The sequence below is a fragment of the Moorena sp. SIO1F2 genome, from assembly GCF_010672755.1.
Classification (GTDB): Bacteria; Cyanobacteriota; Cyanobacteriia; order Cyanobacteriales; family Coleofasciculaceae; genus Moorena.
In genome coordinates this window covers 1-49,112 of the sequence record NZ_JAAHFV010000024.1, presented here as the reverse complement: position 1 = coordinate 49,112, position 49,112 = coordinate 1, and the positions used below count along the sequence as shown (strand labels likewise).

Annotated in this window: 47 protein-coding genes and 1 pseudogene; 24 read left to right on the top strand and 24 right to left on the bottom strand. The window is 44.5% G+C overall.

The features are described 5' to 3' along the window. The 10 genes and pseudogenes from F6J94_RS05490 to F6J94_RS34150 form a co-directional block, all read right to left on the bottom strand. Positions 1 to 1,116 (bottom strand): Gfo/Idh/MocA family oxidoreductase (locus F6J94_RS05490; protein ID WP_293037802.1); only part of this gene is annotated, 1,116 nt, incomplete at its 3' end. Positions 1,117 to 1,147: 31 nt separating this feature from the next. Then, a complete protein-coding gene (locus F6J94_RS05485; protein ID WP_293026201.1) occupies positions 1,148 to 1,615 on the bottom strand; it encodes a DUF4870 domain-containing protein in 468 nt (155 codons plus the stop codon). Positions 1,616 to 1,675: 60 nt separating this feature from the next. Next, complete coding sequence (gene gshB, locus F6J94_RS05480) at positions 1,676 to 2,659, bottom strand: glutathione synthase (RefSeq protein WP_293037799.1); 984 nt, start codon at positions 2,657 to 2,659, stop codon at positions 1,676 to 1,678. A gap of 154 nt (positions 2,660 to 2,813) precedes the next feature. Beyond that, the gene (gene grxC, locus F6J94_RS05475) at positions 2,814 to 3,077 is read right to left on the bottom strand and encodes a glutaredoxin 3 (RefSeq protein ID WP_293026205.1); all 264 of its coding nucleotides are present in this window, start codon (positions 3,075 to 3,077) and stop codon (positions 2,814 to 2,816) included. Positions 3,078 to 3,385: 308 nt separating this feature from the next. Beyond that, entirely contained in the window at positions 3,386 to 3,937 is a 552-nt protein-coding gene (locus F6J94_RS05470) for a YqeG family HAD IIIA-type phosphatase (protein ID WP_293037796.1), read from the bottom strand. A gap of 384 nt (positions 3,938 to 4,321) precedes the next feature. After that, a complete protein-coding gene (mltG, locus tag F6J94_RS05465) occupies positions 4,322 to 5,401 on the bottom strand; it encodes an endolytic transglycosylase MltG (protein WP_293037793.1) in 1,080 nt (359 codons plus the stop codon). 66 nt (positions 5,402 to 5,467) lie between these two features. Further along, the gene (locus tag F6J94_RS05460) at positions 5,468 to 6,046 is read right to left on the bottom strand and encodes a DUF3727 domain-containing protein (protein WP_293026211.1); all 579 of its coding nucleotides are present in this window, start codon (positions 6,044 to 6,046) and stop codon (positions 5,468 to 5,470) included. 751 nt (positions 6,047 to 6,797) lie between these two features. Further along, the gene (locus tag F6J94_RS05455; RefSeq protein ID WP_293026213.1) at positions 6,798 to 7,298 is read right to left on the bottom strand and encodes a hypothetical protein; all 501 of its coding nucleotides are present in this window, start codon (positions 7,296 to 7,298) and stop codon (positions 6,798 to 6,800) included. A 24-nt stretch (positions 7,299 to 7,322) separates the two neighbouring features. Beyond that, positions 7,323 to 7,481 carry a YqaE/Pmp3 family membrane protein gene (locus F6J94_RS05450; protein ID WP_070391771.1) on the bottom strand — a complete coding sequence of 53 codons (159 nt, stop codon included), beginning with the start codon at positions 7,479 to 7,481 and terminating at the stop codon, positions 7,323 to 7,325. Between the two features lie 255 nt (positions 7,482 to 7,736). Then, positions 7,737 to 7,853 (bottom strand): annotated as a pseudogene (locus tag F6J94_RS34150) (YqaE/Pmp3 family membrane protein); the annotation flags it as partial. A 342-nt stretch (positions 7,854 to 8,195) separates the two neighbouring features. Here F6J94_RS34150 and F6J94_RS05440 point away from each other — a divergent pair. Beyond that, positions 8,196 to 9,179 carry a 3'(2'),5'-bisphosphate nucleotidase gene (locus F6J94_RS05440; RefSeq protein WP_293037785.1) on the top strand — a complete coding sequence of 328 codons (984 nt, stop codon included), beginning with the start codon at positions 8,196 to 8,198 and terminating at the stop codon, positions 9,177 to 9,179. Between the two features lie 125 nt (positions 9,180 to 9,304). On the opposite strand, the gene F6J94_RS05435 is transcribed toward F6J94_RS05440, so the two are convergent. Further along, positions 9,305 to 9,496 (bottom strand): hypothetical protein, encoded by a 192-nt coding sequence (locus tag F6J94_RS05435; RefSeq protein ID WP_293037782.1) that lies wholly within the window; start codon positions 9,494 to 9,496, stop codon positions 9,305 to 9,307. Between the two features lie 91 nt (positions 9,497 to 9,587). Between F6J94_RS05435 and F6J94_RS05430 the strand changes: the two genes are divergently transcribed. From F6J94_RS05430 to F6J94_RS05410, 5 genes are all read left to right on the top strand, one after another. Further along, a complete protein-coding gene (locus tag F6J94_RS05430) occupies positions 9,588 to 11,966 on the top strand; it encodes a transglycosylase SLT domain-containing protein (protein ID WP_293037777.1) in 2,379 nt (792 codons plus the stop codon). A gap of 137 nt (positions 11,967 to 12,103) precedes the next feature. Further along, entirely contained in the window at positions 12,104 to 13,081 is a 978-nt protein-coding gene (locus F6J94_RS05425; protein ID WP_293037772.1) for an ABC transporter ATP-binding protein, read from the top strand. A gap of 254 nt (positions 13,082 to 13,335) precedes the next feature. Then, positions 13,336 to 13,587, top strand: a complete 252-nt coding sequence (locus F6J94_RS05420) for an AbrB/MazE/SpoVT family DNA-binding domain-containing protein (protein ID WP_293037767.1) — start codon at positions 13,336 to 13,338, stop codon at positions 13,585 to 13,587. A gap of 9 nt (positions 13,588 to 13,596) precedes the next feature. Beyond that, entirely contained in the window at positions 13,597 to 14,028 is a 432-nt protein-coding gene (locus tag F6J94_RS05415; RefSeq protein ID WP_293037763.1) for a putative toxin-antitoxin system toxin component, PIN family, read from the top strand. 196 nt (positions 14,029 to 14,224) lie between these two features. Next, a complete protein-coding gene (locus F6J94_RS05410; RefSeq protein WP_293037760.1) occupies positions 14,225 to 15,061 on the top strand; it encodes an Rpn family recombination-promoting nuclease/putative transposase in 837 nt (278 codons plus the stop codon). 247 nt (positions 15,062 to 15,308) lie between these two features. Here F6J94_RS05410 and F6J94_RS05405 read toward each other — a convergent pair whose 3' ends face one another. Together F6J94_RS05405 and F6J94_RS05400 are read right to left on the bottom strand one after the other, a co-directional pair. Next, a complete protein-coding gene (locus F6J94_RS05405; protein WP_293037756.1) occupies positions 15,309 to 19,661 on the bottom strand; it encodes a caspase family protein in 4,353 nt (1,450 codons plus the stop codon). Positions 19,662 to 19,819: 158 nt separating this feature from the next. Next, positions 19,820 to 19,948 (bottom strand): hypothetical protein, encoded by a 129-nt coding sequence (locus F6J94_RS05400; RefSeq protein WP_293037752.1) that lies wholly within the window; start codon positions 19,946 to 19,948, stop codon positions 19,820 to 19,822. A gap of 538 nt (positions 19,949 to 20,486) precedes the next feature. Between F6J94_RS05400 and F6J94_RS05395 the strand changes: the two genes are divergently transcribed. From F6J94_RS05395 to F6J94_RS05365, 7 genes are all read left to right on the top strand, one after another. Next, on the top strand, positions 20,487 to 20,720 hold the full coding sequence (locus F6J94_RS05395; RefSeq protein WP_293037747.1) for a hypothetical protein: 234 nt from the start codon (positions 20,487 to 20,489) through the stop codon (positions 20,718 to 20,720). An 873-nt stretch (positions 20,721 to 21,593) separates the two neighbouring features. Next, complete coding sequence (locus F6J94_RS05390; RefSeq protein ID WP_293037744.1) at positions 21,594 to 21,908, top strand: tetratricopeptide repeat protein; 315 nt, start codon at positions 21,594 to 21,596, stop codon at positions 21,906 to 21,908. Positions 21,909 to 22,236: 328 nt separating this feature from the next. Continuing rightward, positions 22,237 to 22,470: a hypothetical protein gene (locus tag F6J94_RS05385; RefSeq protein ID WP_293037739.1), complete on the top strand. Its 234-nt coding sequence runs from the start codon at positions 22,237 to 22,239 to the stop codon at positions 22,468 to 22,470. Positions 22,471 to 22,828: 358 nt separating this feature from the next. Next, a complete protein-coding gene (locus F6J94_RS05380) occupies positions 22,829 to 23,143 on the top strand; it encodes a hypothetical protein (RefSeq protein WP_293037735.1) in 315 nt (104 codons plus the stop codon). A 3-nt stretch (positions 23,144 to 23,146) separates the two neighbouring features. Further along, positions 23,147 to 23,671, top strand: coding sequence for an ATP-grasp domain-containing protein (locus tag F6J94_RS05375; protein ID WP_366511361.1), 525 nt, complete (start codon positions 23,147 to 23,149; stop codon positions 23,669 to 23,671). Positions 23,672 to 23,743: 72 nt separating this feature from the next. Next, the gene (locus F6J94_RS05370) at positions 23,744 to 26,992 is read left to right on the top strand and encodes a filamentous hemagglutinin N-terminal domain-containing protein (RefSeq protein ID WP_293037729.1); all 3,249 of its coding nucleotides are present in this window, start codon (positions 23,744 to 23,746) and stop codon (positions 26,990 to 26,992) included. Then, positions 26,959 to 27,180 carry a hypothetical protein gene (locus F6J94_RS05365; RefSeq protein ID WP_293037725.1) on the top strand — a complete coding sequence of 74 codons (222 nt, stop codon included), beginning with the start codon at positions 26,959 to 26,961 and terminating at the stop codon, positions 27,178 to 27,180. Before F6J94_RS05370 ends, F6J94_RS05365 begins: the two co-directional genes overlap by 34 nt. Here F6J94_RS05365 and F6J94_RS05360 read toward each other — a convergent pair. From F6J94_RS05360 to F6J94_RS05350, 3 genes are all read right to left on the bottom strand, one after another. Beyond that, positions 27,140 to 27,949 carry a TIGR03943 family protein gene (locus tag F6J94_RS05360; protein WP_293018240.1) on the bottom strand — a complete coding sequence of 270 codons (810 nt, stop codon included), beginning with the start codon at positions 27,947 to 27,949 and terminating at the stop codon, positions 27,140 to 27,142. The two genes, F6J94_RS05365 and F6J94_RS05360, sit on opposite strands and share 41 nt — an antisense overlap. Before the next feature lie 107 nt (positions 27,950 to 28,056). Further along, complete coding sequence (locus F6J94_RS05355; protein ID WP_293037722.1) at positions 28,057 to 28,188, bottom strand: hypothetical protein; 132 nt, start codon at positions 28,186 to 28,188, stop codon at positions 28,057 to 28,059. Between the two features lie 183 nt (positions 28,189 to 28,371). Then, the gene (locus tag F6J94_RS05350) at positions 28,372 to 29,373 is read right to left on the bottom strand and encodes a permease (RefSeq protein ID WP_293018236.1); all 1,002 of its coding nucleotides are present in this window, start codon (positions 29,371 to 29,373) and stop codon (positions 28,372 to 28,374) included. 272 nt (positions 29,374 to 29,645) lie between these two features. Here F6J94_RS05350 and F6J94_RS05345 point away from each other — a divergent pair, with 272 nt between their 5' ends. The 5 genes from F6J94_RS05345 (at position 29,646) to F6J94_RS05325 (ending at position 35,015) form a co-directional block, all read left to right on the top strand. Continuing rightward, positions 29,646 to 31,019 (top strand): hypothetical protein, encoded by a 1,374-nt coding sequence (locus tag F6J94_RS05345; protein ID WP_293037719.1) that lies wholly within the window; start codon positions 29,646 to 29,648, stop codon positions 31,017 to 31,019. 79 nt (positions 31,020 to 31,098) lie between these two features. Beyond that, positions 31,099 to 31,233, top strand: coding sequence for a hypothetical protein (locus tag F6J94_RS05340; protein WP_293037716.1), 135 nt, complete (start codon positions 31,099 to 31,101; stop codon positions 31,231 to 31,233). A 221-nt stretch (positions 31,234 to 31,454) separates the two neighbouring features. Beyond that, the gene (locus F6J94_RS05335; protein ID WP_293037713.1) at positions 31,455 to 33,548 is read left to right on the top strand and encodes a glycosyltransferase family 39 protein; all 2,094 of its coding nucleotides are present in this window, start codon (positions 31,455 to 31,457) and stop codon (positions 33,546 to 33,548) included. A gap of 417 nt (positions 33,549 to 33,965) precedes the next feature. Continuing rightward, positions 33,966 to 34,430, top strand: coding sequence for a hypothetical protein (locus F6J94_RS05330; RefSeq protein ID WP_293037710.1), 465 nt, complete (start codon positions 33,966 to 33,968; stop codon positions 34,428 to 34,430). Positions 34,431 to 34,784: 354 nt separating this feature from the next. Further along, positions 34,785 to 35,015 (top strand): hypothetical protein, encoded by a 231-nt coding sequence (locus F6J94_RS05325; RefSeq protein ID WP_293037707.1) that lies wholly within the window; start codon positions 34,785 to 34,787, stop codon positions 35,013 to 35,015. 453 nt (positions 35,016 to 35,468) lie between these two features. Here the strand turns inward: F6J94_RS05325 and F6J94_RS05320 are convergent, their stop codons facing one another. Beyond that, positions 35,469 to 35,723: a hypothetical protein gene (locus F6J94_RS05320; RefSeq protein ID WP_293018227.1), complete on the bottom strand. Its 255-nt coding sequence runs from the start codon at positions 35,721 to 35,723 to the stop codon at positions 35,469 to 35,471. Between the two features lie 133 nt (positions 35,724 to 35,856). Further along, on the bottom strand, positions 35,857 to 36,084 hold the full coding sequence (locus F6J94_RS05315) for a hypothetical protein (RefSeq protein WP_293037704.1): 228 nt from the start codon (positions 36,082 to 36,084) through the stop codon (positions 35,857 to 35,859). A 283-nt stretch (positions 36,085 to 36,367) separates the two neighbouring features. Here F6J94_RS05315 and F6J94_RS05310 point away from each other — a divergent pair, with 283 nt between their 5' ends. The 3 genes from F6J94_RS05310 to F6J94_RS05300 all read left to right on the top strand — a co-directional run bounded on the left by F6J94_RS05310 (position 36,368) and on the right by F6J94_RS05300 (position 39,445). Then, complete coding sequence (locus F6J94_RS05310) at positions 36,368 to 36,808, top strand: hypothetical protein (protein ID WP_293037701.1); 441 nt, start codon at positions 36,368 to 36,370, stop codon at positions 36,806 to 36,808. Positions 36,809 to 36,883: 75 nt separating this feature from the next. After that, entirely contained in the window at positions 36,884 to 39,256 is a 2,373-nt protein-coding gene (locus tag F6J94_RS05305; protein WP_293037698.1) for a tetratricopeptide repeat protein, read from the top strand. A gap of 3 nt (positions 39,257 to 39,259) precedes the next feature. Next, positions 39,260 to 39,445 (top strand): hypothetical protein, encoded by a 186-nt coding sequence (locus tag F6J94_RS05300; protein WP_293037695.1) that lies wholly within the window; start codon positions 39,260 to 39,262, stop codon positions 39,443 to 39,445. Positions 39,446 to 39,582: 137 nt separating this feature from the next. Here the strand turns inward: F6J94_RS05300 and F6J94_RS05295 are convergent, their stop codons facing one another. Next, positions 39,583 to 40,803 carry a transposase gene (locus tag F6J94_RS05295; RefSeq protein ID WP_293037692.1) on the bottom strand — a complete coding sequence of 407 codons (1,221 nt, stop codon included), beginning with the start codon at positions 40,801 to 40,803 and terminating at the stop codon, positions 39,583 to 39,585. Between the two features lie 137 nt (positions 40,804 to 40,940). On the opposite strand from F6J94_RS05295, the gene F6J94_RS05290 reads away from it, so the two are divergent. Then, positions 40,941 to 42,134, top strand: coding sequence for an HhoA/HhoB/HtrA family serine endopeptidase (locus tag F6J94_RS05290; RefSeq protein WP_293037689.1), 1,194 nt, complete (start codon positions 40,941 to 40,943; stop codon positions 42,132 to 42,134). Here F6J94_RS05290 and F6J94_RS05285 read toward each other — a convergent pair. The 5 genes from F6J94_RS05285 to F6J94_RS05265 all read right to left on the bottom strand — a co-directional run bounded on the left by F6J94_RS05285 (position 42,093) and on the right by F6J94_RS05265 (position 47,117). Then, the gene (locus F6J94_RS05285) at positions 42,093 to 42,278 is read right to left on the bottom strand and encodes a hypothetical protein (RefSeq protein WP_293037686.1); all 186 of its coding nucleotides are present in this window, start codon (positions 42,276 to 42,278) and stop codon (positions 42,093 to 42,095) included. The two genes, F6J94_RS05290 and F6J94_RS05285, sit on opposite strands and share 42 nt — an antisense overlap. Positions 42,279 to 42,376: 98 nt before the next feature. Further along, on the bottom strand, positions 42,377 to 43,714 hold the full coding sequence (locus tag F6J94_RS05280; protein ID WP_293037684.1) for an ATP-binding protein: 1,338 nt from the start codon (positions 43,712 to 43,714) through the stop codon (positions 42,377 to 42,379). 10 nt (positions 43,715 to 43,724) lie between these two features. Then, entirely contained in the window at positions 43,725 to 43,889 is a 165-nt protein-coding gene (locus tag F6J94_RS05275) for a hypothetical protein (RefSeq protein ID WP_198953976.1), read from the bottom strand. 372 nt (positions 43,890 to 44,261) lie between these two features. Next, the gene (dnaK, locus tag F6J94_RS05270) at positions 44,262 to 46,172 is read right to left on the bottom strand and encodes a molecular chaperone DnaK (RefSeq protein WP_293037681.1); all 1,911 of its coding nucleotides are present in this window, start codon (positions 46,170 to 46,172) and stop codon (positions 44,262 to 44,264) included. 663 nt (positions 46,173 to 46,835) lie between these two features. Next, complete coding sequence (locus tag F6J94_RS05265) at positions 46,836 to 47,117, bottom strand: hypothetical protein (RefSeq protein WP_293037677.1); 282 nt, start codon at positions 47,115 to 47,117, stop codon at positions 46,836 to 46,838. 250 nt (positions 47,118 to 47,367) lie between these two features. Here F6J94_RS05265 and F6J94_RS05260 point away from each other — a divergent pair, with 250 nt between their 5' ends. Together F6J94_RS05260 and dusB are read left to right on the top strand one after the other, a co-directional pair. Next, positions 47,368 to 47,529, top strand: a complete 162-nt coding sequence (locus tag F6J94_RS05260) for a hypothetical protein (RefSeq protein WP_293037674.1) — start codon at positions 47,368 to 47,370, stop codon at positions 47,527 to 47,529. A 25-nt stretch (positions 47,530 to 47,554) separates the two neighbouring features. After that, positions 47,555 to 48,565 carry a tRNA dihydrouridine synthase DusB gene (dusB, locus tag F6J94_RS05255; RefSeq protein WP_293037671.1) on the top strand — a complete coding sequence of 337 codons (1,011 nt, stop codon included), beginning with the start codon at positions 47,555 to 47,557 and terminating at the stop codon, positions 48,563 to 48,565. The last annotated feature ends 547 nt before the right edge of the window (positions 48,566 to 49,112 follow it).

The window sequence follows — 49,112 nt, the reverse complement described above, 5'->3', positions numbered from 1 at the left end:
TTCTACCTCAACCCAACGTCTAGTTTCATGAGACTCATGGGTTAAATCCATTAACATCTGGGAGTACACTCCTTCTTTGAGAGATAGTGTGGTAACGCTACCATTGTCAATGGCTTGCACCCAATAGTCAACCACCCGGATAAATGGCGCTAAACGACCATCGAGATAGGTTTCAGCAAATGCTAGTCGTTGGGGAATTTCTACTTCCATCAGGGATTGACCGGCGGTGGCTGCCCACAGGCGAAATCCATGAACGTAGTCTTTGAGATTGTTACTGCCTAAGACTAAGGTACCGCGATCGCCATAAACCTCTACAAAGTGACCTCGCCCGTGATAGGTTACGGAACTAATAGTGAGTTGACAAGGGGTACCATCTGCCAATTCCAGTAATAACAGACAGGTGTCATCAGCATCTACTGGCTTAAGTAAATTGCTAGCGTTGGGGTCTGGTCGTGCTGGAATTGCAGTACTCAGTTGAGCACACAACCGCTGCACTGGTCCAAATAGCCAATGAATATAATCAAAGGCATGAGAACCAACTGCCCCTAGTGCTCCGCCACCCTTATCCTTTTGAGCATACCAGTTCCAGGGGCGTTCAGGATTAGCTCGGCTAGAGACTAACCAGTCAATTTTAATCAGACGCTTTTTACCCACATAGTCTTTTTCGAGATATTCCGCTAACAGCTGCCATGAGGGGATAAAGCGGAATTCAAAATCAGGTATAGCGACAACACCCTTTTCTGTAGCGAGTTGGTAAAGCTCCTGGGTTTCCGCTGCCCTTAAGGTCATGGGTTTCTCTAGTAGCAGATGTTTCCCTGCTTCTAGAACCATTTTCGCCATTTCGTAGTGCAGAAACGGGGGAGTACAGATGCTAACCGCTTCTACTTCCGGTAAAGCTAGGATGTCTTCTATGCGATCGCATCCATGGGGAATATCATATTGGTTTGCGATCGCATTTGCCTGATCCGGGTCGCGGTGATAGACAGCAACCACTTCCGTTCGGGAATGAGCGTTAAAGCCAGGGATATGGATTTTTTGTCCAAATCCAGTTCCAACTACCGCCACACCAATTGTTGGTAGCTGTTCAGTTGCACCTGTTGCAGAAAACTCAGCCATTATCGACTATCTTGTGACTTATATTAGGGACTTATCGTAAAAATCGCAGGGTAAACGGATAACGGTAATGCCTACCATATTGAGCAGCGATTGAGGCCATAGTCACCAGCAGTGAATCAATGATTCCCAGGATACTAGCTATACACCATAACCAGAATTCTATGAGTTTAAACAGCTCCAACCAAGAGTCAGGGTCAAAATCTTTTATTGCACCAATTAGGATGAAAAACGCCCAGGCAAAGGCAGTAAATATGGTCAGGATAATGGTAGCGTAAAGGGTAATCGAGATTTGAAAATTAATAGATTCTTTACCGTGAACCTTTACAAAGCGGTATTTATTTCTCTTGTTTAACCAGATCATCAACGGGCCTGCCAGGTTAGCCAAAGGGATAGGTAGACCCATAATCAATAGGGGAATCCATAGCAGGGAGGATAGATGACACAGCATCCCCCAGATTCGAGCTTTCCTATCGTTCCGTGGCACTGTTACTTGATCCATAAAACTGACCCAAAACCGACATTACATCCCATGACTTTGCTCAAGAGTCTGGTTAAGCCATTATATTGTTTCACCGCCGTTGTTTTTAACTGCTTCAACCCAGGTAATTACCTGTTTAGCCAGATGAGTACCATCTAAGCGGTCAATTTCCCGGATGCCAGTAGGACTGGTGACATTAACTTCGGTCAGGTAGCCGCCGATAACGTCTATGCCAACAAAATATAAGCCATCTTGCTGCAGTTTTGGCTTGAGCAGGGAACAGATTTTTTCCTCTCGGGGAGTAATTTCCGTAGCCGCTACTCGACCACCCACAGCCATGTTACCCCGAAATTCCTTACCTGTGGGAATGCGATTTACTGCTCCAATCGGTTCACCATTCAAGAGGATAATCCGCTTATCTCCATCTTTCGCCGCAGGCAGATAAGCCTGAACCATCACTGGCTCACTACCCTGTTTAGTGCTAATTTCCACCAAGGAGTTAAAATTGCGATCGCTTGGCTGTAGAAATATAATCCCCTCACCAGCTTTGCCTCCCAGAGGTTTCAGTACTGCTGTCTCTTTTTCCTCAACGAATTGCCGAATTACCGATTTCTCCTGACTGACAATAGTCTGTGGAATCACCTCGTGAAACTGGAGGGCATACATTTTTTCGTTAGCTGTCCTGATGCCAGTTGGTGAATTAATCACCAAGGTTTTATCTGGATTGATGTAGTCCAAGATATAGGTCGCATACAGGTAAGGTATGGTAACAGGCGGGTCTGTCCGCATCCAGACAGCATCCATCTCCTCTAGAGGTTTCAACAGAGCCTTACCAGTCTGGTACCATTGCTCACTGACGACCCAATGCCCGTCATCGAGTTTGGCTGGAGTTAGTTGCACAGGTTCTAGAAGCCCCCAAGCCTGACCCTGAATAACACTCAATTGTTGAGCCTGAGTGACCCAAACCTGATGACCTAATTCCTGTGCGGCTTCCATCAGCGCCACACTAGTATCGTGACCGGGATCAAGTTTCGGGAGAGGGTCTATGATAAACGCAAATTTCACGGTTGAATTCCCCTGTCAGGCAATTACCCTATGCTACAGCAATCCTATTTGATTCGGTAACATACTGATCAAGATCTTGAACGGGGAAATAGAAACAGTAATATACCAATACCCAAGAGCGATCCTACAGACTAGATTGTCAATCACCTAGTGGTTAGCTTGCCTTGAGCAGGTTGTCTAACTCACCCTGAAATTCCAGAGTGTGAAGCTCATCACAGCCACCGATATGCTGGTCATTGATAAAAATCTGTGGTAATGAGCGTGCTCCATTTGCCCTTTGAGCCATCTTCTCTCGTGCCTGGTTATCACCATCAATACAGTATTCAGTAAATTCAACTCCCTTCTGGTTTAGTAGACCTTTAGCACGGATACAGAAGGGGCAACTGCTCCAGGTGTAGATTTCAACGTTTGCGCTCATAAGTTGGCGGTAGCGTGTTAAGTAATATTTCTTAAATTTTAACGTGGGGTTTACCTTGGCGCACCAGCTCACTCACGTAAACCTAATCCCAAATAATAGACTGCCCAGCTCCTGATTGACTCAAGGCTGGGCTGTCTATTAGTTATAAGCGTTTGTTATATCTAGGGTCTTTATATAAGCTGACCCCATTTAAAAGGTTGGTCATATATAGGGTCTTTATATAAGCTGACCCTCTTTCCAACTGTTCTCTATTGTGTCAGACAAATTTTGGTTTAGTAATTTTTATAATATTTTCTTTATATTTCAGTTTATGTTGATTTGTCAGGTTTGTTGAAGTTTTGTTGCATGGTGGTCAGGGAAACCCCTAAGGCTTGAGAGAACCACACTTCTAAATCACGCATTGGGTATAAAGACTTGCTCATCGCTGGGTCCCGTATTGGCTCTACAAGAATGGTGAACATTCCCAGTCGATTCCCAGCTAAGACATCAGTGAATAAGCGATCGCCTACCATTGCCACTTGGTCTATAGGTAGGTTCATCGCATCTACAGCTATTTTCAGCTTGCGTCGCGAAGGTTTGCGAGCTCCGTATATGTAAGGCAAATCGAGGGAGGAAGCAATACGGCTAATGCGATGTTCACTGAGGTTATTACTCACCAGCCACAGGGAAACCATCGGTCTAGTTTGCTCTACCCACCGTTCAATTTCCTGAGAAACACGGGATTTCGTCACTGGTATTAAAGTCTGGTCAACATCCAACACTAGACCTGACAGCTGATATTGCTGGAGAATATCTGGTGTCAGGTCTAAGATGGAGCCACCAAGGATTAAGTCAGGTTGTAACTTTGAGACCCAAGACATATTTAGTTAACTGATAAATTGAAAGTCGGTAACTCTGTTGATTTTTGATGCTTACCCGTCAATTGTCAATACACTAAGCCCGCTCAGCCTGATGATGGCAGCGGGCAACGGTTATAGTGATTTGATTCTATCGAACCTTTGAACTTCCCCATCCGTCGCAGGAATGGTGATTATATGGCACAACCTAATTGGCTGTTATCTCCATTGGCGTGACTTTCCCCCGCACGGTCGGTAGCTGAATAGGGTCAATACCCAGTTTTTTGAGACCCTTATCTCCTAATATTAACATTGTCGAAAATGCATCCCCGTCATCTTAGGTCGGGGATGCATTTTCTCTCAACCTCCCCAGTAGATAAAGCTTTTGTGATCACTGGTTGTTGTAGTTTATTGCTTTGCTCGCCGTTCTCTACGGATAGCATTTTTAGCGGCTTCGTGTTCTGTTAGGGTTTTGCTAAAAACATGAGTGCCATCGTAACGAGCCACGAAAAACAAGTATTCGGTGTCTTCGGGATCAAGGGTTGCTTTCAAACTCCCTATGCCAGGACTGGCAATCGGGGTCGGCGGTAATCCTGGGTTGAGATAGGTATTGTAAGGGGAGGGTTGCCGCACTTGCTTGTAGGTCAGGGGCTGATCAGCAGTTTGTCGAATCCCCAATCCATATTCAACTGTGGGATCCGTTTCTAATCTCATCCCTCGCCGCAACCGTTCAGTAAAGACACCAGCAATGCGATCGCGTTCTTCAGCAACTACTGCTTCCTTCTCGACAATGCTGCCTAATGTTACCCAATCATTGATACTAAGCTGGGTTTTGTCCTGACCTTTTTGGTATACTGGTAAAGCTACCTGCTCAAATCGATTAAGCATTTGTTGGATGACTGCTTGTGGCGAGATGCCATCACTGGGTAACTTATAGGTATCTGGGTATAAATAACCTTCGAGATGAGGCAGCTCACTGGGCAACCAAGGGTACTTATCCCAGGGGATTTTGCTACTAGCAGCGATAAAGTCATAAGCTGGGAAAAATCCTAGGGATTCAAAATAATCCGCCATTTGCTGAATCGACCACCCTTCCGGTATGGTGAAAGACAGCTGCATCACCTTCCCTTTCCAAATGGTTTCGGCGATTTTGGTCAGGGGTTGAGTTGGTGATAGTTCGTAAGTTCCAGCTTTAAACTCACCATCTCGGTCTACCAGCTGCCGCCAATGAGTCCACAGTTTCCAAGCATCGGCTGAGCGAATTAAACCAGAAGCTTCCAGATCTCTGCCTATTTGCTGACCTGGGGTTCCTGGGGGAATCTCGATTTTTACGAGGGTTGGAGCGACATCTTCGGAAGATTGTGCTTTAACGGGTGGGGATACCACCCAACTCCACCACTCCCAACCCTGCCATGCACAAATACCAAGGGTCGCTGGCAATAGAACGAAATAAAAAAACCTATTGGAGATGCTTTTGAGAGTTTTCATACTCTAATACACCAAAACATTAGTTTCCCCTGAATCGTTTAAGGGGTCAACCCGAGTTCAAGTCTCCTACTCGAGATCATCGAATAGCAGTTCTTCGAGCATTGGCTGAACTTGTTTAATTTCCTGTGTAGACAGTAACTCGGGTTGACCAGATTGGTTCGAGCGAGCAAAAAACAGGAGTGGCTCTACAGGCGTATAGATTCCATACTCTTGTTCTTTGTAATAAAAGCTCGCTAGCTCCTGTAGTTCCTCTGCTTCCATCGGAACATTATCGTCTTCAATTTCCAGGGTGAGAATGTCGTCTTCGTCCACTGGTGGCAACTCACCAGCAACAGTTAAGGTAAAAGCGGTGCGCTTGAGCTGAAGATTTTGCTCTGCCAGAACAGCTTGGGCGTCAGGGAATATCAAGTCAAGCTCAGCTTCATCTTCAACTAGAGAGGCATCAGCTAAGTCTTCATCATCATCCTCATCCCAAGCAACAATTTCTATGGGTGAGTCCACAGGTAACAGCAGAAGGTATTCACAACCCTCCAGCTCTAGGGAATGCTCAATGTAACATTCGAGAGTTTTACCGTTAGCGTCCTTCAGCGTAATGTCCCCTTTTGGAGATTCCCCATTTTCTTGGGGGGATTGAGATGAAAACATGGCACTTAATGTGTCTATTAGTGGTCAAGTGGTCGTGGAAAGAAATCCAACCTCCCTTTTGACAGTACGCTTTGACAGTACGCGACAGTACGCGACAGTAAGCTCAAGTGTAGACTGCTTCCCATCAGGATAGCACCAAAACCAACGAGGATAGTTCCAGCAGTTGTCTTTGAATGGGTTTGTCTATACTATTTCTACAATGATCGGCTTTCTATGAGCCTAAGCATTAGTTAACTATGGTATAGCTAAAAATTGCACATTCTTCAATCATAGCGAACGCGCCCCGCGTGACCTACGGTCAATCAGTTGTAAAAAAGTGTTGTTAGCAACCTATAAGTATAACTAATCAGTGGGACTTGACATTAGCATAAAAATGTGTTTGTCTAGGAAATCAGCTCAGCCAAAATGTTTTAGTGCCATGGGTTGCACCTCAAGTAGCGTGACCTACGGTCAATGCTCTTAAGGCCAAAGGCCACGCTACGCGAACAGAGTCGCTATCGGATGCTCTTAAGGCCAAAGGCCACGCTACGCGAACAGAGCCGCTACGGGAACGCATAATTAGCACTAGCAACCCCCTATCTTATAGCAGGAGTCCTCAATTTTGTAACAAATTATACTTAATTTCCCCGTAAACGGCTAGAGCTGTGATCCTGAGCAAGTATGAATTAGTAACTATAAACTATAAAGGATTAAAATCTAAGGGTGTTATTCTTAACAATACTCAGCACTATATTCAAGTTAATTAACAGAACTAACGACCCATAATTCGCTGCCGTCCAATTCTCAAGTACTCCCAAACTGGAAATTGATAAAATTCCATCACCAACCAGACAACGATTGCCAGATGGCATAAAAACGTTAACCCTACCCAAGCAGCTGGAAGCCAAGATACAGGACTATCTGGGGCAGGGGGAAACATATAAACGGCTGCCCCAATTAAGGTCGTTGGACAAACTACAAATGCCAAGGCTAATAACCAATTCACCCATCCCCATTCAACCCCCTCTAGATGCGCCCCTGTCCACTTTTTGCCATTCCAGTGCCAGGTCATTGGGGGCTGCCGATCGGTTATTTTGAGGATTTGCCTTTCGAGATCAGCAGTGAAAATGTGGCGGCACTCGTGACAGGCAAAAGCTTCCATTAACGATAAATTTTGAATCTGACCGACACGACAGACTGGGCAGGGGTAGACTCCCTGATAGTTCAAAGCCTTATACTTCACATTCACAGGTTGGGATGATTGTTTGGACATTTGTAGTCAGTCTAATCCTTTATTTTATCTCTTGGCAATCACCCAAACGGCATGGATAATACCTGGAATGTAACCCAATAGGGTTAAAAGGATATTTATCCAAAAGGGCCAGCCAAAACCCACTTGCAAAAATACTCCCAGTGGTGGCACGAAAATAGCACATAAAATCCGAATTAAATCCATTCTGGTATACCTTTGGTGTTTGTTACGACAAGGCTGATTGGCTTAAGCACTCTTGAGCGCGTACTCACTTCCATTGTGCCAAATTATTCTAGTCTTAGAGCCGGGTTACCGGACCTATAATCCCTGTTTTGTGTTCGGTTAGGCCGCCCGTCCCTAGTAAACAGTTTAATCCTGATATTGATTAGCAGTCACCCATACAGCATGGAGTATGGCAGGCACTACACCATATTTGGGAAAACCAAGTTGAGTGCCTACAATGAAACCCAATACCATTAACAGAATATTAAGCCAAAAGGACTTGCCAAAACTCACTTGCAAGAACACACCGAGTGGTGGAAGGAAAATGGCACAGATGATCCGGATGAAATACATTATTGTTGTACCTCGATTACTGCTCTTAGTTAATTCCCTGGTAATTTCCTCTGAATCCGGAATTTCCTAGCTAAGATGCCAGCAATGGAGATTAGTTCCCCCTTTGTAAGGGTTATGACACCTATGAATGACTGCCAGTTCCTAGCTCTGTCTCTAAGGTCAGGGAAAAACATGCTGCTAGGCCACAAGCCTTTAAAACCAGGCAGTTCCTAGTCAGTAATAGGTAATCTCTAATTGCTAATGGTGATTACTCAAGGGTCTATTACCGATTAGCTATACCTATTACCCATGATCGAAAAAACCTTCCAAAAATCTTTTCGCCCTTAGGAGCAGTTATTTACAATGTCTTATCAACAAGAGAAACAGGTTGCGATTGAGGCAGCCTTAGCCGCTGCCAAAATTTGTGAGCAAGTCCGGAGTGAACGGGTGACTGAAGCTATGGAAAAAAGTGACAAAAGCCCTGTCACTGTTGCCGATTATGGTTCCCAGGCAGTGATTTGCCGCTTACTTGGCCAAGCTTTTCCTAATGATCCAGTAGTGGGTGAAGAAGATGCTGCTGATTTGGTGGAACCAACCATGGCGAATCAGTTGGCACAGGTAACTAGTTATGTGCAATCTGTAACTAATGATGCTACTCCTGAGGCAGTGGTTAGTTGGATTAATCGAGGGAATGGTGAGATTGGACCTCGCTACTGGACCTTAGACCCGATTGATGGCACCAAAGGGTTTCTGCGTAATGATCAATATGCTGTCGCCTTGGCTTTGGTAGAACAAGGTGAAGTGAAAGTAGGAGTGCTAGCTTGCCCAGCTTTACCCGTCAACCTAGCACAACCAGATGGGGAACGGGGTGTCCTATTTGTGGCAGTACGGGGTCAGGGAGCAACCATGGTACCTATTAGTGGTGGGGAACCCCAATCGATTCAAGTGACTGATGCTGGTAATACAGCAGAACTCCGGTTCGTCGAAAGCGTGGAATCTGGTCATGGTGACCATTCTCGGCAAGATTTTGTAGCTAAAGCGGTGGGAATTACTGCAAACTCCCTGCGGATGGATTCTCAGGCTAAGTATGGTGCGGTTGCCTCTGGTCACGCAGCCCTTTACCTACGTTTACCTTCCTCGAAGTATCCCAACTACCGTGAGAAAATTTGGGACCATGCTGCAGGCACTATTGTTGTGGAGGAAGCTGGTGGGCTTGTTACAGATATGCATGGTAAGCCTCTGAACTTTTCGATCGGTTCTAAGCTAGTTGAAAATCAGGGTGTGGTTGTCAGCAATGGTGTAATCCATGAGACGGTGTTGGCAGCACTGCGGGATACAGCCAAATAGAGACAGCTAAAGCACAGGGCAGATCAGAACCTGGGGCAACGATCCGGCAAGGGAATAGTATTTCTCTTGCCCAATCATCCCTGCGCGTAAACGCGCGGGGAGTTTCATTGACACTTATGGGTTTATTAAGTAATTAACCATTGGGCAAGATCTGGGTAAAAGTACCCGATCCAATATCCCCAGTCTAATGATTGGCTAACTGGAGCAGGGATCATCTCTCCTCGAAAATCCAGCAGCTGGACAATAATTAAGTAAGCGATCGCTAGCAATATCGATATAGCTCCAGTTATAATAGCGACTATTTTTCCGCGTTCCATAAGTCTTCTATCAAATCACAGCACGGTTGTTACAGAGCTTTCTATTCCCAAAATCTAATCCTACTATGGACGTGCATCACCAGGAGGCTCTATGAAACGGTCACGTTTGAAATTCTCCCGCTACTATCCTTTATGGCGCCAGCAATTGCGTCAGCGTACCAGACGACAAATCCTACTAGCGTCTAGTGTGGGATTGAGCCTACTGCTGATCTCGATCACCATTTTAGTGTTGATTGATCGCAAGAACCCGCTAGGATTAACGAATTGGGTAGTGTTGCTGCCCCAGCAAATCATGGGGCGCAGAAATCCCAAGGACACTACAGTCCTAAAACTAGCATCCCAATCCCCCGAGGAGCGGATGGCACAACTCGAAGCGATCGCAATTGGACCAAAATCCCTCAATCGTGGCCGTGCTCGTTACCTATTGGCGGTTGATGCCATAGCTGGGCAGCAGGGCAGGGAGGCACTGCGTTGGTTAGATAAGTTAGAGTGGGAATATCCAGTAATAGCCGGACATATTGTGCTCAAACGAGCACAGGCTTACCAACTCACTGGGGACAAAGCTCAAGCCCAAGAAGCTTGGCAGGAGTTGCTCCAACGCTATGGTAATCAGCCAGTGGCAGCTGAAGCGTTGTATGCCTTCTTGTCAGATGATTCACCCTACCGCAAACCAGAACAGGAATCTATTGCTCCGAAATATGCCAGAATCACCTCGACTTCTGAGCAGCCGTGGTTAGCAAAAATACAGCAGATGTATGACTTCTCTGCCGAAGAGGCAAAATACTGGGAACGAGCACTGAAAAAATATCCTTCTCATCCTCGCATCATTGAATTAATCCAGCAAAAGCTCAAGGATCAGCCCAATCAACCTGAACTGATGCTGTTATTAGCCAGGTATACCTTTGACCAACCAGGGGTTACCCTAGTGCTAGATCAACTAGTGAGTAACTACGGCAAATCTGTCGATGGTAAAAATCGTGCTATAATCCAGCCGGAAGATTGGGAAGCGATCGCATTAGCCTATTGGAAAGACCGCAAATATGCTCAAGCCAGTGCTGCTTATGCCAATGCTAAACCAATACCTAAGCATACTTACCTAGGGGCTAGAGCACTTCAGTATGCTCAAAAGCCCAAAGCAGCGAAAGTGGCTTATAAAAAGATGGTTGAGGAATTTCCCAATGCCAAAGAAACCGCTTTGGCTTATCTCCAACTCGCTGCACTAGAACCACCCATTGACAAGATACCGTATTTCGACCAAGTTATCGATCGCTTTCCCGACCGAGCTGCTGAGGCACTTTTGGCCAAAGCCAAAACTCTCGAACAACTCAATAGTCCCAACGCTGCTGAACAAGCCTATCAATTATTAATCCATAAGTATAGCAATTCTGATGCGGCAGCGGACTATCGCTGGCAGATGGCTAAAGAGGCTGCACAAAATGGAGACATCCTAACCGCTTGGCATAACGTTCAGCCTATCCTTAAGGATAATCCCCACAGTCTGATCGCCCGTAGAGCAGGGTTTTGGTCGGGAAAATGGGCAACTCAGCTAGGACGGAAGCAGGAAGCCGAAGCAGCGTTTAAGCAGGTGATTACCAACCATATTCAATCTTACTATGCTTGGCGCTCAGCGGTACAGTTGGGTTGGGATGTGGGAGACTTTAGCACACTGCGCCAGTCATCCCTTACTGTAAACTGGCCAACGGTGCGACCCGAGTTACCTGTGGGCTCAGCAGCTTTGAAGGAATTGTATCAGCTTGGTCAAGACCAGGATGCTTGGAGCCTATGGCAAGGGGAATTTCAAACTCGCCTCAAGCCCACTGTGCCACAACAGTTTACTGATGGCTTGTTCAGGCTGGCGATGGGAGAATACCTAAAAGGAATTTCCCTGGTAGAGACCCTCGAAGACCGAGAAACATCCCAAGAACAGGAGCAGTATCAGAAAATCAGGAAAAAACCGGCTTACTGGCAAGCCCTCTATCCCTTTCCCTATATAGAGATAATCGAAACTGAGTCAAAACAGCGTAACATTAATCCTCTACTGGTTATATCCTTAATGCGTCAAGAGTCTCGATTTGAGCCAAACATTACATCAGTTGCTGGTGCCATGGGCTTAATGCAAATGTTACCCAGTACTGCAGCTTGGGTAGGGAAATCCATCAATTTCAACGACTATAAATTAGCGGAACCCAACGATAATATTAAACTAGGAACCTGGTTTCTCGCCCATAGCCATCGCGTGTATGAGGATAACTCCGCATTCGCCATTGCTAGTTACAATGCTGGTCAAGGTAATGTAGGGAAATGGCTAAAGGAAAATGAACCCATTGATTTAGATGAGTTTGTGGAAACTATACCCTTTGGTGAAACCAGAAACTATGTCAAGCAAGTTTTGGGTAATTACTGGAATTACTTACGCTTATACAATCCTGAGGTTGGTCAGCAGTTAGTAGACTTTTTTGCTCAAGAGTGATCCAGCAAGACTGACCGTAAACATTCAGCCAGGCTCTACCGGATCAGATATCATGGATTTTATTCAGAATAGATTCAAAATCGGCAAAATAGGGAATAAATAAATATAGATTATATCCCTCATATCCCAGCAACAGGATGGAGCAATCTACTCTCACTTTACCCCTCCAACTCACCACCTCTGAACCAATCCCTGTGGTTCAGACCTCCCAACTGCGCAAAGTCTACCGCACGGGCTTCTGGCTCAATCAAAAAATTGAATCCCTGAAAAATTGCTCCCTCAGCGTCTATCAGGGAGAAACCTTTGGATTACTCGGTCCAAATGGAGCCGGGAAAACTACCCTCTTAAAAACCTTACTAGGAATTGTCCGTCCTACTGGCGGACAAGGATGGTTACTCGGACATCCCCTTGGTAATGTTAAGGTCAAGCAGCGCATTGGTTACTTACCAGAAAACCCCTACTTCTATGACTATCTCACCGGCTGGGAATTTTTGCAGTTTACCGCTGGACTATTTCAAATTCCCCATGAGGTAAAACGTAAACGCATTCCTCGGCTGTTAGAACTAGTAGGATTGTCCCAATCAGCCGCACGAAAGAAACAACTACGTCAGTATTCTAAAGGGATGCTCCAGCGCATCGGTATGGCCCAGGCACTGATTAATAACCCAGAAGTAGTATTTCTCGATGAACCCATGTCCGGTCTTGACCCGATGGGACGCTACCAAATCCGGGAAATTATTATGTCTCTTAAAGCTCAAGGCAAGACTATTTTCTTCAACAGCCATGTGTTGTCAGATGTGGAGAAAATTTGCGATCGCATCGCGATTCTAGCTAATGGGGAATTAATTTGTATGGGAGCGTTAGATGAACTTTTGGGTACCGATAACACCTACCGAGTTAAAGGCAAAGGTGGGAATATAGAGATTATCAAACGGTGGTTGATGGAATTGGAATTTGAGGATGATTGCTGGTACGGTCAATTGCGAGGGGAACCCCAAGAGTTTATGGCTTCCCTCCGGCTGATGGATGCCCAATTGATGAGTATGACTTTAAATCGTCCTTCATTGGAAGAGTTTTTTATGAAGCAGTTGAATAATCCGGGTTTTAGGGAGTAGGGAGTAGGGAGTAGGGAGTCGGGAGTCGGTAGGGTGGGAAGTGTGGGAAGTGTGGGGAGAGGGGGGAGTGTGGGAAGTGTGGGAAATTTTGATTAAGGGTAATTATCCTGAAATTATATTATATTATACTCTCTTGCCTCTTGCCTCTTGCCTCTTGCCTTTACCTAAGGGATTCTGTTCACAACTCAAATACAAATGCTATAGATTACTATTTAGTTAAAGTCCGGTTTGCCGGATTATGGTTATTTTAAATTATGGAAGTCATCAAGCTAGGAAAAAAAGGTCAACTCTCTATTCCCAAAGCAATTCTCAAGCGTTTAGGGTTGGAAGGTGAAACTATGCTACTGGTAGAAACTACTGCGGATGGTGGAATTATACTGCGTCCTGCGGGAGTGTATCCGATTGAGATGTATACAGAGGAACGGATTGAGGAGTTTTTATCAGGCGATCGGTTAACTAACGAAGAAGCCGAACAGCTAATGGGCCAACTTAAAGATGCTGAGTAGGAAAGATACATGCGCCTGTTCCTGGATGCCAATGTAATCTTTGCAGCCGCTATTAGTCCTGATGGTCGCTGTAGGGCTTTGTTTGAGTTAGCTTCTGCTGGGTATTGTGCTTTGCTAACATCGCCTCACGCCTTGGAAGAAACACGCCGTAACATTACAGCTAAGTATCCCGAAGCTTTGACACGATTGGAACGGGATTTAATCCCCAAACTAATTATTGTTGGAGAAGCACCGGTTTCACGAGTTAATTGGGCCATGGAGATGGGGCTACCTTTGAAAGATGCTCCTATTTTAGCGACAGCAGTAGAGAATAGGGCAGACCTTTTGGTAACCGGTGATAAGAAGCATTTTGGTTCGTTTTACGGTCAGATATTAGAGGAAGTAACGGTGGTGGATCCGGCAGAGGCGATCGCACTACTTCTCAACCAAGAAAAACTTTAGTGATTCCCCGACTTCTGAATCAAAAGTAAACACAGAGCGAACGCGCCCCGCGTGACATGCAGGTCAATCGCACTTCTTTCCCAACAGTTTTGAGAAAGCGAACGCGCCCCGCGTGACATGCAGGTCAATCGCACTGCTTCAGGAAAGTCCCCATCCAGCAGAATTCTTGATATGGGCACTCTGATATAATCGTTTAATGTTCGATAATACCTGCAAGTTCCTCGCTGAGAGCTTTTCGGAAGATTTTGCCTCCTGGTTACTTGGTGAACCCATCACCATGACCCAACTCAGTCCATCTGAACTGTCCCTTGAACCCATTCGAGCGGATGCTTTGATTTTGCTGAATTCTGATGATTTTGTCCTTCACGTCGAGTTTCAGACTCAACCTGACTCAACTATGGCCTTCAGAATGGCAGATTACCGCCTAAGAGTTTTCCGCCGTTTTCCAAATAAGCAGATGCGCCAAGTGGTCATTTACTTGACCCGTTCAACTTCTGAACTCGTTTATCAGACAGCGTTTGAGATTCCTGGTACTCGTCACGAATTTGAGGTGATTCGGCTATGGGAACAATCGACTCAGCCGTTTCTGGAATCGACGGGGTTATTGCCCTTGGCTGTGCTGACACAAACCCCCGATGCTGCTCAAACCTTGCGTCAGGTGGCTGCAAGAGTTGAGGCGATTCCAGAAATGAGGATACAGAGCAATGTGGCTGCGTCCGCTGGGATTCTAGCAGGGCTATTATTAAAGAGGGACTTCATTAACCAGGTTTTACGCAGAGATATCATGGAGCAGTCTGTAATTTATCAAGATATTAAGGATGAAGGCCGTCACGAAGGGGAACAATCTCTCATCCTCCGCCTACTCTTGCGTCGCATTGGCGAAGTGTCCCCAGAAATGCGATCGCAGGTTCAAGCCTTATCCCTCCCTCAGCTTGAAGCTTTGGGGGAAGCGTTGTTGGACTTTAGGAAACCTGACGATTTGGATGAATGGATGCGTTCACTATCTGTTGCTGATAGCAAATCCGACTCGTAGGTTTAGCTTTCGGTGTGATTGGCCTTTCGGCCACGCTACGCGAACGCTTCATCCCGTAGCGTGACCTAGGGTCAATCGCACTTTTGTCCCAAAACTTTTTAAGAGGCTAGCACTTTTGTCCCAACACTTTTAAGAAGGCGATTGACCTTTGGTCACGCTACGCGAACGCAAATTCTTCGACAATTAAAAAAATGAGCCAATTGCAAAAAACACAATCGTGGCTACCAAAACTTTTACATCAAGGTAACTACTTGTTAACATTGTCGCAGAGATGGCGATCGCTCTCGTCAACATTGGGGTTATTCTCTAGATAGTCACGCACCCAATTGCAACCGCGTACGAGCAAATCATCCAGGTTTAAATTCCACAGAATCACCTTTCCGTTACGACTAGTCCAGACAAGGCTATTGCCATCAGGACTGAAATCTACTATAATCTGTTCGTGATCTGTATACCCTTTCAGGGTACTCAGCAAAGCGCCGTTTCTTTCCCAGAGTTTTACCGTACCATCCCTACTAGCGGAGGCAATCATCTGCCCATCGGGGCTAAAGGCTACGCTATTGACGTCATCATCATGTCCTTGGAGGTCGCGCACAAAGGTTCCGTCTGGCTTCAAGAGACTGAGTTTAGGCTCACTACTTCCTAAGGCAATCATCTGACCATCGGGGCTGAACGCTACGCTTCTAACTCCATAGCCATATGCTGGCAGGGTGGTTACAGGGGTGCCGTCTAGCTGTTGAAGCAAACCTTGACCCCACCCAGCTGAAGCAATAATCATCTGACTATCCGGGCTAAATACTATATAACTTACATACCCTTCGAGATTACGTATAAAGCTACCGTCTGGCTTCCAGAGCTGAATAACACCACTCCCCGCTGAAGCAATCATTTCGCCATTAGGGCTGAACACTACACTATCGACAGAATCCCTATGTCCTTTCAGGGTGCGTATTAAAGTCCCGTCTGGTTTCCACAGCTTTACCATTTTGTCGCTACTCGCCGAGGCAATCATTTCGCCATTAGGGCTGAAGACTACACTATTGACAGAATCGCTATGTCCTTTCAGGGTGCGTATTAAAGTCCCGTCCGGTTTCCACAGCTTTATCGTTTTGTCCCGGCCTGCTGAGGCAATCATTTCGCCATTAGGGCTGAATGCTACGCTATTGACAGTATCCCTATGTGCTTTGATAATACCTTCTTTAGTGTTGTCCAGCTTCCAAAGTTTGACAGTAGTGTCTGTGCTTGCCGAGGCCAGGGTCTTACTATCTGGGCTGAATGCTAGGCTGGTGACAGAAGACCTATGTCCATAGAGGGTGCGCTCCAAGCTGCCGTCCATTTTCCAGAGTTTTACCGTTGTGTCCCAGCTTGCTGAGGCAATCATTTCACCGTTAGGGCTGAATGCTACGCTATAAACCCCATCGTTATGTCCAACGAGGGTACGTATTAAAGTCCCATCTGGTTTCCACAGCTTTACCGTGTTGTCGAAGCTTGCTGAGGCGAGGGTGTTGCTATCTGGGCTGAATGCGACTTTCAAGAGACCACGGTTATGTCCTTCAAGGGTGCGTATTAAAGTCCCGTCTGGTTTCCACAGCTTTACCGTTTTGTCGCGACTCGCCGAAGCAATCATTTCGCCATTAGGACTGAAAACTACACTATAGACTATATCGCTATGTCCTTTCAGGGTGCGTATTAAGGTTCCATCTGCTTTCCAAAGTTGTACTGTACCGTCAGCACGAGCCACGGCAATTCTCTTTTGATCGGGGCTGAATACTACACTATTAACAACAATATAAGGCAAAACGTTCGAAGGCCGAAAATTAGCATCTTTGAGAGTTTGTAGCAAGGTGCCATCAAGCCTCCTGATTTCGATATTGTTCGTATTGTCCGAACTTACCGACCAGGTAAGAAACTTACCCTCTTGGGTAGTGAAAACCATTCCCCGCTGTTTTGAGTTGGCTTCTAAGATACCATTTCTGTTCCAAACTTTGACTGTAGTATCTCCACTCGTGGCAGCAATCCGCTCACCATTAGGACTGAAAACTACGCTCATCACCCGACTGCTATGTTCTTCCAATCGGTTGCTTTCTCTTATACCATGCACCGCCTGTAGTAGTGTTGCTCTTACTTGATTTTGTAGCTGATTTTTTGGCTTGAATAACAGCAAAAGTGGTTGCTGTAGTGACTTTGCTGCCCTTAAACTATCGACCAAGGCTTGTAACTGGTTCGAGGGCAAGTTGGCTTCTGAGGCTTCTTGAGAAGCCCTAACTTGACCTATCAGCGCCTCCCTTTGAGCAATCAAAGATAAAATGGTCAACCCGCTCAATCCCAGCATTACGCCCAATGCAATTCCCCAATTCCTTTGGGTATTTCGCCGTCTTCGCTTAACACTTCGTAGTACAAATTCCGCTTCTACTTGGTTTAACCAATTGTTATCAGGAGATTTGAGTACCTCCTTATTCAATACATCCAAATAGGGGTTCGCATTCCAAAGAAATCTGGTTTTTCCGTGATCATTCCACTCTAAGGCGGATGGAGTTAAACGACGTTGTAATTCCAGATTTTTCTCTTGTTGAACCCAATGCCGTAGCTTTTGCCAACCCCGTACTAAAGCATCATGGGCTGGTTCTACATAAAGATTCCGTACAGTATCTTCTCCTTTCACCAATAACCGTGCATTGGTAAAGCGCTCAATTACTTCCTTCACTAAACCATTTTTCTGAGGCGGATATTCTAGTTCTGATAAAAGTACGCGCCTACGGGCTAACTCACCCCCAGTCAGGGCAACCATCCGCAACATTACATGACGGATAACTTGGTCATAAGCGGGATTTTCTTTAACTAGCGCCTGATATTCCTGATCAGCCCTTTGAGTTAGCGATCGCATTACTCCCCCCAATTCAATATAATCGGCTTGAGTCAACGCCCGGTCAATAGTGATGCCTCTATATTGTGCCTCCCGTTGTCGCCTTAAGTATTTCAGATAAAGTTCGCTCAAGGCAAAAGACAGCAGTGGTAAGCATCCCGGCATATCCGCCACTTCATTAATCAATTCTTCTACAAGTTTGTGGGGCTGAAAATACATCACCCGTGCTTCTGCGGGTTTCTGAATCGCTTCGCCCAGTTCAGCTCGCGTCATCGCTGGTACAATAAATCGTCCCCAGTTAAGTTCTTCGCCGACAAACTTTAAGCCAGCATCCCTGACTTGGGGTTCAAAGTCAGAACGTAGGGATAGTACTACCCGTAATTTATCCCCATGGGCATTTATGGCTGTGAGTATCTGTTGGAAAAATTCCTGACGCTCATCTAAGTTTTGACAGAGTGTAATAATTTCTTCGCTTTGGTCAATAAACAGTAATAACTTAGAGTTGGGGTTATTTTTCGCCCAAACATCAATGCTCATTGCCAGGTTCTGCTCTGGGTTTTGTCGCTCTACCCTTGGTAACTTAGCATTACATAGCACATTATTTAACGGTTGCAAGGGAGTCTCACCAGGACGGATGGGTGACAAAATACACCATTTCTCAGTATTATCTTGCCGTAGTTTGGGAATTAATCCGGCTTTTACCAAGCTAGACTTACCGGAACCGGAAGCACCCAACACCACTGTCAAGGGATTAGCTTTGACAAAATCTTCTAACTTTTCTACTAGTAATGTTCTACCGAAAAACAGTGAACTGTGTTTCTCGTCAAAGGAGTTTAAACCGCGATAGGGATTTTGTGAGAGATCTAAAGGTGGTGCGGGGGGTAAATTAAGTTCATGTCCGGGAGAAAGAAAGATATATTCTCCCTTATCGTGCTTATTTAAACACCAAATACCAGGGGTTTGTCGTAGATGGCATTTTTCTGTGGGTATTTCGACTCGATTCCGTAAATGTAAATATAATTCGGTGGCTGTAATTACCCCATCTCCAGCGGGTTTGCCATTCGTAGCTGGAGGAATTATATCTGCTGCACCTTCGAGGGCTTCTAATAATGCTGCCGCAAAAGGGGAATGATTGCCGACTTGACCGCGTACGCTATCTAAATAAAAGTTATCGAGGGCTTTTTGGTCCGAGGCTGAGGACGTAATGATTTGCCAGGCTGGGTCAGTAATAAAACGGTCGTATCGTTCTTGGTGAATTACTTCTGGCGATGTTAGTAAATCCCTGGTGCTTGACCATTTAAAAGCACCAGCAAAACAGCAGTCGAGGATACCCAAGAAATGACGACAGGGTAATTTAATTAAAGCATCGTGTAACTTGGTCATGGGCAGATAACTATTAGTATCCCCTAAGGATGCATCTTGAGGAATTAAGTAACCAGCCGGACCATCATCCCCATTGAGGGCGACTCCATGACCAGCGAAGTAAAAGAATAAGCGGTCATTTTCAGTGACAAGTTCTGGTAAGGTATGAAATAAAAATTTGTGGAAGTTAGACAGAGTTGCCACTTCGTCTAGGCATTCCCAGACTTCGTAATCATGCTTCTCGCGGAGAATTTCCACTAGTTTTTTGGCATCGTTTACGGCGGTGTTCAGGGGAGAAATGCCGTTGGTGTAGTTATTGATACCGATGATAAAGGCGAGATTGCGGGAGAACATATAGCGTTGGGTGCATCTCATATTTGTAAAAAAGAAGGGGCGGGGGCGCGGGGAGTGTGGGGCCCGGGCGCGGGAATTTTATTATAATTTTTGCCTAATTTCAAAAGCGAGATGCACCCTATAGCCTTTCCTGTAGGAGATGTAAACTAGGCAGAAGTGTTGATTCTTAGAACTTAGAACTAAAAAAAAGCACCAAATTGTGTTATATAGCGGTTTTCAATTGGGTAAGGTACAGATTCCTGGGTTTTAGGGAACAGGGAACAGGGAACAGAGAAGAGGGAAGAGGGAAAAAATCCTGTGTACCTCATAGTTATGAAAAACGCTTTAATTAGTTCTATAATGATTTAAAAAAAGTTTCCAAAATTTGTAAAGGATATCTTAAAATCTCTCCCAAGACCGCGCTGCATCGCTTGTCGAAAATTCTCCCCATCTCCCCATCTCCCCATCTTCCCCCTCTCCCCACACTCTTACCCCTGTTCCCTAGGCAACACTTCTGCCTATTACCAATTACCATGCTTCATTGATAAATTGAACAAAATTGTTGGCTTCTCTAGGGCTGATACTAATAAAAATAACCAGATAAATAATTAGCATCAGGCTTAATGTATTGAATTCTTTCATTTCTAATTTCCTCAGACTACTTACTGATTGACTTAGTGATTGACTTAGTGATTGAAGGTATAATAGTAAGGATTCCTAAGTATTCAGCTATCAACAGCTGATAGCTGGCAAGGGTAGCTTTTCAACTAGCCCGTTAGCCCTAGGCTGAATCCTGACATTGCTGTCGTTTAGAACTCTTCAACTTCCTCTAGTTTCGTCGCTTTTTCAGGTTTTAACAGTACCCTTGTGGGTACTCTTAATCCTGGAACTCTCAGCTTTAGGACTGTGATTCGTCACAATCCCCATATCTACCCAAAGCTGGATAATCAGCTACACAGGATTTTTTCCCTATTCCCTATTCCCTGTTCCCTATTCCCTATTCCCTATTCCCTATTCCCTATTCCCTGTTCCCTGTTGTCTATTCCCTATTCCCTATTCCCTATTCCCTATTCCCGATTCCCGATTCCCGAACCCAATTGATAACTGCTATATTGGGTGGCACCGGTGCCTACAGGATTGAACTGACTATCTGCCTAGCTCATAACTCCCTTTGATTGTGCGGTCGTTTTCTTTTGTCTGTTAGTCTTGTTACCTTTTTATCTGTTCACAAATTTTTCACTCTACCCTGATAGGATGTCGTACTGGTAGTTAATTGTAATAGAGGTAATAACCTCTATTGTTGTTCACGTGTTATTCAGGGCTGATTGACTGACAAAACTCCTACAAACTATGGTATCTGCTATCCCGCTAGGGGGTCCCCTAGTTCATGTAGGGTTGGCAGTGTACCAGACAGATAATCAAGCTTGCAAAGGGCGTTGCTAGGCACTGCCCACCCTACCATTAATGACTAGCTAATAACTCAAGTTCATGTAGGGTTGGCAGTGTACCAGACAGATAATCAAGCTTGCAAAGGGCGTTGCTAGGCACTGCCCACCCTACCATTAATGACTAGGGGGTAAAACCCCTACCTAGTTCATGTAGGGTTGGCAGTGTACCAGACAGATAATCAAGCTTGCAAAGGGCGTTGGTAGGCACTGCCCACCCTACCATTAATCACTACGATTAATAACTACCTAATAACTCAAGTCTGTTAAAACGGACTAGAGATAAAGGGTTGTAGTCGGTTGAAACCGACGTTAGCTATGAGCCGTGGACTTAAATCCATGGCGGGTTTGATAGCAAAGCCCAAGATTTTTGAGTAAACCAGTATTCAAAGACAGACTACGCCAGACTCAAACCTCATCTTTATATGCCCAAAAACCGGGATTTTGGGGATTGGTCAATAACATCTAAATCGGTAGCTCCTGAGTAGTTTGTAGCTACCTAATAATTGAAGTAGCAATGGATAAGCCAATGGAAATTTTCAAGCAACGTCAGCAGCCAAAAAAAAACAATTCTCAAAGTGCTAATTTTTACTACTTTAGAGGAATTAGCCATCTAGTGGTGGGCAGATTTCAAGCAGCCATTCTGGAATTGAATGAAGCCATTGAGATTGACCCCAACCATGCTGCTGCCTATGACAACCGTGGCATATGCCTTCGAGAATTAGGAAAGCATCAAGAAGCCCTAGCAAATTTTCAAAAATCAGCTGCAATTTATCAAAAACAGGGTAAAAATGATGATTATCAGAAAATAATAGCCAAAATTCACCACCTTTACTCACGGTGATTCACTTAAGCCAGTGCAGTAGGCAAAAGTTAACTACAGCTGCGCTTTCCGCTTCAGGACTGACACAAAACTGGGCACTAAGCGCTACAAGCAGTAGGGTACGTTAATAGCGCACCCTACAGATATGGTTACTACGGAAGTCCTGAATTCTTACTCTCGCCTTTTTCATAAATTTTCAGAAAGCAGCTGATTAACTAGTGGGTTTTTCAAAGACCATGCACGATTGGCGAGGCTCGCCAACGGCATCCATTGATTAACTCATTTAACAATCATTTGTCAAATATTATTTTTATTTTTCCAAAGTTAATTGGAAATTGAATAATGACCAATGTTGGATTATTACTTGAAACAAAAGCACCCAGTCATGCAACTTGGTAAAATTCTGCTTCGTAAACGACTTATTTCTCCAAGTCAACTCAATAGAGCCCTTGAAATCCAGTCTTTAACTGGGATAAAATTGGGAGAAATTTTGGTAACTAAAGGATTGATTGAATCTCAAGATTTGGACCAAGCACTTTTGGAACAATATTGGCGAATAAATGGGTTTTGGGTCATTGACTAGTACTCCTGGGCAAAATTCAAAATTCAAAATTATTCTGGGTTTTGATAGCTTTGAATGGGATCTTAGGATTAGCAGAGATTAGCTATTACCAGCAAGAGGAGCAATTTATCGGCTCCGTTTAATCATCCACCATACTTTATCCGTTACTACATCCGTTACTACATCCGTTACTATAGCAATTGCTGAGTTCACTGCTCCCTAAAACCGAGAGATTTATGACCGAATTTAAAACCGCTATATAACCATAGTTATAATTATTTAAATTGTCATAATTCATAATATCAAATTTGAAATGAGAGTAATATTTTGCGATAGCGTCTTTGACCATAAACTGATAGAACCTGATTACGAATAAGAGATGAAAGCTGCCCAATTAGCTGGCTTCATAACTTCCCTATTCAGCTTTGAAGACTTGACTGATGGCAAAGTAGGTCGTGCATTAAGGTATGTGGAAAATGCGGAAGTTGAGGAATTGGCTATTTATCGTGGATGGATGTTAACGCCTTCATCCTATGGGTTACTTTATCATGGACTTTTAAAAAAGAATATCAAACTGGTCAATACTCCAGCAGAATTTAAATATTGTCACTATTTACCTGAGTATTATCCAAAAATAAAGGCTTTAACTCCAAAATCGAATTGGACAGTGGGTCAGGAAATGAATAATTTTTAAGTAATTAATTCCCTGTTCGATGAGTTTGGTAACTCTCCTATTATTGTCAAGGATTATGTGAAATCAGAAAAGCACAACTGGCATGAAGCCTGCTTTATTCCAGATGCATCCAATAAAGAGAACGTGAAGAAGATAGTAGAAAGGTTCATAGAGCTGCGAGGTTCGGCCTTGAATGAAGGGCTGGTTTTCAGAAAATTTGAACAGCTGGAATTTTTAACGGAACATTCTAAAAGTGGTATGCCATTGACAAAAGAGTACAGACTATTATTCCTTTTTGGTAAATTGGTAAAAATGTTTAATTATTGGGATGAAGGTGACTATGGTGATACCATAACCGATTTCACGCCTTTTATTGATGTTGCCAAAGCAATAGATAGTAATTTTTTAACGATGGATATTGCCAAGAAGAATAATTATGAGTGGATTATTATAGAACTTGGTGATGGTCAAACAGCTGGGCTACCGGATAATGCCAACAAGGAGGAATTTTATATGGAATTAAACAAAAACATACGCCAGCATGTTTAATGCCCAACTGTAAGCTATAAATCAGGAGATCAATATGTATTGATTACTGAACCGGAACGGTTGGTAAATTAGGTGAAGCCATTTAGTGATAAAATTCCCCTAACGCGATCTCAAGACATAACAAGAAAGCTGAATATGGGAGCAGGAAAGCCGGTGCTCACCCTCACCGCAGGTTGGGCTAGGGCAATGTCAATCACCCTGGGTGGGGTAACCCTAGCCATGTCGGGAAACTGTGTTTTAGCCGACTATGCCTTGGCGGACATTGTTCCAGATCTGACATTGGGTTCAGAAGGGTCTGTGGTGATACCTAATACCACCGTCCGAGGAGAAATCGGGGATGTGATCGAAGGTGGCGCAACACGAGGTGCTAACCTATTCCACAGTTTTCAGGAATTTAATGTTGGGGAACTGCAACGGGTTTATTTTGCTAATCCCTCTGGGATCGAGAATATTCTAACCAGGGTAACTGGGGGGAATCTATCCAATATTCTAGGGACTTTGGGAGTAGATGGACCAGCAAATCTGTTTTTGCTCAATCCCAATGGCATTGTGTTTGGCTCCCAGGCAAAATTAGATGTAGCTGGTTCGTTTTTTGCGTCTACTGCTAATAGCTTGGTATTTGGTGATGGGCTGGAGTTTAGTGCCACATCCCCACAAGCCCCGCCACTGTTAACGATTAATATTACTCCAGGATTGCAGTATGGTAAATATGACCCCAGGACAACAATTACAAATGCTGGGAATTTAGCTGCTGGAAAAGACTTGACCCTAGCAGCAGGCAATCTCGATTTACAGGGTCAACTGGATGCTGGTAGGAATTTGACTCTGTTGGCAGAAGATACAGTCAACATCACCGATAGTGTAGCGCAACCGTTTAAAGCGTACTCTGGTGGTTCGCTACTGATTCAGGGAAATCAGTTAATTACTATTGCAGCAAAGAACCATTCCGATAGTGGTTTATTGGCTGGGTTGGATTTACGGTTGCGCTCTGCTAATCCCATCACCGGAGATACTAACTATACCGTTGGCGGAAATATCATCATTGAGCAGTTGGATGGTAACCCAGGAAATTTCATCAGTCCCAATGATCCCATTATTCTGGCCAATGGGGATGTCAGTTTAGGAAACTATACCGGAGCATCACTGCATATTTTGGCAGGAGGTAGTGTTACCGTTGGTGACATCGAAATTAACTCTACCGATACCGGGGATAATGCGATTAGCCCTAGTAACTCCAATCCGTTTTTGGCTAGTCTGGCTAATGTCACCTTGTCGGACGAAGCGAGAACCTCTGTAGTGATTGATGGCAGTAAGCGACCTACTTTAGATATCCGTGCTGGCATAGATTGGACATTACTCGGCGGTTTTCCAGGAAATACCGATAGTGGTAACCTTGCGCCTAACTTTGGCAGTGCTGCTACTAGTGCAAATATCGAAATTGGTGAGGTCTCGATTAATGCTCCCAATGGACTGGTATTGTTAACGAATCAGTATCAACCTAACCCATCCTTAGTTAGTGACACCCTTAAAATTAGTTCGCTTCTGACTGGTGATGGTACGGATAAAAATAACTTCAAGACATTGAATAGCCAGAGGTTTTCAGGAAATGGTGGCTCGGTCTTGATTGATTATCGTGGGGGGATTGACATAAGCGATCGCATTGATGCGTCTTCCGCTTCTGGGCAAGCAGGGGATATTACTGTGATTACAAATGGTCAACTATCCCTTGAAAGTGACAAAAGTTTCATTATTAGCAATACCTTTGGCACCGAAAAAGCTGGGGATATTACTATCGATACTGGGTCACTCTTTGCCACAGGCGGTGCTCAAATCGAAACCAGTACCTTTGGTCAAGCAGATGCTGGGAAAATTACCATTGTTGCTGATGATACAGTAACCTTTGACGGATTCGCACTACAGCCAGAGGATCGGGACATATCTGATCGAGCAACGGGTCCAGTCAATATTATCAGAGAAGGGGCTGAAGGTAACAGTGGTGGTATTTCGATTACCACAGGTTCCTTGTTTATAACTGGTGGGGCTCAACTCCAAGTCAGAGTTGGAGATCGACAGACCAATGACGAATCCAATGACAAATCCGTTGGTAACTCGGGGGATATTGAAATTTTTGCCCGTGATACAGTTTCCTTTGGCCCCGGGCAGACCGAATTTGGTGGTACTGCCGTCACTAGTATCGAGAAGCAAGGTGAGGGTAAGGCTGGTGATATTAATATTAAGGCAAGGTCGGTTTCTTTAACTGTTGGTTCACTGCAATCTAACACCCTAGGTAAAGGGGATGCGGGTAACGTAGAAATTATCGCTACAGAGACAGTCACCTTCGACAAAAGTCCTAATTCTATTCTCAGTAGGGTTAACCCAGAGGGTAAGGGCAATGGCGGCGATGTTCACATAGAAACTGGGTCACTTTTCCTCACCAATGGTTCTCGTATTATTTCTGAGACACGAGGCACAGGAAATGGCGGTAACGTCACAATTAAGGCACGGGATCAGGTGATTTTCGATGGGGTAGGGACTGAAGATGATCCTCTGTGTGATGATATATGTCCCAATGGTGTGTTCAGTAGTGTCTCATCAAAAGCGATGGGAAATGGTGGAAACATAGATATCTCAACTAATCAGCTAATACTGCGAGGTACCGGCAAGATTTCTGCTGAGGCTTTTAAGAATCAGAATTTCCCACAAGTCAAGGGCGGCAACATCGATATTGAGACCGAATTACTGATTGCCTTTCCCCCAACTCCTCCTGATGGTAGCGATATCCTTACCAAAGCTCCAACGGGTCAAGGGGGTGATATCACAATCGATGCCTTCACCATTTTGGGTGATATTGAAGAGCGCCCAGCCACTGATGGCAATAGCACCAATGATGTAGATGCCACTGGTAGTATAAACGGTAATGTAACTCTCAACATCACCAATGACTTCCTGGAGCGCGAGCCAAACAGCTTACCCACGGAACCGGGCAAAGCTCAATTTTACCAGCGCTGTCAACCAGGTAATAGCTCTGGCAGTAGGTTTATCAATACTGGACGTGGCGGCATACCCCCTCGCCCAGGTGAAATCAGCAGCAATACCCTTTGGGAAGATATACGCCGTCCCACTGCCCGTGGACGGTATCGCTCCCGTACGGCATTGGTGAAGCCCCCCGTTAAGCCCCCCACTACCCCTAAGCCAAAACGGATTATAGAAGCTCAAGGCTTGATGATTGATGCTGATGGCAATATCTTTCTGACTGCTTATCCCACTACCGTGACACCGGATGGGTCTTGGCGGCTGTCTGGAGAGTGTGGGCACAGGTAGTGTGGGGAGATGGGGAGTGTGGGGAGATGGGGAGAATTGAGGTAAATTTTAAATTCAATGTTCACAACTCCGACTCCCTACTCCCTACTCCCTACTCCCTACTCCCTACTCCCTACTCCCTACTCCCTACTCCCTACTCCCTACTCCCTAATAATAATAAGGATTTTTCGGTTCAGGAATTTTCTTAATCCCACTGGCTTCAATCACCAGCTGGCGTCTATCATCCAAGGTTTCAGTAATCATTTGACCTTCAACCTCGATCCAGGTATCGGAGGGATAATCATTACGGTTTTCATTAATTTTTACTGGCAAACCCAAAGGATAAGCGTCAGCAGCACAACAGGTAATCACAAACCGGGAAATTAAGAGATGGTCTGGAGGGAGATTAGGAGCAATTACTACAAAACCATCCACTTTTACCTTTTGACCGGTATAGGCATCTGGTTCAGGATAAACATTCAAAAGCTTGATCCATTCAATTAGGGTGCGCTTTTCAGGATTGCTAGCACTGCGAAAGGATTGCGGTTGCGATCGCGTTATGGTGGGGGAGTCGGCTATACCCCGGTGTAGGGCGGTTTGGCTAGTAAATGCCTTGGGTGTCACGATTAAACCAACCATTGCCGTAGCGATTAGGAAGCCACTACTCCAACTAGGGGGAAATAAAGTTGTATGTTGAACAGCTGGTCTAGTTACTGCCTTACCTAATCGGTGTTTACGCTCTAACTTCAGGAGTTGGGATAACCTCAACCCTGATATTAACAATAAAATTATACCAGTGATAACTACCAAGCTAAAGTAATTGGGATGAATTAACAAACTTAACTCACCAGTTAGCCAGGATTTCAACAATAAAACTCCCCATAACGCTAAGGAAATTACTTCTGAAAGAGGAATTGACCAGTTTCTCCTGTAAGAACTTTTTCTGGACAAACGTCCTGAATGGTTAGATGGATTCATAATTAACAAGTCAATTGATTGTAGGAAGATTTAAAATTTAATCTAGGGAGTCGGAAATTTAGAATTAATAATTTAGAATTAATAATTTAGAATTTAGAATTTAGAATTTAGAATCGGGAGTAGGGAGTAGGGAGCAGGGAGTAGGGAGTCGGGAGTCGGGAGTCGGGAGTCGGGGTTAAGAGTTTGAGGCGGGGGCGGGGGAATACATTTTGGTAAACGTTTATTACTGGATTTAACACTTCTGTTAAAATTGATCGTCACCCTTAATCTTTCATCATTTATCCTTAATAATTAACATTTTATAATCAGTAAATAGTTTTCATTATACTTATTATTCCCGATTCCCTACTCCCTACTCCCTACTCCCTACTCCCTACTCCCTACTCCCTACTCCCTACTCCCTACTCCCTACTCCCTACTCCCTAACTCACATACAAATTAAGAAACAAAGTCAATAAAAATGTTAATTGCCCTGCTATTAGAAATAGGTAAATGATTGACTTGGTTTTAAATACAGATAACAGTAAACCGATGGCTTTGATGTCAATCATTGGTCCGAAGATTAGAAATGCTAACAACGAGCCACTGGTGAAGGTTGAGGCAAAGGCGAGGGCAAAAAATGCATCGACGGTGGAACAGATGGATACTACAGCGGCCAATAGCATCATGGCCAAAATAGACATCACTGGTCCTTGACCGAGGCTAATGATAATATCACGGGGGATAACGACTTGAATGATGGCTGCGATCGCACTACCTAAAACTAGGATTGAGCCTAGCTCCCGAAACTCTTGTATAGCATTTTCGACAAAGAGCTGTAGTCGATCAGATAAGGGTTTAGTATTTATGTTCTGGCTAACGGGTGTGTTTAAGACATTAGCGTCTAAGGGCAAAGGTGTACCAGATTGACCGAGTAAATATGAGCCTGATTGTAGTAATGCTGGCTTATCCTCAGCAAATTTCCTTGGTCTAGAGCGAAACACTGCTCGTTGCAGTAGGGGGCCTAAGTCTTTCTGAGTACTGAAGACACAGCCGATAAAGATGGAAATACTTAAGGAAAATAAAATTCGCAATACCCAGATTTCCGGCTGGTCTCGAAAGGCTACCCAAGTTGACCAAATTACTACAGGATTGATGGTTGGGGCTGCGAGCAAAAACCCAATTGCTACTGGTGCTGGTGCTCCCTGGCTCAGCAACCGCCTAGCCACTGGCACATTACCACACTCACACACTGGGAACAAAAAGCCGACACAACTACCAAAAACTGCTCCTAGAAAGGGGTGGCGAGGCATACTAGCAATTAGCTTGCGCTCATCCACAAAAAACAGCAATAAGCTGGAGAGAATAACCCCCAGTAGCAAAAAAGGTGTTGCTTCAACCAACAAACTCAAGAATAGGGTGAAGGCGTTGTTGAGCTGATTCATGCATTTTCCTATTTATGCTTGAGCAACGTGTTAAGCAAGAGAAAAATCAAAGGTCAAAGGTCAAACACTAGTCTAGGGCAAGGCTTTTGGCTACCAGCGATAGGCAAATTTAATCGGGAATACCTTACCTGATACCAGATGATTCTTTTCTTTTCTAGCATAGAGGCTAGCTGTTTCCCCGTAGGGTGGCGCTTAGCTACACTTCATGAGAGGGTTGGGAATAGGTGACAGTGTTACTATCCTTGTTACTATCCTGATGAAAGGGTAAGCCAATGTCTGACCTAAGCAAAATAGTATACCCTAATCTTGACCTATTCCTCTACGATCTACGGGAAGGTCTAGGGCAAGACCCGGAAATTATTGATCACAACCGTGAACGATTCTGGCAAAGAATCTATGGTCATCCCGAGGGTGATGAATCAGACCTGATCCTAGAGCCCACCTTACTGGCTAAGCTCAAACAGGCAGAACGCTCAGAATCTAGGTTGGTGGAACTATTGGGTGCTGATGTGGTCAAGCATTTCGAGCGTCCTTTGGAAGGCTACTACTACCCTATCCAAATTGGTAACACTTACGCCCTTCAGGTCAACTGTTCCGGAGTTTATGCTGATGGTATCAGACAATCCAACCATTCCCCCCAACCCATTACAAATATTAAGAAAATCCAAGGGGAAATTCTTGCCCACATCAATCACCAACCTGGAGCAATTGGTCAAACTTGGATCATGTGGGGTCAACTGTGTGACCGTGATCAAGACCCGACACAAATTGCCCTAGAATGCTACAAGCAACTGGTGTCTCAATCCGACTGGTCAAGAGACTTCCAAGCCCAAGGCAAAGTGCTAGGGGGGACTTTATTTGAATTTTGGCGTCCTCCCGCCGATTGGTCAGAGCCAGAAGCGATCAAGCACAACCATCATTTGTTAATCTGGTTGTTTCCCAAAAAGCGGTCTATTGATTCTATCATCGACACCATTACTGGCATTTATATAGACTTAATTTACCTATTGTATTATCGTAACAAAATTCTTTGGGCTTATGGTGAAATTAACAGACCACTAGCAGAACTTAAAGCTGATCTAGTCTCAGTTAAAAGTACTATTGATCAGATCAGTATGTTACCCCAAAATACAGTAAAATTAAGGGAAATACTAAGCAATAATCTCAACCTATTGTCTCGTTATGCTACTAATTTAGGGAGGCTGGATTCCCAAACCCAAACCATTAAAACCAATATCGAAGATTACCAACAACGATTGATTAAATTAAAACAGGTTTATCAACGGAGTGATTGGCACATTCTGGGAGAGTTTAGGGATTTAGCAGCTAGCCAATATCTGCAACAATTGGAGATGGAGCATGGCAGATTAAAGTCTGGTTTAACCTTACTAGAAAATCTAATTCGGACAGTAGATGGCATGACCCAAACTTACCAAACTCAGAGTAATCGCAGCTTACACCAAAGCATTGCTCTGGCTGGTGTGGGAGTAGCAACCAGTAGCATTACCGCTACTGTCCTAGTTAAACAACAACCCCCTGATAATAATAGTATCTTTATAGTAACACCAGCTTTTGCCTGGAGTATTCTCACTGGTGCGATCGCTACTCTGGTAATGTGGATAATTTTACGGTTATTTAGTCGTTAAGGGAATAGGGAACAGGGAGTAGGGAGTAGGGAGTAGGGAGTAGGGAAATGGGGAGATGGGGAGATGGGGAGATGGGGAGATGGGGAGATGGGGAGATGGGGAGATGGGGAGATGGGGAGATGGGGAGTCGGGAGTCGGGAGTCGGGAGTCGGGAGTCGGGGTAATAAAATTGAATGTAGCTGATCAGCTTAAAAAACGTTATATAAATTATTAAAAATAAGGGTTAATTATAACTGTTTCATTTCAATAAAAATGCCTTGTTTAATACGTTTTGTATTAAACAAAAAACCTTGAAATAAGAGTCAATAATAATTGCTAAAAATTTTAAATTACTAAGCTAAATCATTCCCGATTCCCGATTCCCGATTCCCGATTCCCGATTCCCGATTACCTGTTACCTACTCCCTACTCCCTACTCCCTACTCCCTTTCCTTTATGTACTTAAAAAAATCCCAAACCGCTTTATTACTGCTGCTGTGGATTACAATTGGGGCTTTGCTGCGCTTTGCTGGTCTACGGGTTTTACCTCCTTGGACTGATGAATGTGCGACAACAGTATTTAGCTTGGGCAACAGTTTTTACTCGTTACCTCTGAATCAGTTTATGGGAGTAGAAACGCTATTAAGCCCACTACAACCGTCTGCTGAGGCTGGCATTAGTAATGTTATTCATTATTTATTAACGGAAAGTACCCATCCCCCAGTTTATTTTGCTCTGACTCATCTGTGGTTGAAACTATTCCGATTAGAGGATGGTATGGTTTCCATTTGGGCAGTGCGATCGCTTTCTGCTTTATTGGGAGTAATCTCGATTCCTGCTATCTTTTGCCTAGGTCGGCTGGCCTTTCGCTCACTATTGGTAGGTCATATAGCAGCAGCAATGATGGCTGTCTCTCCTTTCGGGATTTTCCTCGCTCAACAGGCTCGTCATTATACTCTGGCTATTTTGCTAGTGATAGCATCTCTGGGTTGCTTGGTGAAAGCGGTAGAGTTAATCCACCGTGGTGAACGGTTGCCTAGTTGGCTAGGGTTAGCGTGGGTGGGAGTGAATAGTCTGGGCATTGCTACCCATTATTTTTTTATCCTGACTTTAGGTGCGGAAGCGATCGCATTATTCGGACAAGCTTGGCGACAAACTCAGCAAGACCGACTAGCTTTGATCAAACCTTACTGGTGGCGGATTTATGGAGTAGCTATCGGTTCCTTAGCCGGATGTTTAGTGTGGATACCGGCCTTACAAGCGATTCATGATAGTCCCCCTACCCAATGGATTTATAGCCAAAATGCGATCGCACGATGGATTGAACCCATAGGACGATTCTTACTATGGCTGTTCAGTATGGTGTTACTGCTACCTTCTTCTTTCTATGACCTATCCCTAGAAATTATTATTGTTTCCGGTATAGTTACGTTAATCCTGGTGATTTGGATAGTATCCCATCTCCGCTATGGACTGAAATTGCAGCAACTCGATCACCATAACCGTTTCGCTTTCACAATCCTAAGGGAGTATGTCTTAGCAGCAATTGGGTTATGTTTAGTCTTGACCTGGGGTTTCGGTATAGATTTAAGCACAGCCCCTCGTTTTCACTTCGTCTACTTTCCAGCAGTGATCCTCTTGGTGGCAGCAAGCTTAGGTGGTTGTTGGAATCAGATAGTGGGGAATAGGGAACAGGGAATAGGGAACAGGGAGCAGGGAGCAGGGAGCAGGGAGCAGGGAACAGGGAGCAGGAACCCTCTTGATCAGGGGGGGAAAGAATACCGAAGTCTTAATCAGGAGCGGACAGAGCTGGGATCCCCCCTAACCCCCCTTAATAAGGGGGGGAAAGAGGAGGGAATAGGGAACAGGGAGCAGGGAAATGGAACAAAATCCGATGTACCTGATCGGGATGACAAAGGGTATACAGCAAATTCCGCCCCCCTAACCCCCCAATTCTGGGGGGAATTAGCGGATGCTTCGCTTTTTGACAGATGGGGATTTAGGGGGCTTGCAGCTAAAGGCAGTGAGGTCAATTCATCTGAAAAAGGCTATAAGTCTTACTTTGGCAGAAGGATAGTTGTAGCGGTATGGTTGATTGGGCTGTTGGGTGGATTAGTGACAGTCTCGAATCTTGGTTATCTTCAAAACGAACGCCCGGATCTATTAGTGTCTATTATTAACGAAGCAAGTGAAGCACCGGTTGCGATCGCAACGACCTACAAACACCATGGACAGACCGGGCGCATGATGGGATTAGCTTGGGGATTGAAAGGTATGGCTGTTGCTAATGGTTCTAATGATAATTCCAGGGATTTTCCCCAATTTTTCTTAGTAGATCGTGACCGGAATAGTTCCAGTTACGAGGATTCTGTCAAACAATTGCAACAAAAATTAATGGAATTGCCACGACCACTAGACTTATGGTTAGTCAATTTCCGTACCAAAATTGACCTAGAATCTCAGCAATGTTTTCGAGAAAAGCGCTCTCGAAAGTGGGCTGGTCAATACAGTTATAAGCTTTATCGATGTGTTGGGGAAAATCGAAACTGATCCGTTGCAGAAACGAGCAACATCATAGTAAAGTACTGAGGGGAAGTGATTCATTGTCAAATGAACCACTAGATCTAGTAAAGTACAGAGGGAGCATGCCAGTGATGCAGATCACTTATTCAGAGCATTTGTACTAAAGCTATCAGCTTGAGCGCTACGCGCACGCTACGCGAACAGCGAACAGCGATTAGCGCTACGCGCACGCTACGCGAACAGCTAATGCGCTAGGCTCACACTAATTGAGGTGTTTATGGGGAAAGTGCCACCTTGAGGTGCTTTTGAATAAAATAAGCTGACTGCTGAATGCTGAATGCTGAATGCTTACCTTTCATCTGCTCCCAAGTACAGAGATGGTAACCAAATATCTAAAAAACGGTTACCAATCAATTTTTAGTATTTCAAAGGAAAAAACCAAAAATGAATCGTATTTACACACTTTGTTTGAGTTTTGCTCTAGCCGTGATCATACTTTTTAGCGGTGGAGTAGCTTTTGCCAGCAAACTACCTGAACTCGGAACCTACGTTTCTGAAGACAACAACTTCACAATCCAGATTACCGATAAAGATTCAAGCATTGGTCGAATCACCGCTGTTTATACGACGACTTACAGTCCTGTAGGAGCATTTAGCAAAAGTGGTAATATCGGGAATTTCGGTTGGGTCACTAATCAGGAGAAGGGTCGGTGTTGCGACACCGCTCCTTTTTCGATAAGTTTCACCTTACAAGAACGGCCTTCTGGTTGGCCTTATGCTATTCGTGATACATGGGCAGGTGCCTACCTAGACGGCAACAAGCTCCAGATGGGGGGCGTCCGTTCCTATGTCAATAAAGAGGGTGTTGTGGAAGTATCAAGCCTTGGAACCTTGACGTTTTATAAGTAAGATTTTCACAAACAAACAGTCGCGAATACATTTTTAACCTTTTCAAAGGTAAAGTCGAGATAAACAATACCCTGTAATAAGGGAAGCTCAAAGGAGCAATCAATAGAACGGTAGTCAAATGACTGCCGTTTTTTTGACGATTTATCGCTATCTATGGCAGTTCTCAATTGTTTCCCCTTCCCTGCTCCGTTCGCGGTGGCCCACGGCCTTAGTCACTACTCCCTACAAGGCAACACAAAAGTTCCTTACCCAATTCAGAAGTGTTATAAAAAGGTAAGCATTCAGCCTAATGCTGACAGCTGACGGTTGACAGCTGATTGCTTACATAAAAAAATAAAACCTAGTCAAACTACCATGGATAAAGATACTAAATTTGCTTTACTAGTTATTGCTATTCCCCTGTGTGGGTTAATTTATTGTGGCTCAGCAATAGCAGTGATGGTTTACAGCGAATATGTAAGAGAACATCCCCTGACATTTGGTACCCTTTTCCTACTAATTCCCTTCGCTACCGGAGCATTCATTTGGCTGAGAGCTTCCGCTAAAGCTTATCAAGGAAAGGAAACAGAGAGAATTAAGAATTAAGAATTAAGAATTGAGAATTAAGAATTGAGAATTAAGAATTGAGAATTAAGAATTGAGAATTTAGGTAAGCATTCAGGCGTCAGACTTTAACGGAAAGCGGAAAGCTGTTCGCGTAGCGTGCGCGTAGCGCTAATCGCTGTTCGCTGATACCACCGATCACTAGCCTGCCCGTAGCTCATAGCCTGATCGGTGATAGGTGAATGCTTACGAATTTATAATTCTCAATTCTTAATTCTCAATTCTTAATTCTACATTCTTAATTCTACATTCTTAATTCTACATTCTTAATTCTACATTCTTAATTCTTCAACTTCCAAAAAAAAATAGCCGCAGAAATAATTTCCACGGCTAGAGGTTTTAATGATGACTACAATTTTTCAACCAAACCTAAACACAATCCCATGTCATGAGACCTAATGTTTCGGCCAGGGGGGTTACCCCCCCTAAATTAGTTTAATCGATAATCAGGTACTTGGTCATCATCGTGATGAATTCTCCTGGGATGCCAGTGGGCTGAAGGGGGCTCCACTCGGAGATTTCCGCGTAACGCAGCGCATAAAGGGTATGCATGGTTTTGATTATTGCCTTACGTGACCCTTTTAAAATGTGCTTAACTGGGTATTTTTTTTGAGAAGGTTCCTGAGGAGTATTAGCGGGAGTAATCTCTTCAGGATTGTTGTTTTCGTTTGGGATAAACTCTTCAGTCATCGTTAAAACCTTTGTTTGACATTTATACTATAATAATAACGATTATAAATTGTTTTGTCAAGGAATTTTATAATTGATTTTCTGAGGGTATATTGAAATAAATTGTACAGAATTAAGAATTAAGAATTAAGAATTAAGAATTGAGAATTAAGAATTGGGAATCGGGAATCGGGAATCGGGAATCGGGAATCGGGAATCGGGAATCGGAAATCGGGAATCGGGAACAGGGAAAAGAGGGGAATTTGGGAATGCGTTCGCTTTTAGCGTGACCTTTGGTCAATCGCGTAGTCTGACCTACGTTCAATCCCGTAGGGTCTCTTTCAGAGAATCGCATTTTTTTACGAGTAAATGGAAGAGGCAAGAGTAGTGAGGAGTTTTTGGTGTGACTATAAATCAACATTAGGGTTAATGATCTCGTGGAAAATGCTATCCTGAGCATATCTGTTGCTCAAAACACTCTTTGAGATTATTTGATGACAATTTAATCCGTTATATTTTTTGATTAAAATCTAATCTATGAGATTCTTTAAAAAGATTTTAATCCGTTATATTTTTTGATTAAAATCTAATCATATTTAGAAAATATTGTTAGACTTATTGTTATATATATTGGTTGGTATACAGCAGCTTAATTCTATTGGCTTATGGCACTAGTAATACTTTCAGCAACAGAGATCGCTACTCTGGCTTTCAAGAAGTTTCTGGAATCTGGAGCTGGGGAGTTAGCCAAACATTTCACCGCAGCGGCAATCGCCAAGATGGATAAGCTCCGTAAAATGGTCTGGGACAAGTTACGGAATAATCCTAAAGCTGAAAATGCTCTTACCCTGGTTGAAAAAGGCTCTTCGAGTGATTTAGAACGAGTGGCTGATTACTTGAAAGTGGTTATGAATGAACAACCAGAGTTTGCTAAAGAAATTCAGGCAATCGCTCAAGAAATTAATAGTGGGAAGATACACGACAACAGCAGCAATACTATGAATATTAATGACAACGGTAAAGGTTTACAAAACAATATTGACAATATTGAGGGTGGTACTAATTATGTTGCTCAAGAGATGCATATTCATCAAGGGTCTGATTAGCTGAAGTCGTCCGACCGGGAACGGACAAAATTAAATCCCCCTACTAACATTACTAATCGTGGCACTCCCCACTTTGTGGGGAGACAAGATCAACTTGAGCAGCTCCATCGGGAACTTCAACAGACCGATAAACTAGCAATTTGTGCAATTGCCGGAATGGGCGGTGTTGGCAAAACCGAGTTAGCTCTACAATATGCTCTGAAATATCAGGAAAATTACCCTGGGGGTTTGTGCTGGTTGCAAGTGCGCGGTGCAGATCTCGGGACTCAACTTGTTAGTTTTGCGCGTACGGAATTAGGATTAAACATTCCAGATCAACTAGAATTCAACGACCAGGTAAGATACTGCTGGAGAAATTGGCCAGAAGGAACAGTATTGATCGTGCTGGATGATGTTCTTTCTTTCGGCAATGACTATAAACAGAGAATTGAACCCTACTTACCTCCAGCCCAATCTCGATTCAAAGTACTGATCACTAGTCGTCAGCGTCCAGGAGCTTCTTACCGACGAATTGACTTGGATGTATTATCCCCAGAAGCAGCATTGGAATTATTGTGTACCCTTGTTGGTAAAGAGCGCATTGAGAAAGAACTAACAGAAGCACAAGCCTTATGTGAATGGTTGGGTTATTTGCCTTTGGGGTTGGAGTTAGTAGGACGATATTTAGATATACATCCGAGTGTAACCATTGCTAAGGTTCAGAAACGTTTAGAGAAAAAGAAATTAGCAGCAAAGGCATTACTTTCTCAAGAAGAACAAGGGCAAATGACAGCCCAGTTGGGAGTAGCAGCAGCGTTTGAGTTATCCTGGCAGGAGTTGCCACTAGAAGCCCAGCAGTTGGGATGTCGTTTGAGTCTGTTTGCTCAAGCTCCTTTTGATTGGTTCCTGGTAGAGTCTTGTGTTATCGAAACTGAAGATGAAGATGACTGGGAAGAAGAACAAGAAGAATTAGAAGAATTACGCGTTCGCGAAGCGTGGCCTACGGCCAATCGCTTTCTGGTCAATCGTAATCTCTTGAAACTGACTGAAGTGCAAACCTATCGCTTGCATCAACTAATTCGAGAATTTTTCCTGACCAAGCTGGCTCAATTACCAGAGGCCGATAGCTACAAGCGAAGCTTTTGTCGAACAATGGTAGCTGTAGCCCAGGAAATTCCCGACAGACCAACTCGCGATCAGATTGCCGTATTCACCACCGTCATCCCTCACTTAGAGGAAACGGCCACAGTCCTAACTGACTGGCTGAGGGATGAAGATTTAATAAAGCTCTTTGGTGCTTTGGCACAATTCTATCTCGGTAAAGGTACCTATGACCAGGCTCAACCCTGGTATCAGCAATGTTTAGAGATAACTAGAAGCCGTCTGGGTGATGACCATCCCTATGTCGGAGCAATTCTCAACAACTTGGGAGAAATCTACAGATTAATGGGGCGCTATGATCTTGCCGAACCCCTCTCTCAACAAGCTTTGGAGATGAGAAAGCAGCTGGTGGGTCACCACCATCCCGATGTGGTCACCAGTCTCAACAACCTGGCATTACTCTACAAGTCAATGGGGCGCTATCATCAAGCCGAACCCCTCTATCAAAAGGCATTGGAGCTATATAAGCAGCTGGTGGGTCACGACCATCCCGATGTGGTCACCAGTCTCAACAACCTGGCATTACTCTACAAGTCAATGGGGCGCTATCATCAAGCCGAACCCCTCTTAAAACAAGCTTTGGAGATGAGAAAGCACTTGCTGGGTCACGACGATCTCGATGTGGCCAACAGTATCAACAACCTGGCATCACTCTACCAGTCAATGGGGCGCTATGATGAGGCCGAACCCCTCTATCAACAGGCTTTGGAGCTGTTAAAGCAGCTGGTGGGTCACCACCATCCCAATCTGGCCACCAGTCTCAACAACCTGGGTTTACTATACTGGTCAATGGGGCGCTATGATCAGGCCGAACCCCTCTATCAACAGGCTTTGGAGATAAGAATGCAGCGGCTGGGTCAGAACCATCCCGATGTAGCCCAAAGTTTCAACAACCTGGCTGCACTCTACCAGTCAATGGGGCGCTATGCTCAAGCCGAACCCCTCTATCAACAGGCTTTGGATATCAAAAAGCAGCTGCTGGGTCACCACCATCCCTCGGTGGCTGCCAGTCTCAACAATCTGGCATTACTCTACCAGTCAATGGGGCGCTATGATCAGGCCGAACCCCTCTATCAACAGGCTTTGGAGATCACAAAGAAGCTGCTGGGTGAGGAGCATCCCGATGTAGCCCAAACTCTCAACAACCTGGCATTACTCTACCATTATCAGGGGCGGTACGAGAAGGCGGAACCCCTCTTTGTCCAGGCATTGGAGATTGCAGAACGGAACTTAGGGTCAGATCATCCTCACACTGTAAAGTTTCGTAATAATCTCCAAATTTTGCGCGATATCCTTAATAATACCTAATTTTTGAGGTATTTTCGGAATAAATTGGGTGATTTGGCGCGATTTATTCATAAAACTGATCAGTTATCAAAAGCAATTGTAATTGACAGGAAGCGATTGACCTTTGGTCACGCTACGCGATCGCATTCTCAACCCAACAACGAAACAATAGCTCTATTTACCAAAATCCTATCAAAAGCGCTACAATAGAATATTACCCTATATTATTCCCACACCCCATACCCCCGCCCCACCAGCTATTTCACGTAACTCCAAAATATTCTTCGGTCAACACTTCACATTTTTCATTGACACCCTCCCCGGCGTGACCCGTAGGATTCCAAACATCACTGTTTGGGCTTCCTCTTTCTTAGAGTCGATTTACTTAAGCTGGTTTCCCCACTTAAGCAGAGATCAATCTCTCCGGAGGCGTTAATTTCCGTCTGCCCGACGGTATTTGATAGCTTATGAAGTGCAGATTTAAGAATGTTGATTGCAGCATTTTTATCACGGTCTGCAACATATCCACAATGTTGACATCGATGGGTTCTAGTGCTGAGAGTTTTGACAACTTGCTCTCCACAATTTGAGCAGTCAACGGAGGTATATGCAGGTTCGACAGCAATAACTGGAACCCCATAGATTCTACCAAAATACTCTAACCATTCTCGAAATCTGTACCATGCAGCGTCACTAATTGACTTAGCTAGTTTGTGGTTCTTAAGCATGTTTCTTATCCGTAGGTTTTCAATCGCGACCAAGTCGTTAGACTGGATGACGTGTTGGGCTAACTTGCAAACCCAATCGTTACGTCTGCGTGAAACCTTGAGATGCGCTCTACCCAATCTATTTCTGGCTTTTTTACGATTCTGACTTCCTTTTTGAGTTCTTGACAAACGACGTTGCAACTTCTTTATTTTGCCTTCATCTTTTCTCAAGAACCTAGGATTTTCTATCTGTGTGCCAGAACAATCTGTGTAGAAATAATTAAGTCCAACATCTAGCCCGGTTTGTTTTCCTGTGAGTTCTTTTTTCTCCTCTCTAGTATGGTCGATCACAAATTGAGCATAATACCCGTCATGCCTTCTGATTACTCGTACTCTTTTAATTTGCTTCAGTTGGTAGAAGTGTAGATTTCGACTTCCCCAGAGTTTAAATGTACCTGCCTGAAACTTGTCTGAAAACGTTAAATAACGTTTGTCTTCCGATAGTTTCCATCCAGAGGTTTTATATTCAACAGATGCTCTAACTTGGTATTTTTTAAACTTTGGAAAGCCTTTTTTCCCGGGAAGTTTTTGGCGACAATTCCTATAGAACCGTTCTATTGATGCCCAGGCTCTTTCTGCCTGTGCTTGTCGAGCCATTGAGTTGAGCTTACTTACCCAAGGGAACTCAGGACTATCTGACAGCACCTTGCAGTAGCTATAAGCATCCTTGCGACTTTTGATTTGACCGTCCATCCAGGATTTGATTATGCTGTTCCTAACAAAACGGCCAGTACGGATGGCTTCATCTAGCCTCCTATACTGGGACTTTGTTCCTTGCAGCTTCATCTCGTAGACAATCATGTTTGATCTGTGTCGATCACTAGTAACTACGATAGCATAAGGTTAACCGTTTTGGAAGGACGGGGCTTTAAACCCGCTTTTTTCGGTAAAGTGTAAGTATACAGACCCCAAAAGCAATTAGTGAAATTACGAGAACCATGAGTTTATCCCTAAAGCAGCTGACCGTTTATCTGACATTGCTGGGCTTGGGCGGAGGTGCAGGGGTTTTGGGTAGTCGCTATCTCATGGCAGAGCAAGAGGTAATCAGACGCCCACAAATCGTTCCAGCAGTATTACAACCATTCACGCCACAACGATCAACAGTTACACCCCAGAAAAACCTGAATTTCATTGCTAAAGCGGTAGAAAAAGTAGGTCCGGCAGTGGTGAGAATCGATGCAGCCCGTCAAGTATCACGGGATATCCCACAACCCTTCCAAAATCCCTTCTTTAGGCGCTTTTTTGGGGAAGACCTGCCCATGCCACAACCGCGCATCGAGCAAGGCACCGGCTCTGGGTTTATCCTCAGCTCCGATGGACGCTTGATTACCAATGCCCACGTTGTAGAAGGCACAGAAGAGGTTAAAGTCACCCTAAAAGACGGTCGCAGCTTTGACGGTCAAGTGGTGGGCACTGACCCAGTCACCGATGTAGCCGTAGTCAAAATTGAAGCAACGGACTTGCCCACAGTCAACTTGGGTAAAGCTGAGAATTTGACCCCAGGAGAATGGGCGATCGCTATTGGTAATCCCCTCGGTTTAGATAATACTGTAACCGTCGGTATCATCAGTGCCTTAGGGCGCTCCAGTTCCCAAGTCGGGGTTCCTGAAAAACGGGTCAGCTTTATCCAAACTGATGCCGCCATTAACCCTGGTAATTCTGGTGGTCCCTTGTTGAATGCCACTGGTGAAGTGGTTGGGATTAACACCGCTATTCGAGCCAATGCCCAAGGCTTAGGGTTTGCTATCCCCGTGGAAACTGCGGAACGGATTGCTAATCAACTATTTTCTAAAGGTAAAGTTGAGCATCCTTACCTAGGCATTCAGATGGTGACCTTGACCCCAGAGTTGAGAGAAAAAATTAATCTCGACGAAAACTTTGACATTAAAGTCAACCAAGATGATGGGGTTTTAATCGTCCGGGTGGTGCCAGGCTCCCCCGCCCAGAGAGCTGGTTTCAAATCAGGAGATATCATTAAAACCGTTGCGTCGAAAGCAGTTAAAAATGCCACTGAGGTTCAGCAGGGTGTAGAAGCCTCAGAAGTTGGTGCCCAGTTAGAGGTGGAAGTGCTTCGTAACGGTAAGACCAAATTAATCACCGTGCGACCAGGGGCTTTTCCTATGGAAAATTGATGATAATAGAGGGAGTAGGGAGTAGGGAGTAGGGAGTAGTGAATCGGGAATCGGGAATCGGGAATCGGGAGTCGGGGAAGTTGATTCAAGAAATAAGGCGATTTTTATAATAAATGTGATAAGTGTGATATAATAGCAAATCAAGATAGTTGAATGAATTGATTGTGACTAGGTGGGCAGTAGCTAGCTACAGGATTAGCAAGCTGAGTTAATCGGTCTGTGTACTGCCCACCCTACATCTCCTACATCTCCCGACTCCCGACTTCCTCTGCGTGTAAAAAATCAATAAACTGTCGTGCTGTCCTACCAGAGAAACCATTGGCTCGGATTGCCCACTGTAAGGCACGACGTCTGATTTCACTAGGCTCAAGGGGGATTTGGGCTAGGGTAGCTAAATGTTGGACAATCTTCAAGTAGGTTTTCTGGTCAGCTTTCTCAAAGGTTAAGGTTAAGCCAAAGCGATCGCTAAACGAGAGTTTCTCGTGAACCGTATCCCAACCATGGACTTCTTCATTGCTAGGACGGGGACGGTCATCAAAGAATTCTCGAATCAAGTGTCGTCGATTAGAGGTAGCATAAACCACAACATTGTCAGGTCGTGCCGTTAAATTCCCTTCCAACATTACCTTTAAGGCTTTGTAGGAATCATTATCCTCTTCAAAGGATAAATCATCGATAAAGATAATAAATTTTTGAGGCTGGTCTCGCAATTGCTCGGTAATTACCGGTAAATCAATCATCTCTGATTTCGGGACTTCAATAATTCGCAATCCCTGCTCACCGTATTCATTTAACAACGCCTTGACCAAAGAAGACTTACCTGAACCGCGACTACCGTAAAGTAATACATTCAGGGCTCGGTAGCCTTTCAGCAGAAACTCTGTATTCTTAAGCAATTGCGTCCGCGCCAATTCATAGCCCACCAGCTCACTGAGTCTAATCGGATCTGGATTGGCAATACCAAACAACTGACCGGATTGCCAACGAAACCCCTGATAGTCAGCAAAAATTCCAGTCCCAAATTCTCGATAGTATGCCGCGATCGCCTCCAAGCCATCAGCCCAATTCTCTAAATTGTTTAGTTTAGCTTGTAGATCAGTTTGCCATCGAGTACGTTTATCACTCTGGTCAGCTCCCGACCTGGATTGACTTGACTCACAATTCCAAGGCACCAGTTCAACTGGTAAAACAGATGCTCTTTTGACCCACTTACAAAGTTGTTTACTGCTGCAATTATAGATATTTTTTAAAGCTTGTAAGTCATGACGAGCTGCCTCTACCAATGCTGGTGGTAATGTTTCTAATTCAGAACCTTGAACTTGCCTGGTAAAGGAATTATCAGCCCTCAGGATTTTCCTAAACAGATAATCTTGCCAACTTTGGTTTTTGTTAGCTAACCCTTGAAACCAGTCACCATAAGCTTTTAAACAACTGATGTCATCCACATCACTGTTCACCATAGCTTCTAATAGTTTCAAAAACGCTAAACCTACTCCTTCACTCAATACTGATTGATAAACTAGCAAAGATGCAGCTTGGTAGCGGAGGTATTGAATTGAATCAATCGTTTGTTTATCCACAATAGGGTTTTCAGTTGGGTAAGGTTTTTAGGGAGCAGGGAGTAGGGAGTAGGGAGTAGGGAGTAGGGAGTAGGGAATCGGGAATCGGGAATTCATAAGAGGCAAGAGGCAAGAGGCAAGAGGCAAGAGGCAAAAGTTTATTTAAGTTGGATTTTTTATGGTTTAAAAATGTCACATATAAACTACTTTAAAGATTTACTAATTTGGCCAAAAGTACTGATAACCCTATTTTTAATAAACTCTACTAACTGACGACTATTCCCTCTAGCCCTTTGCCTTTTGCCTAGACTTTAGCTACTAATTTATCATATAGCAATCCGTGTCGTAATTGTGAGAATTTTTTTCCCTATTCCCTATTTCCTATTCCCTATTCCCTATTCCCTATTCCCTACTCCCTACTCCCTACTCCCTACTCCCTAAAATCCAATAAACAAAAGGTTGATGAGCATTTTATCACTCATCAACCTTAATTACACTTTAGACAGAGATAGACTAACCTTTAGGATTTTCTGCCATTAGCTATTAGCCATTAACTATTACCAAACCCCTACTTGCTTTCAGAAAACTCAGCGTCAATGACATCATCACCACCAGAGCTACTAGAAGCACCAGCATCAGGACCTGGTGCGCCAGCATCAGTAGGCTGAGCAGCCCCCTCAGCTTGTTGATATAGGTTAGCACTAACACTGTAGAGAGCTTGTTGTAACTCAGTGGTCAGAGTCTTGATTTTCTCATCATCCTCTTGGGTAATTGCCTCTCGCAGGTCTTTGATCAACCCTTCGATCTTCTCCTTATCAGCTGCTGGCAATTTATCATCGAGTTCTTTAATCTGTTTCTCGGCCTGGTAGGTCAGAGAATCAGCTTGGTTCTTACGGTCAATCTTCTCACGACGCTCTTGGTCAGCCTCTGCATTAGCTTCAGCATCCTTCACCATCCGGTCTACTTCCTGATCGGATAGGGTGGACGCACCAGTAATGTTGATCGACTGTTCCTTACCAGTGCCCTTGTCCTTAGCGGTAACATTAAGGATACCGTTGGCATCAATATCAAAGGTTACCTCAATCTGAGGCACGCCACGGGGTGCAGGGGGAATTCCATCCAATCGGAAAGTTCCCAAGCTCTTGTTGTCAGAGGACATTTCCCGCTCACCCTGAAGAACATGGATTTCTACGTTGGTCTGACCATCCACAGCAGTAGAGAAGGTTTCTGACTTCTTGGTGGGGACAGTGGTGTTACGGGTAATCAGTTTGGTCATCACGCCACCGAGAGTTTCCACACCCAAGGACAAGGGGGTGACATCCAACAGTAGGATATCCTTGACTTCACCAGCCAATACACCACCTTGGATAGCAGCACCTACCGCTACCACTTCATCGGGGTTAACGGTCTGGTTAGGATCCTTGCCAAGTACCTTCTTGACCACCTGTTGCACTGCAGGGATCCGAGTAGAACCACCAACCAAGACCACCTCATCAATGGCACTCTTGTCGAGTTTGGCATCCTTGATAGCATTTTCTACCGGAATGCGGCAACGGTCGATTAAGTCAGAGCAAATATCTTCAAACTGACCCCTAGTCAAGGTCATATCCAGGTGCTTAGGCCCTTCTTGGGTAGCCGTGATGAAAGGCAAGTTAATGTCAGCTTGCATAACGCTAGACAACTCAATCTTGGCTTTCTCTGCGGCTTCAGTCAGACGTTGTAGAGCTTGCTTGTCCTTACGTAGGTCAATCCCTTCTGTCTTTTGGAACTCTTTGGCTAGGTGATCAACAATTTTCTTATCGAAGTCATCACCACCGAGGTGAGTGTCACCGGAGGTAGCTAACACTTCAAACACCCCGTCACCTACTTCTAGAATGGAGACGTCAAAGGTACCACCACCCAAGTCAAACACTAGGATAGTTTCGTTGCTCTTCTTGTCTAAACCATAAGCCAGAGACGCTGCAGTCGGTTCGTTGATAATCCGCAGCACTTCAACACCAGCAATCTTACCCGCTGCCTTAGTAGCTTGACGCTGGGAGTCATTGAAGTAAGCTGGCACAGTAATTACCGCTTGGGTAACGGTTTCCCCAAGATACTTGCTAGCATCATCAACCAGCTTGCGTAGCACCTGAGCTGATATCTCTTCTGGCGCAAATTGCTTTCCTTGAGCTGGGCTATCTAGCTTGACATTATCACCAACCTTGAGAGTTTTGTAAGATACTTCGGTAGCCTCGTTGGTGACTTCACTGTATCTACGTCCAATGAAGCGTTTGACTGAATAAAAAGTGTTTTCGGGGTTCATCACCGCCTGACGCTTAGCAATTTGACCGACTAAGCGATCGCCATTTTTGGCATAAGCTACGACTGAAGGGGTTGTCCGAAAACCTTCTGCATTAGCAATAACCGTGGGTTTACCACCTTCCATTACTGCTACACAGGAGTTTGTTGTACCTAAGTCAATTCCAACAACTTTTGCCATAAGAGTGTTCCGGGTGCCTATAACTACAAATACTGGTAGGGTAGGAGAGGATTAGAGAAGGATCCGTCAGATTGGTTCAAGGAATAACCGTTGCCAGTTTTTATACCATCGGTTGGATTACCATTATTTATACTGAACTTTATTTGCCAGTCTAATGAAGGGTGGTTTCCCGAACCTAAGATGGGACGGTTCTCTATTGATTGAACCTCCCCAACCTAAGAGGATGGGGATTCCCAGGCACAACCAACTAAGTGGCTGTTAACTCCATGGGCGTAACTTTCCCTCGTTCCGGGGGTAGCCGGGTAGGATTGATACCCAGTTTTTTCGTTTATTAACGCCATTGAGGGTAAAATTCATCCCCGACCTAAGAGGACGGGGATGAATTTTACCCTGGCCAAAGGCCACGCTACGCGAACAAACTCCCCTCTTCGATAACCGATTATCTACTGATTTTCTCGGTCAAGGGGCAGCAGGAAAGAAAAAAGTTATGGTTAATCAGCGCCATTTTCGATTAGGTGTGATAGTCGGAACATAGGGAAGATCACCGAAGTTGGGGAAGAATCCACCCAGAGTTCTGATTTCCGTCACGTTTCAATTAGGACTGCTATGGTCAAAACCCATGTCTGCTTTTTTCCTTATCCGTTTTTCTTGCCTTGCCTGTGTCTAATTTACGAAAATTAACTGCTGTTGGGATTGGTGTGAACCGTAAAAAATCAGTTGTGTTTGCCGTCTTGAGAGTAGTGGAGGAAACTGAAACCGGGTAGGGAGTAGGGAGTAGGGAGTAGGGAGTAGGGAGTAGGGAGTAGGGAATAGGGAATAGGGAATAGGGAGTCGGGAATAGGGAATAGGGAATAGGGAATAGGGAATAGGGAATAGGGAATAGGGAGTCGGGAACAGCGGATCTGGGAGTCGGGAGTCGGAAGCTGTGGGGAGATCGGGAGTCATAATTAAGTACTGCTATAAGTACTGCTATAAGTATGATCAGCTAAGTATGATCAGCGCTATATCTGTGTTCTGTCACTCTCGGAGATTGCGATCGCGCTTTCTTCTTAAAGTCACAGAGTTGTTGAGATTTAGCTCTATTCTTTGATTCTTATTAGAAAATACAGAAGCGATCGCCGTTTGTACAAGAGTTGAAGAAGCACAAAAGTTTTCCCAGACTGATCAAATACAGATTAGCGCTTTTCTCATAGTAATGAGGTACACATATTTTTACCCTGTTCCCTATTCCCTGTTCCCTATTCCCTATTCCCTGTTCCCTGCTCCGAACGCGCCCCGCGTGGCCTACGGCCTCAGTCCCTGCTCCCTAAAACCCATAACCTTGTACCTCACCCAATTGAAAAATGCTATTAGGTGATCACGACCGAAACAACAGGATAAGCATGCCAGTTCTATCTCCACAATTACAGCAACGGTTAGCGTCACCCCTTAAAATTGGCTCGGTTGAGGTCAACAGCCGGGTTTTACAGTCACCCCTGTCTGGAGTAACCGACTTGGTATTTCGTCGCCTAGTGCGTCGCTACGCCACTGAGTCGATGATGTATACCGAAATGGTTCATGCTAGCCAGTTAAAGTATCTCCGAGAATTGCCCAAGATTATGGAGGTAGACCCATTAGAAAAACCGATCAGTATCCAATTATTCGACTGTCGCCCGGACTTTCTGGCTCAAGCAGCACAAAGGGCAGTGGCAGAAGGGGCAGATACTGTGGATATCAATATGGGTTGCCCTGTTAATAAAATTACTAAAAATGGTGGCGGGTCTGCCTTACTGCGAGATCCAGAAACGGCGGAAGCAATTGTACGATCAGTAGTCAAGGCAGTGGAGGTACCTGTAACAGTCAAAACCCGTATTGGCTGGACTAATCAGGAGATCAATGCGGTAGAATTTGCCCAACGTATGGAAGATGCCGGGGCTCAGATGTTGACCCTCCATGGCCGTACTCGTGACCAAGGGTATAATGGCTCGGCTCGCTGGGAATGGATTAAGCGGGTAAAAGATGTGCTGTCTATCCCAGTGATTGCTAATGGGGATATTTTGTCCGTCGATGCAGCAGTGCGCTGCTTGGAAAAAACCGGTGCTGATGGGGTAATGTGTTCTCGGGGAACCCTGGGCTATCCGTTTCTAGTCGGAGAAATAGACTATTTCCTGAAAACTGGACAACTGTTACCCCCAACCACACCCGTACAACTGCTTGAATGTGCTAAGGAGCATTTACAAGGTCTATGGCACTATAAGGGGGAGCGGGGTATTTATCAGTCCCGGAAACACATGAGTTGGTACGCGAAAGGGTTTCCTGGAGCAGGGGAATTGCGTCAGAAACTCAGTAGAATAGAGACGGTTGAGCAAGGAGTTGAGTTGATTGAAAATGCGATCGCTAAACTTCATCAGTAAGCAATCAGCCCTCAGCCGTCAGCCGTCAGCTGATAGCTGATAGCTGATAGCTGATAGCTGATAGCTGATAGCTGAATCCTTACCTTCATCGAGATCAACCGCAATTGTTAATGAAATAGTCTTTTTTTCCAGTATTTGACGGTTTGACACTCCCCGTCCTATAAGAACGGGGATTCTTGGATCAACGACTCGTCTTGCGTGGGCCAGCCGGAACCAGGAAGAGTAGAGGACAAATCTCCCCGAGCGTTTAGATCATTTCAGATCCAGGTTCCGGTGTGCCCCACCGTACCTTTTTTTTATATTAGATAGATAGGTACTTTTTTTTATCTAAATTTTTCGGCAGACGTTTAAGTCGTTAGACCAAATTACGCAATATGTATCTGATACATATTTTTTACGTTGTCTACTTATGGTTAGATACTGGCTGCCTGACACATCTGTGTGAAACCAAGACGTATCAGGCTCGACACTGTAACGACTGAATCCGTGAGAACCAGATGCGATTGACATGCAGTCACGCTATCGCGTTCGTAAAAATCCTGACGAG

What these genes read in the sequence shown, in the direction of transcription:
- F6J94_RS05260 (WP_293037674.1), top strand. Translation starts at nt 47,368, where the DNA reads ATGAGGTACACATATTTTTACCCTGTTCCCTATTCCCTGTTCCCTATT.
- F6J94_RS05265 (WP_293037677.1), bottom strand. Translation starts at nt 47,117, where the DNA reads ATGACTCCCGATCTCCCCACAGCTTCCGACTCCCGACTCCCAGATCCG.
- F6J94_RS05450 (WP_070391771.1), bottom strand. Translation starts at nt 7,481, where the DNA reads ATGGATTTAATTCGGATTTTATGTGCTATTTTCGTGCCACCACTGGGA.
- F6J94_RS05405 (WP_293037756.1), bottom strand. Translation starts at nt 19,661, where the DNA reads ATGAGATGCACCCAACGCTATATGTTCTCCCGCAATCTCGCCTTTATC.
- F6J94_RS05335 (WP_293037713.1), top strand. Translation starts at nt 31,455, where the DNA reads ATGTACTTAAAAAAATCCCAAACCGCTTTATTACTGCTGCTGTGGATT.
- grxC (WP_293026205.1), bottom strand. Translation starts at nt 3,077, where the DNA reads ATGAGCGCAAACGTTGAAATCTACACCTGGAGCAGTTGCCCCTTCTGT.
- dnaK (WP_293037681.1), bottom strand. Translation starts at nt 46,172, where the DNA reads ATGGCAAAAGTTGTTGGAATTGACTTAGGTACAACAAACTCCTGTGTA.
- F6J94_RS05435 (WP_293037782.1), bottom strand. Translation starts at nt 9,496, where the DNA reads ATGGAACGCGGAAAAATAGTCGCTATTATAACTGGAGCTATATCGATA.
- F6J94_RS05390 (WP_293037744.1), top strand. Translation starts at nt 21,594, where the DNA reads ATGGAAATTTTCAAGCAACGTCAGCAGCCAAAAAAAAACAATTCTCAA.
- F6J94_RS05485 (WP_293026201.1), bottom strand. Translation starts at nt 1,615, where the DNA reads ATGGATCAAGTAACAGTGCCACGGAACGATAGGAAAGCTCGAATCTGG.
- dusB (WP_293037671.1), top strand. Translation starts at nt 47,555, where the DNA reads ATGCCAGTTCTATCTCCACAATTACAGCAACGGTTAGCGTCACCCCTT.
- F6J94_RS05420 (WP_293037767.1), top strand. Translation starts at nt 13,336, where the DNA reads ATGGAAGTCATCAAGCTAGGAAAAAAAGGTCAACTCTCTATTCCCAAA.
- mltG (WP_293037793.1), bottom strand. Translation starts at nt 5,401, where the DNA reads ATGAAAACTCTCAAAAGCATCTCCAATAGGTTTTTTTATTTCGTTCTA.
- F6J94_RS05440 (WP_293037785.1), top strand. Translation starts at nt 8,196, where the DNA reads ATGTCTTATCAACAAGAGAAACAGGTTGCGATTGAGGCAGCCTTAGCC.
- F6J94_RS05330 (WP_293037710.1), top strand. Translation starts at nt 33,966, where the DNA reads ATGAATCGTATTTACACACTTTGTTTGAGTTTTGCTCTAGCCGTGATC.
- F6J94_RS05350 (WP_293018236.1), bottom strand. Translation starts at nt 29,373, where the DNA reads ATGAATCAGCTCAACAACGCCTTCACCCTATTCTTGAGTTTGTTGGTT.
- F6J94_RS05470 (WP_293037796.1), bottom strand. Translation starts at nt 3,937, where the DNA reads ATGTCTTGGGTCTCAAAGTTACAACCTGACTTAATCCTTGGTGGCTCC.
- F6J94_RS05360 (WP_293018240.1), bottom strand. Translation starts at nt 27,949, where the DNA reads ATGAATCCATCTAACCATTCAGGACGTTTGTCCAGAAAAAGTTCTTAC.
- F6J94_RS05430 (WP_293037777.1), top strand. Translation starts at nt 9,588, where the DNA reads ATGAAACGGTCACGTTTGAAATTCTCCCGCTACTATCCTTTATGGCGC.
- F6J94_RS05415 (WP_293037763.1), top strand. Translation starts at nt 13,597, where the DNA reads ATGCGCCTGTTCCTGGATGCCAATGTAATCTTTGCAGCCGCTATTAGT.
- F6J94_RS05410 (WP_293037760.1), top strand. Translation starts at nt 14,225, where the DNA reads ATGTTCGATAATACCTGCAAGTTCCTCGCTGAGAGCTTTTCGGAAGAT.
- F6J94_RS05380 (WP_293037735.1), top strand. Translation starts at nt 22,829, where the DNA reads ATGAAAGCTGCCCAATTAGCTGGCTTCATAACTTCCCTATTCAGCTTT.
- F6J94_RS05425 (WP_293037772.1), top strand. Translation starts at nt 12,104, where the DNA reads ATGGAGCAATCTACTCTCACTTTACCCCTCCAACTCACCACCTCTGAA.
- F6J94_RS05290 (WP_293037689.1), top strand. Translation starts at nt 40,941, where the DNA reads ATGAGTTTATCCCTAAAGCAGCTGACCGTTTATCTGACATTGCTGGGC.
- F6J94_RS05345 (WP_293037719.1), top strand. Translation starts at nt 29,646, where the DNA reads ATGTCTGACCTAAGCAAAATAGTATACCCTAATCTTGACCTATTCCTC.
- F6J94_RS05455 (WP_293026213.1), bottom strand. Translation starts at nt 7,298, where the DNA reads ATGTCCAAACAATCATCCCAACCTGTGAATGTGAAGTATAAGGCTTTG.
- F6J94_RS05325 (WP_293037707.1), top strand. Translation starts at nt 34,785, where the DNA reads ATGGATAAAGATACTAAATTTGCTTTACTAGTTATTGCTATTCCCCTG.
- F6J94_RS05310 (WP_293037701.1), top strand. Translation starts at nt 36,368, where the DNA reads ATGGCACTAGTAATACTTTCAGCAACAGAGATCGCTACTCTGGCTTTC.
- F6J94_RS05460 (WP_293026211.1), bottom strand. Translation starts at nt 6,046, where the DNA reads ATGTTTTCATCTCAATCCCCCCAAGAAAATGGGGAATCTCCAAAAGGG.
- F6J94_RS05400 (WP_293037752.1), bottom strand. Translation starts at nt 19,948, where the DNA reads ATGAGGTACACAGGATTTTTTCCCTCTTCCCTCTTCTCTGTTCCCTGT.
- F6J94_RS05320 (WP_293018227.1), bottom strand. Translation starts at nt 35,723, where the DNA reads ATGACTGAAGAGTTTATCCCAAACGAAAACAACAATCCTGAAGAGATT.
- F6J94_RS05385 (WP_293037739.1), top strand. Translation starts at nt 22,237, where the DNA reads ATGTTGGATTATTACTTGAAACAAAAGCACCCAGTCATGCAACTTGGT.
- F6J94_RS05295 (WP_293037692.1), bottom strand. Translation starts at nt 40,803, where the DNA reads ATGATTGTCTACGAGATGAAGCTGCAAGGAACAAAGTCCCAGTATAGG.
- F6J94_RS05340 (WP_293037716.1), top strand. Translation starts at nt 31,099, where the DNA reads ATGGGGAGATGGGGAGATGGGGAGATGGGGAGATGGGGAGATGGGGAG.